The organism is Streptomyces sp. NPDC091282 (assembly GCF_044757385.1).
In the GTDB taxonomy this organism is placed as follows: domain Bacteria; phylum Actinomycetota; class Actinomycetes; order Streptomycetales; family Streptomycetaceae; genus Streptomyces; species Streptomyces gramineus.
Window position 1 is genome coordinate 170,415 of the sequence record NZ_JBIVUX010000011.1, and the last position, 57,253, is coordinate 227,667.

A 57,253-nucleotide genomic window follows, 5' to 3' on the forward strand; every position below is an offset into this window, starting at 1 on the left:
GCGATCCGCTGACTGCGCTCCGTGAGCCCCCGCAGGTGGCACCGTCCGGACGGCCGCCGACGGCCGTCCGGACCGGAAACGGCCTGGTGGTTGCCAAGAATCGCGCACCGTGGCAGGCTCCGCGGATACGACTGATCGCCACGTCCTGAGGGCCCCGCAGGAGTCGCAGCGCCGCCGGTGCCCGGCCGCGCGCGCCCCGGTCCGCCCGCCAATACAGGGCGTGATCGTGTTGACCGTCAAACTTTTTGGTGAGACGCTGAAAGCCCCGCGCACCTTAGCTGTTTGGCATGGAGCAACAGGCGAGTAACACTCGGATGTGTCAAGCACCGCGGGTGCGAATCCCTCACGACCCACACCGCTACGGTCGGTCACTCAGTGTGGAGGACCATCCATCATGGCAAAGGCGCTTCTCGGTTACGTCGGCGGCTCCGACCCGCGACTCCTCGCCGAGATGCGACGGCTCCAGCAGCGTGTCCAGGACCTCGAATCCGAGCTGGTACGGATTCAGGCCGAGAACGACGCGCTGACGGCTGCCGCTTCTCCCGACAGGATCATGGAGAGCATCGACGCAAACCAGGCGGAGCCTGCGCTCACCTGATCGCTGCATAGCTCCACAACAGCACATGCGGCGGTCGGGCAGCCCTTTCAACCGCTAAGTAGTCAAGATCTGCAAGGGACGCCCCGGCGTCCCTTCTTTTCTTCCTGCTCCTCTGTCCCCGCCCCGGCGACCCCCCGTGCAGGCCACCCTTCCAGGCCCGCGCATCCTTTCACCTTCTTTAACGTCTGGTGTGCCCTGCATGTTCATCCGCGAAACCGCGAGGTTGCGAGGGGTCGTGGAGTGCGGTAGCACCGCCGGGTAAAGTCCGACGGCGTGCATCTCAAGGCCCTGACCCTCCGCGGGTTCAAGTCGTTCGCCTCGGCGACCACGCTCCGGTTCGAGCCGGGGATCACGTGCGTCGTCGGTCCGAACGGCTCGGGCAAGTCCAACGTCGTGGACGCGCTCACCTGGGTCATGGGCGAGCACAGCGCCAAGTCGCTGCGCGGCGGCAAGATGGAGGACGTCATCTTCGCCGGCACCACCGGCCGCCCGCCGCTGGGCCGCGCCGAGGTGTCCCTGACCATCGACAACTCCGACGGCGCACTGCCCATCGAGTACGCCGAGGTCACCATCACGCGGATCATGTTCCGCAACGGCGGCAGCGAGTACCAGATCAACGGCGACACCTGCCGCCTCCTGGACATCCAGGAACTGCTCTCCGACTCCGGTATCGGCCGCGAGATGCACGTCATCGTGGGCCAGGGCCAGCTCGACTCCGTCCTGCACGCCGACCCGATGGGCCGCAGGGCCTTCATCGAGGAGGCGGCCGGCGTCCTCAAGCACCGCAAGCGCAAGGAGAAGGCGCTCCGCAAGCTGGACGCGATGCAGGCCAACCTCGCGCGCGTGCAGGACCTGACCGACGAGTTGCGGCGCCAGCTCAAGCCCCTCGGCCGGCAGGCCGCGGTGGCCCGCAGGGCGGCCGTCATCCAGGCGGACCTGCGCGACGCGCGCCTTCGCCTGCTCGCCGACGACCTCGTACGGCTCCGCCAGGCGCTGCAGAGCGAGATCGCCGACGAGGCCGCCCTCAAGGAACGCAAGGAAGCCGCCGAGCAGGAGCTGAAGAAGGCCCTCCAGCGGGAGGCGCTCCTGGAGGACGAGGTACGGCAGCTCACCCCGCGCCTCCAGCGCGCCCAGCAGACCTGGTACGAGCTGTCGCAGCTGGCCGAGCGGGTGCGCGGCACCATCTCGCTGGCCGACGCCCGGGTGAAGAGCGCCACCTCCGCACCGCCCGAGGAGCGCCGCGGCCGCGACCCGGAGGACATGGAGCGCGAGGCGCACCGCATCCGTGAGCAGGAGGCCGAGCTGGAGGCCGCTCTGGAGGCGGCCCAGCACGCCCTCGACGACACCGTCGCGCACCGCGCCGAACTGGAGCGCGAACTGGCCCTGGAGGAACGGCGCCTGAAGGACGTGGCCCGGTCCATCGCCGACCGGCGGGAGAGCCTGGCCCGGCTGAACGGCCAGGTGGGCGCGGCCCGTTCACGAGCCGGTTCGGCCCAGGCGGAGATCGACCGGCTGGCCGCCGCCCGTGACGAGGCCCAGGAGCGGGCGGTGTCGGCGCAGGAGGAGTACGAGGCGCTCAAGGCGGAGGTCGACGGCCTCGACGCCGGTGACGAGGAACTGGCCGGCCGGCACGAGCGGGCCAGGCAGCGGCTCGCCGAGGCGGAGGCGGCGCTGACCGCGGCCCGCGAGGCGACCACCGCGGCGGAACGCGGCCGCGCCGCGACCCAGGCCCGCCACGAGGCACTGGCGCTGGGCCTGCGCCGCAAGGACGGCACCGGCATACTGCTCGGCGCCCGCGACCGCCTGACCGGAGTCCTCGGTCCCGCGGCGGAACTGCTCACGGTGACCCCGGGCCACGAGACCGCCCTGGCGGCCGCGTTCGGCGCGGCGGCCGACGCCGTCGCGGTGACGACCCCCGCGTCGGCGGCCGACGCCATCCGCCTCCTGCGCAAACAGGACGGCGGCCGGGCGGCACTCCTGCTGGCGGGAACCCCCGAGGCGTCCGGGCCCGAGGTGCCGTACCGGGACGCGGGCGACGGCGTCTCCGGCCACGCCGCCGTACCCGGGATGCGGCCCGCCACGGCCCTGCCGCCGGGGACCGCCGCGGCCGACCTGGTCCGGGGCCCGTCCGACCTGATGCCCGCCGTGCGACGGCTGCTCAAGGACATCGTCGTCGTCGAGGACCTCGAAGCCGCCGAGGACCTCGTCTACCGCCACCCGCACCTCACCGCCGTCACCGGCGAAGGCGACCTGCTCGGCGCGCACTTCGCGCACGGCGGCTCCGCGGGCGCCCCCAGCCTCCTCGAAGTGCAGGCGTCCGTGGACGAGGCCGCCGCCGAACTGGAGGAGCTGGAGGTCCGCTGCGAGGCGCTGGCCGAGGCCCAGCTGACCGCCCAGGAACACCGCGGGACGTGCGCCGCCCAGGTCGAGGAGCTGGCCGAACGCCGCCGCGCCGCCGACCGGGAGAAGTCCTCCGTCGCCCAGCAGCTCGGCCGGCTCGCCGGACAGGCGCGCGGCGCGGCCGGCGAGGCGGAACGCTCCACGGCGGCGGCCGCCCGCGCCCAGGAGTCCCTCGACCGGGCACTGGAAGAGGTCGAGATCCTGGCCGAGCGGCTCGCCGTGGCCGAGGAGATGCCGGTCGAGGAGGAGCCGGACACCTCGGGACGGGACCGTCTCGCCGCCGACGGCGCCAACGCCCGCCAGACCGAGATGGAGGCCCGCCTCCAGGTCCGTACCCACGAGGAGCGGGTCAAGGGCCTGGCCGGCCGCGCCGACTCGCTGGACCGCGCCGCCCGCGCGGAACGCGAGGCACGCGCGCGTGCCGAACAGCGCCGCGCCCGGCTGCGCCACGAGGCCGCGGTCGCGGAGGCCGTCGCCGCGGGCGCCCGGCAGCTGCTCGCGCACGTCGAGGTCTCGGTCGGCCGGGCCGACCGGGAGCGGGCCGCCGCCGAGGCCGCGAAGGCCCGCCGCGAGCAGGAGCTGGCCGCCGCCCGCGGCACCGGCCGTGACCTCAAGGCGGAACTCGACAAACTCACGGATTCAGTTCACCGCGGTGAGGTACTCGGCGCCGAGAAGCGGCTGCGGATCGAGCAGCTGGAGACCAGGGCGCTGGAGGAACTCGGTGTCGAACCGGCGGGACTCGTCGAGGAGTACGGACCGCACCAGCCGGTGCCGCCCTCGCCCCCCGCCGAGGGAGAGGTGCTGCCGGACGACCCCGAGCACCCCCGCAACCTGCCCAAGTCCTTCCACCGGGCCGAGCAGGAACGCCGGCTCAAGGCGGCCGAGCGTGCCTACCAGCAGCTCGGCAAGGTGAACCCGCTGGCCCTTGAGGAGTTCGCGGCTCTCGAAGAACGGCACAAGTTCCTCAGCGAACAGCTGGAGGACCTGAAGAAGACCCGCGCCGACCTGCTTCAAGTGGTGAAGGAGGTCGACGAGCGCGTCGAGCAGGTCTTCACCGAGGCGTTCCGGGACACGGCCCGCGAGTTCGAGGGCGTCTTCAGCCGCCTGTTCCCTGGCGGTGAGGGACGGCTGATCCTGACCGACCCCGACAACATGCTCACCACGGGCGTGGACGTCGAGGCCAGGCCGCCGGGCAAGAAGGTCAAGCGGCTCTCCCTGCTGTCGGGCGGCGAGCGTTCGCTGACCGCCGTGGCGATGCTGGTGTCGATCTTCAAGGCGCGCCCCAGCCCGTTCTACGTGATGGACGAGGTCGAGGCGGCCCTGGACGACACCAACCTCCAGCGGCTGATCCGGATCATGCAGGAGCTTCAGGAGTCGTCGCAGCTGATCGTGATCACCCATCAGAAGCGGACGATGGAGGTCGCGGACGCGCTGTACGGCGTCTCCATGCAGGGCGACGGTGTGTCGAAGGTCATCAGCCAGCGGCTTCGCTGAGCGCGGGGCCTGCCGGGCTCCGGCTCGGGCCGCGTTCCGGCTGGTCGCGCGGCTTCCCCTGTCCCGAGGTAGATCATCTCCTCTCACTCTTCAAGAAGTGAACGCATCTCCGATGCGTGGTCACTGCAACTTCACACCTCACCGGCTATTGACTTCGAAACTTGAAGGCATAGTCTCTGCAACGTTGCTTTTACCTTCAGGGGTGAGCGGTGTGAAGTTGTGCGCCACTTGAACCTGAGAGGGCTCACCCCCACCCCCGGCAGCGCTGCCGGGTGGCCCGAGGAGTTTTTTGTGACCAGCACTGCGCAGGCACCCAATTCAGGAGCCGGGACGGCTCACCCCGATCATCTCGGGCATGTCATCTTCATCGCGGCGGCCGCCGCGATGGGCGGTTTCCTCTTCGGCTACGACAGCTCCGTCATCAACGGCGCCGTCGAGGCCATCCGGAGCCGTTACGACATCGGGTCCGCCGCTCTGGCCCAGGTCATCGCCATCGCCCTGATCGGCTGTGCCATCGGCGCCGCGACCGCGGGCCGGATAGCCGACCGGATCGGCCGCATCCGCTGCATGCAGATCGCCGCCGTGCTGTTCACCATCAGCGCCGTCGGTTCGGCGCTGCCGTTCGCCCTCTGGGACCTCGCCCTCTGGCGGATCGTCGGCGGCTTCGCCATCGGCATGGCCTCCGTGATCGGCCCCGCCTACATCGCCGAGGTCGCGCCGCCCGCCTACCGGGGCCGCCTCGGCTCCTTCCAGCAGGCCGCGATCGTCGTCGGCATCGCCATCTCGCAGCTGGTCAACTGGGGTCTGCTCAACGCCGCCGGCGGCGACCAGCGCGGCAAGCTGATGGGCCTGGAGGCCTGGCAGGTCATGCTGGGCGTCATGGTGATCCCGGCCGTCCTGTACGGCCTGCTCTCCTTCGCCATCCCCGAGTCCCCGCGCTTCCTGCTCTCGGTCGGCAAGCGTGACCGCGCCCGCGCGATCCTCGAAGAGGTCGAGGGCGACAAGATCGACCTGGACGCCCGCGTCGCCGAGATCGAGCACGCGATGAAGAGCGAGCACAAGTCGTCCTTCAAGGACCTGCTCGGCGGCTCCTTCTTCTTCAAGCCGATCGTCTGGGTCGGCATCGGTCTCTCGGTCTTCCAGCAGTTCGTCGGCATCAACGTCGCGTTCTACTACTCCTCGACGCTGTGGCAGTCGGTCGGCGTGGACCCGACGGACTCGTTCTTCTACTCCTTCACGACGTCGATCATCAACATCATCGGCACCGTGATCGCGATGATCTTCGTGGACCGGATCGGCCGCAAGCCGCTCGCCCTCATCGGCTCGGTCGGCATGGTCGTCGGCCTCGGGCTGGAGGCCTGGGCCTTCTCCTACCACCTGGTCGACGGCAAGCTCCCGGCCGCGCAGGGCTGGACCGCGCTGGTCGCCGCCCACATCTTCGTCCTCTTCTTCGCCCTGTCGTGGGGTGTCGTCGTCTGGGTCTTCCTGGGCGAGATGTTCCCGAACCGGATCCGCGCCGCCGCGCTGGGCGTCGCCGCCTCCGCGCAGTGGATCGCCAACTGGGCGATCACCGCGAGCTTCCCGTCGCTCGCCGACTGGAACCTCTCCGCGACCTACGTGATCTACACGGTCTTCGCGGCCCTCTCCATCCCGTTCGTCCTCAAGTTCGTCAAGGAGACGAAGGGCAAGTCCCTGGAGGAGATGGGCTGACCCTCGGTCCCCGAGGCCCCCGGCCCGGGGAGAGGGGCCAAGTCCCCGCTGCCCTTCTCCTCGTACCTCCGCCGCCCCGCCCGGTCACTGCCCGGGCGGGGCGGCGGTGTCCTGTGCGCAGGGTCCTCGGCGGTCAGCCGCCCAGCGCCGGAACCACCCGCTCCCCGAACAGCCGCAGGCTGCGCCACCCCTCCTCCACCGGCATGCCGCCCGCCAGCGGATGCAGGACCAGGTTGTCCAGGCCCGCTTCCAGGCACTGCTCCGGCGTGAGGATGCGGTAGACGCCCTCCGCGCGCAGCTCGTCCACCGTCGTGGCCGACGAGCGCACCGCCGAGCGGACGTCACCGGACTGCCAGGACGCGTACGTCCGGGCCTCGTGCAGGAAGTGCAGTCCGTACCGGGCCCACGCCCGGTCCGGGTCCTCGGCGATGTGCAGCAGCGGCGTCTGTTCCGTGGGCATCATCGTCCAGCCCTCGGTGCCGTACTCGGTGAGCTTCTCCTTGTAGTACGCCTCCAGCTCGGGCAGGTGGGCGCTCGGGAAGAACGGCAGGCCGAGCCGGGCGGCGCGCCGGGCGGCGGCCCGGGAGGAGCCGCCGACCAGCAGCAGCGGGTGCGGTTCGGTGAAGGGCCGCGGAGTGACCCGTACCGTACGGCCGCGGTACCCGAACTCCTCGCCGGTCCACGCCTTGAGCAGCGTCTCCAGCACCTCGTCCTGGAGCCGTCCGCGCCGCTTCCACTCGACGTCGAACAGGGCGTACTCCTCGGGCCGGTAGCCGATGCCGGCCACCGTCACCAGCCGCCCGCCGCTGAGCAGGTCGAGCACCGCGATGTCCTCCGCCAGCCGCAGCGGGTCGTGCAGCGGGCCGATCACCGCCGACACGGTCACCGCGATGTTCCGGGTCGCCCCAAACACCGCGCCCGCGAAGACGAACGGCGACGGCAGCCAGTTGTTGCCCGCCCCGTGGTGCTCCTCGGTCTGGACCGTGGTGATCCCGTGCTCGTCCGCGTACCCGGCCATCTCCACGGCGGCCCGGTAGCGGGCGCCCAGGGAGGCGGGGGACGCCCCGGGCTCGACGAGGTTGAAGCGAACGACCGAGACGGCCATGAGGGTTCCCCTTCACCTGGGCGGGGCGGGTGTGCGGGGACAGTAGCTGACGGGGCGTCAGACGGCCAGAGGCGCGCGCTCCCCGGACGCGGCCGGTACCACCGCCGGCTTCGGCAGCACCGCGTACAGCAGGGCGGAGACGGCGATCGTCGCGATCCAGCCCAGTCCGCAGCGGCCGACGGGGTTGTTCGCGGCGAACGGCCCGCTGAACCAGTCGGACCGGGTGAACAGGGCGCCGGCCGCCAGGCCGAGCGCCCAGGCGGTGACGGCGGCGGGGGAGAAGCCCGCCCGGTACCAGTAGGCGCCGGTGCGGCTCCTGTCGAGGAGCGCCGCGGCGTCGTACTCCCGGCGCCGGAGCATGTCGACCCCGAAGACGCCGACCCACGCCGAGAACGCGACGGCCAGCAGGGACAGGAAGGCGATGAACGACCCCAGGAACGAGGTCGCCGCGAGCATCAGCACCCCGCCGAGGACCAGCGAGATCATCGCGTTGACGGCGACCGCCCGGTGGCGCGGGATCCGGAAGCCGAGCGTCTGCGCGGTGAAGCCCGCCGAGTACATCGACATCGCGTTGATCAGGACCATGCCGACCAGGGCGACGAGGAGATAGGGGACGGCGAGCCACAGCGGGAGGATCTCGCCGAGGAAGGAGACCGGGTCGGCGGCCCGCGCCAGGGCCGGCATGCCGGCCGCCATCACCGCGCCCATCAGGACCATCGGCAGGACGACGAGCAGAGCGCCGCCGACCGTGTTGCGCACGATCGCCGCCGAGGACGCCGTGCGCGGCAGGTACCGCGTGAAGTCCGGCGCGGCCGGTGCCCAGCTCATCCCGCCCGCCGCGATCAGCCCCGCCCCGGTGATCATCGACGCGGTGGGGCCGGCCGGCTGCCCGAGCACCCCGCCCCAGTCCGTCGTCACGACCAGCCGGCCGAGGACCAGCAGGGTGAAGGCGCCGAACAGCCAGGCCGCCCACCGGCCGCAGCGGCGCACCGCTCCGATGCCCATCCCCGAGATCACGAACGTGCTGATCACGAAGAGCAGGAGGGCGACGACGACCAGGACGGTGTTCCGCCGGATCCCGAAGAGGATGTCCAGGACCGTCAGCAGCGCGTAGGCGCCGGTCACCGCGTTGATCGTCTCCCAGCCCCAGCGCGCCACCCAGATCAGCGCGCCGGGCAGCAGGTTGCCGCGCTGCCCGAAGACCGCGCGGGACAGGGCCATGCCCGGCGCCCCGCCCCGCCTGCCCGCCACGCCGACCAGCCCCACCAGGCCGTACGACACGACCGGCGCGGCGACGCCGGCCCCCAGCGCCTGCCAGAAGTTCAGCCCGAACACGACCGCCAGGCTCGCGCCCACGGTCAGCAGCAGGACGGTGATGTTCGCGGCGATCCAGGTGGGGAGCAGCCCGCGCGTGGTGGCGGTGCGCTCCGGGTCCGGGACCGGTTCGATGCCCCGGGTCTCCAGGCCGTGCTGCTCCAGCGACTCTTCCAGATGTCCGAGGGCGCCGTCGTGGTCGGCGGTGGAGCTCATGGGCAGTCATCGTACTTTAGTCGGACGAATATGCAGGAAAGGGACATCCCGGTTCGGGGGAACGTACGGAAACTCCCTCGCGAGGGAGCAAAGTCCCTCCCGGGGGAGGGATGGATACTGGACGCGTTATGGAAACCGTCATCCTTGCTGTAGTCATCGCCGTGGTCGTGCTCGGCGCGCTCGGCGGGCTCGTCATCGGCAGCCGGCGCAAGAAGCCGCTGCCCCCGCCGCCCCCCGCCGCGCCCGACATCACCGCGCCCCCGGCCGAGCCGCACGTCGGCGACGAGGCCGAGACGCCGCGCGACGAACCGCGCCGGACGATAGAGGAGGTCGACCTTCCCGACGGCTCGGCTCCCGTCGCCGTCGAAGAGCCACCGGCTCCCGAGATCGAGATCCCCGAGCCCACGGCCGGACGCCTGGTCCGGCTGCGCGCCCGGCTCTCCCGCTCCCAGAACGCGCTCGGCAAGGGGCTGCTCACGCTCCTCTCGCGCGAGCACCTCGACGAGGACACCTGGGAGGAGGTCGAGGACATCCTGCTCACCGCCGACGTCGGCGTGCAGCCCACCACCGAGCTGGTCGAGCGGCTGCGCGAGCGCGTCAAGGTGCTCGGTACCCGCACCCCCGAGGAGCTGCGCGGGCTGCTGCGCGAGGAACTGCTCACGCTGGTCGGCACCGACGCCGACCGTGTGGTGAAGACCGAGCCCGCGGACCGCAAGCCCGGCATCGTGATGGTCGTCGGGGTGAACGGCACCGGCAAGACCACCACCACCGGCAAGCTCGCCCGGGTGCTCGTCGCCGACGGCCGTACCGTCGTCCTCGGTGCCGCCGACACCTTCCGGGCCGCCGCCGCCGACCAGCTCCAGACCTGGGGCGAGCGGGTGGGCGCCTACACCGTGCGCGGGCCGGAGGGCGGCGACCCCGCCTCCGTCGCGTTCGACGCGGTGAAGGAGGGCAAGGAGATGGGCGTCGACGTGGTGCTCATCGACACCGCCGGGCGCCTGCACACCAAGACCGGCCTCATGGACGAGCTGGGCAAGGTCAAGCGGGTCGTGGAGAAGCACGCGCCGCTCGACGAGGTGCTGCTGGTCCTGGACGCCACCACCGGCCAGAACGGCCTGGTCCAGGCCCGGGTGTTCGCCGAGGTCGTCGACATCAGCGGCATCGTGCTCACCAAGCTGGACGGCACCGCCAAGGGCGGCATCGTGATCGCGGTCCAGCGTGAACTCGGTGTCCCCGTCAAGCTCATCGGACTCGGCGAGGGCGCGGACGACCTGGCGCCGTTCGAGCCGGAGGCGTTCGTGGATGCCCTTATCGGCGACTGACACCTGGCCTACCGCCCCAGCGCGCGAGAAGCGCCCGCCCCGAGGTGCAGTCGGGTCGGGCGCTTCGGCTTTCGCGGGCGCGGCCGTGGCGCGACGGACGGGCCTCGGCGAGCCGGCCTAGGCCCGTGACCGGTGCGCCAGGTAGGCGAGCGTGCCCAGCAGCAGCCGGGCCGCCGGCGGCCTCGTCGCCGAGTCCAGGGCCGGCGGGCGCAGCCAGCGCACCGGGCCCAGGCCGCCGCGGTCCGACGGCGGCGCGGTGATGTGCGCGCCCGGCCCGAGGCCGCGCAGGTCCAGGGAGGTCGGGTCGTCCCAGCCCATGCGGTAGAGCAGCACGGGGAGTTCGGCGGCGGCGCCGGGGGCGACGAGGAAGTGGGCGCGGCCCTCCGGGGTGGCGGCGACCGGGCCGAGCGGCAGGCCCATCCGCTCCAGGCGGACCAGGGCCCGGCGGCCGGCGGGCTCGGCGACCTCGATGACGTCGAACGCGCGGCCGACCGGCAGCATCACCGCGGCGCCGGGGAACTCGCCCCAGGTCTTGGTGACTTCGCCGAGCGTGGCCCCGGCGGGCAGCCGCGGCGCGAAGTCCAGCGGGTGCGCTCCGGGCGCGGGACAGTCGCCGTGCCCGCACGAGCAGGCGCCGGCCGCGGCCCGGGCCCCCGGGACCACGTCCCAGCCCCACAGGCCGGTGAACTCGGCGACGGCGGTGCAGTCCGACGAGCGACCGCGCCGCCGCGTACCGGAGCGGATCTCGCGAATGCCGCCGATCGTGAAGCCCATGCCCCCTCCAACGGGTCCGGCGCGCCGGTGGTTACGACAAGGAATCGGATGGAAACGGAATGTGACGCTACGGCTCCGCTTTCCCTCGCACGCGCAAGATCAAGGCGGCGCCTGGAAGCGCTTTCGGTGGTGCGTCTCGGAGTGCACGCCCCCGGATGCGTCGCTCCGCCTACTCCCGGCCGTCCTATGTCAAGTGAATCGCGCCAAGGCCATCGTGAGTTCATTCGAAGGGGTGGCGAATGGTGGCGTTTCCGGGATCGCCATGGCTGGAGCAGTGATCGTAGGATTACTTTGAGTGCACGAGGCCTGGGGGCACATGCACTCGTGGGTATGCCGGAGGCAACTCGGCATCCCGTTCGAAGGGTGAGAAGTGGCGGACGGGCGGCCGTATTTACCGGCATTCTGATAGGGCTTGGCGCATCCGGCATCAAGTGGTCTCAGGGATAGGGGGCGTTCCAGTGGGCGGCAACGGCGGAAGCGGGACGACCGCGACCAGTACGGACAAGCGCCCCAATGAGCTGCTCAACTCGTGGTTCGTGCGCAGCGGCTGGTCCAAGGGCGAGCTGGCACGGCAAGTGAACCGCAGGGCGCGCCAGTTGGGGGCCAACCACATCTCGACGGACACGTCGAGGGTGCGCCGCTGGCTCGACGGGGAGAACCCGCGCGAGCCGATCCCCAGGATCCTGTCCGAGCTGTTCTCCGAGCGCTTCGGCTGTGTGGTCTCGGTCGAGGATCTCGGTCTGCGGGCCGCCCGCCAGTCACCCTCGGCGACCGGCGTCGACCTGCCCTGGACGGGCCCGCAGACGGTGGCCCTGCTCAGCGAGTTCTCGCGCAGCGACCTCATGCTGGCGCGGCGCGGCTTCCTCGGAACGTCGCTGATCCTGTCGGCGGGCCCGTCCCTCATCGAGCCGATGCAGCGCTGGCTCGTCCCCTCGCCCGCCGCCCCGCACCCGGGCGCCGAGCCGGCGGCCGACTCCCGCCGTCCGGGCCGCCTCTCCAGGCCCGAGCTGGAGCTGCTGGAGTCCACCACGATGATGTTCCGCCAGTGGGACGCCCAGTGCGGCGGCGGCCTGCGCCGCAAGGCGGTCGTCGGGCAGCTGCACGAGGTGACCGACCTGCTCCAGGAACCCCAGCCCGAGTCCACCACCCGCAAGCTCTTCCAGGTCGCCGCCGAGCTGGCCGAGCTGGCCGGCTGGATGTCGTACGACGTCGGGCTCCAGCCCACCGCCCAGAAGTACTTCGTGCTGGCCCTGCACGCGGCGAAGGAGGCCGGAGACAAGCCGCTGGGCTCGTACGTCCTCTCCAGCATGAGCCGCCAGATGATCCACCTGGGCCGGCCCGACGACGCCCTGGAACTGATCCACCTCGCCCAGTACGGCAGCCGGGACTGCGCCAGCCCGCGCACCCAGTCGATGCTGTATGCGATGGAGGCCCGCGCCTACGCCAACATGGGCCAGCCCGGCAAGTGCAAGCGCGCCGTCCGGATGGCCGAGGACACCTTCACCGAGGCCGACGAGTGGGACGACCCGGACCCCGACTGGATCCGGTTCTTCTCCGAGGCCGAGCTCCACGGCGAGAACAGCCACTCCTTCCGCGACCTGGCCTACGTCGCCGGACGCAGCCCCACCTACGCCTCCCTGGCCGAACCGCTGATGCAGCGGGCCGTGGACCTGTTCGCCAAGGACACCGAGCACCAGCGGTCGTACGCGCTGAACCTCATCGGCATGGCCACCGTGCACCTGCTGCGGGGCGAGCCCGAGCAGAGCACGGTTCTGGCCTCCGAGGCCATGGGCATCGCCAAGAAGGTCCGCTCGGAACGCGTGAACACTCGTATTCGAAAGACGGTGGACTCGGCCGTCCGTGACCATGGCGACCTCGCCGTGGTCGTCGACCTCACCGAGCAGCTCGCCGTCGATCTGCCGGAGACCGCCGAGGCGGTCTGAATCCCGGTCCGTCCCAGACCCCGGCCGCGGCCGGCCCTCCCGAACTGCCCGACTCGGCTCCCCCATGCCAGGTCATCGGAAGGCCGCCGCGGCCGGTTCTCTCCCGTCGGGAGAAGGTTGCGCCACGATAACGATCCCGCCGTCCCGTATCTGGCAATTCATCGACGCGTAACACGCAGGGCGTCTTCGTCACTCCGGTGAAACAACGAGGGGCAACGACCGAAACCGCGCTGCGCCAGTCTCATGGCGCATAACCGGCCCACCCCCCGCTTGACCGGAACGCTCTCAGGCATCGCCCGCACCCGGGCCGTACCAATCGACGAGGAGACGCCGATGGCACCAGCCATCATGCTTGCCGCGGAGGCACCCAAGCTGTCCTCCGCGAACACAGGCTTCATGCTCATCTGTTCCGCCCTGGTGCTGCTCATGACGCCGGGCCTGGCCTTCTTCTACGGAGGCATGGTCCGCGTCAAGAGCACCCTGAACATGCTGATGATGAGCTTCGTCAGCATCGGGATCGTCACCATCCTGTGGGTCCTCTACGGCTTCTCCCTCGCCTTCGGCTCCAGCAACGGCTTCATCGGGTTCGACTCCGACTGGCTGGGGATGAGCAACGTCGGGCTGACGGAGCTGTGGGACGGCTACACCATCCCGATCTTCGTCTTCATGGTTTTCCAGATGATGTTCGCGGTCATCACACCGGCCCTGATAAGCGGTGCCATCGCGGACCGCGTGAAGTTCTCGGCCTGGGCTCTCTTCGTCGCCCTGTGGCTCACGATCGTCTACGTCCCGGTCGCCCACTGGGTCTGGGGCGCCGACGGCTGGGCCTACAAGCTCGGTGTGATCGACTTCGCCGGCGGTACCGCGGTCCACATCAACGCCGGTGCCGGAGCGCTCGGCGTGATCCTCGTCATCGGCAAGCGCGTCGGCTTCAAGAAGGACCCGATGCGCCCGCACAGCCTCCCGCTGGTCATGCTCGGCGCCGGTCTGCTGTGGTTCGGCTGGTTCGGCTTCAACGCCGGCTCCTGGCTCGGCAACGACGACGGCGTGGGCGCGCTGATGTTCGTCAACACGCAGGTCGCCACCGCCGCCGCGATGCTGGCCTGGCTCGCCTACGAGAAGATCCGGCACGGCGCGTTCACCACGCTGGGCGCCGCCTCCGGCGCGGTCGCCGGCCTGGTCGCCATCACCCCGTCCGGCGGCGCGGTCTCGCCGCTCGGCGCCATCGCCGTCGGTGCCATCGCGGGTGTCGCCTGCGCCGCGGCCGTCGGCCTGAAGTTCAGGTTCGGCTACGACGACTCCCTCGACGTGGTCGGCGTCCACATGGTCGGCGGCATCATCGGCTCCCTGCTCATCGGCTTCTTCGCCACCGGCAAGGGCCAGTCCACCGCGACCGGCGTCTTCTACGGCGACCACTCCTTCACCCAGCTGTGGAAGCAGTTCGCCGGCGTCGGCGCGGTCCTCGCGTACTCCCTGGTGGCCTCCGCGGTCCTCGCCTTCCTCCTCGACAAGACCATCGGCATGCGGGTCTCCGAGGACGACGAGGTCTCCGGCATCGACCAGGCCGAGCACGCCGAGACTGCATACGACTTCAGCGGCGCGGGCGGCGGTGTCCTCGGCACCGTCTCCGCCGCGGCCCTCGCCGGTTCGAGCAAGAAGGTGGACGCATGAAGCTCATCACCGCGGTCGTGAAGCCGCACCGGCTGGACGAGATCAAGGAGGCCCTGCAGGCCTTCGGCGTCCACGGCCTCACGGTCACCGAGGCCAGCGGCTACGGCAGGCAGCGCGGCCACACCGAGGTCTACCGTGGTGCCGAGTACACGGTCGACCTGGTGCCCAAGATCCGCATCGAGGTGCTGGCCGAGGACGAGGACGCGGAGCAGCTGATCGACGTGGTCGTCAAGGCCGCCCGCACCGGCAAGATCGGTGACGGCAAGGTCTGGTCCCTTCCGGTCGAGACCGCCGTCCGGGTCCGCACGGGTGAGCGCGGACCGGACGCACTGTAGAACAGAACCATCTGAATACAGGCAGGAGTCGCTGGGTGACGGGTACGGATGTTCGGAACGACGCAGAGGACACGGGACCCAGCGGCTACGCGGCGGCCCGGCTGCGCCTCCTCACCGAGGGGGCGCGGTCCGGGCCGTCGCGCCGTACCGCCCTCGCCGAACTCACCGACGACTGGCTGACCGGCCTGTTCGCCGCGGCCACCGAGGGCATCGCCGGCGGCGTCTCCCTGGTCGCCGTCGGCGGCTACGGCCGCGGCGAGCTCTCCCCGCGCAGCGACCTGGACCTCCTGCTGCTGCACGACGGCGGCGACTCCGGCGCGGTGGCCGCCGTCGCCGACCGCCTCTGGTACCCCGTCTGGGACCTGGGCCTGGCCCTGGACCACTCCGTGCGCACGTCCGCCGAGGCCCGCAAGACCGCCGGTGACGACCTCAAGGTCCAGCTCGGCCTCCTGGACGCCCGCCACATCGCCGGCGACCTGGGCCTGACCTCCGGACTGCGCACCGCGATCCTCGCCGACTGGCGCAACCAGGCCCCCAAACGCCTGCCCGAACTCCAGGAACTCTGCGCCGAGCGCGCCGAACGCCAGGGCGAGCTGCAGTACCTGCTGGAACCGGACCTCAAGGAGGCCCGCGGCGGACTCCGGGACGCCACCGCCCTGCGCGCCGTGGCCGCCTCCTGGCTGGCCGACGCGCCCCGCGAAGGCCTCGCCGACGCCCGCCGGCACCTGCTCGACGTCCGGGACGCCCTGCACCTGACGACCGGACGCGCCACCGACCGCCTCGCGCTCCAGGAACAGGACCAGGTCGCGGCCGAACTGGACCTCCTGGACGCCGACACCCTGCTGCGCCAGGTCTACGAGTCCGCGCGGGTCATCTCGTACGCCAGCGACGTCACCTGGCGTGAGGTGGGCCGGGTGCTGCGGTCGCGTGCCGTGCGGCCGAGGCTGCGCGCCATGCTGGGCGGCGGCAAACCGGTCGCCGAGCGCTCCCCGCTCGCCGAAGGCGTGGTGGAGCAGGACGGCGAGGTCGTGCTCGCCCGCGCCGCGCGCCCCGAACGCGACCCCGTGCTGCCGCTGCGGGCCGCGGCCGCCGCCGCGCAGGCCGGCCTGCCGCTCTCCCTGCACGCCGTACGGCACCTGGCGGCCACCACCCGCCCGCTGCCCACGCCCTGGCCCGCCGAGGCCCGCGAGCAGCTGGTCACGCTGCTCGGCTCCGGCCGCCCCACCGTCGACGTCTGGGAGGCGCTGGAGGCGGAAGGCCTGATCAGCCGCCTGCTGCCCGACTGGGAGCGGGTGCGGTGCCGGCCGCAGCGCAACGCCGTGCACATCTGGACCGTCGACCGCCACCTCATCGAGACGGCCGTCCGCGCCTCCGAATTCACCCGCCGCGTCCACCGCCCCGACCTGCTCCTGGTCGCCGCGCTGCTGCACGACATCGGCAAGGGCTGGCCCGGCGACCACTCGGTGGCCGGCGAGATCATCGCCAAGGACGTGGCCGCCAGGATCGGCTTCGACCGCGCGGACACGGCGGTCCTGTCGGCGCTCGTCCGCCACCACCTGCTGCTCATCGAGACCGCCACCCGGCGCGACCTGGACGACCCGGCCACCGTCCGGCTGGTCGCCGACGCGGTCGGCACCCAGGGCACCCTGGAGCTGCTGCACGCCCTCACCGAGGCCGACGCGCAGGCCACCGGGCCGGCCGCCTGGTCGTCCTGGCGCGGCTCGCTCGTCGCCGACCTGGTCAAGCGGGTCTCCGCGGTCCTCGCCGGGGACACCGCCGACGAGCCCGAGCCCGGCGCGCCCACGGCCGAGCAGGAGCGGCTGGCCATCGAGGCCTTCCGCACCGGCGGTCCGGTGCTGGCCCTGCGCGCCCAGACCGAACCGGCGGCCCCGGACGAGGAGCCGAGCGGCGCGCCCGAACCGCTCGGCGTGGAACTGGTCATCGCCGTACCGGACCAGCCCGGCGTCCTGCCGGCCGTCTCCGGCGTCCTGGCCATGCACCGCCTCACCGTCCGCACCGCCGAGCTGCGCTCCCTGCGGCTCCCCGACGACGTCGACGACGGCGCCGTCCTGCTCCTGGACTGGCGGGTGGCCGCCGAGTACGGCTCCCTGCCCCAGGCGGCCCGGCTCCGCGCCGATCTGGTCCGCGCCCTGGACGGCTCCCTGGACATCGCGGGACGCCTCGCCGAGCGGGACGCGGCCTACCCGAGGCGCCGGGGCTGGGTGGCACCGCCGCCGCGGGTCACGGTGGCCCCGGCCGCCTCCCGGCACGCCACGGTGATCGAGGTAAGGACCCAGGACGCACCCGGACTGCTGTTCCGGATCGGCCGGGCGCTGGAGGACGCCGGGGTACGGGTGCGCAGCGCGCACGTCAGCACCCTCGGCTCCAACGCCGTCGACGCCTTCTACGTGACCGGCGCCGATCACGCGCCGCTGCCCGCCGAGGAGGCCACCGCCGTGGCGCGCAAGCTGGAGGAGACGCTCAGGGCCTGACAGCACGGTTGTGCAAGGCGGGGACTACTTCCTTGCGCGGCCGGATACCCTGGAAGACGCTCACCGCCCCCGACTCCGAGGACCGACGCCGCCGTGTTCGACACTCTCTCCGATCGCCTTTCAGCGACCTTCAAGAATCTGCGCGGCAAAGGGCGTCTGAGTGAAGCGGACATCGACGCCACGGCGCGGGAGATCCGCATCGCGCTCCTCGAAGCCGACGTGGCCCTTCCGGTCGTCCGCACGTTCATCAAGAACGTCAAGGAACGGGCCCTCGGCTCCGAGGTCTCCCGGGCCCTGAACCCCGCCCAGCAGGTCCTGAAGATCGTCAACGACGAGCTCGTCACCATCCTGGGCGGCGAGACCCGGCGGCTGCGGTTCGCCAAGCAGCCGCCCACCGTGATCATGCTCGCCGGTCTCCAGGGTGCCGGTAAGACCACCCTCGCCGGAAAGCTCGGCCACTGGCTCAAGGAGCAGGGCCACTCGCCGCTCCTGGTCGCCGCCGACCTCCAGCGCCCCAACGCCGTCAACCAGCTCAGCGTCGTCGCCGAGCGCGCCGGGGTCGCCGTCTACGCGCCCGAGCCGGGCAACGGCGTCGGCGACCCGGTGAAGGTCGCCGAGGACTCCATCGAGTTCGCCAAGCAGAAGGTCCACGACATCGTGATCGTGGACACCGCCGGCCGCCTCGGCATCGACCAGGAACTGATGCGGCAGGCCGCCGACATCCGCGACGCGGTCAGCCCCGACGAGATCCTCTTCGTCGTCGACGCGATGATCGGCCAGGACGCCGTCACCACCGCCGAGGCCTTCCGCGACGGCGTCGGCTTCGACGGTGTCGTGCTCTCCAAGCTCGACGGTGACGCCCGCGGTGGTGCCGCGCTCTCCATCCGCCAGGTCACCGGCAAGCCGATCATGTTCGCCTCGAACGGCGAGAAGCTCGACGACTTCGACGCCTTCCACCCGGACCGGATGGCCTCCCGCATCCTCGACATGGGTGACCTGCTCACCCTGATCGAGCAGGCGGAGAAGACGTTCAGCCAGGAAGAGGCCGAGAAGATGGCCTCCAAGCTGGCGTCCAAGAAGGGCCAGGACTTCACCCTGGACGACTTCCTGGCCCAGATGGAGCAGGTCAGGAAGATGGGCAGCATCAGCAAGCTGCTCGGTCTGCTGCCCGGCATGGGCCAGATCAAGGACCAGATCAACAACCTGGACGAGCGGGACGTCGACCGCACCGCCGCGATCATCAAGTCGATGACCCCGGGGGAGCGCCAGGACCCCACGATCATCAACGGCTCCCGCCGCGCCCGTATCGCCAAGGGCTCCGGCGTCGAGGTCAGCGCGGTCAAGGGGCTCGTCGAGCGGTTCTTCGAGGCCCGCAAGATGATGTCCCGCATGGCCCAGGGCGGGATGCCGGGCATGCCGGGGATCCCGGGCATGGGCGGCGGTCCGGGCCGGGCCAAGAAGCAGCCGAAGAAGGCCAAGGGCAAGCAGCGCTCCGGCAACCCGATGAAGCGCAAGCAGCAGGAGCTGGAGGAGGCCCAGCGCCGCGAGGCGGCCGCCCAGGGCGGGAACGCCCTCGGGGTGCCGCAGCAGGGTGCTCAGGACTTCGAGCTGCCGGACGAGTTCAAGAAGTTCATGGGCTGATCCCCTCCGTGCGCGTGCCGGGGGTTGGCCGGTGTCGTACCGTCCGCATATGACCAACCCCGCGCCGCCGCGCAAGTCGCCCGACCAGCCCTGGCGTACCGAGGGTGCTCCCGAGGAGCCCCAGCGGTCGCCGGGCGGCCGGAAGATGCGCGGCGGCTGGTGGCGGTTGATCATGACCGCCCTGGTCGTCTACCTGCTCGCCAACCTGGTGCTGTCCTACTTCGACGAGGCCAACGAGCCGACGATCTCGTACACCGAGTTCAGCAAACAGGTGAACGACGGCAACGTCGACAAGATCTACGCCAAGGGCGACTCGATCCAGGGGCAGCTCAAGAAGGAGCGGAAGAACCCCGAGGGCGAGGGGAACTACACCAAGTTCAACACCGAGCGGCCGTCCTTCGCCGGGGACGACCTGTGGGCGAACCTGACCAAGCACAACGTCACGGTCACCGCCGAACCGGTCGTCCAGCACCGCAGCTTCCTGGCCAACCTGCTCATCTCGCTCGCGCCGATCATCGTCCTGGTCGCCGTGTGGGTGTTCATCGCGCGCCGGATGAGCGCGGGGCTCGGCGGACCGGGCGGCATGCTGGGCCGCAAGGCGCCGCCCAAGCCGGTCGAACTCGAACCCGGCCAGCAGCGGACCACCTTCGAGGACGTGGCCGGCATCGACGAGGTCGAGGGCGAGCTGAACGACGTCGTCGACTTCCTGAAGAACCCCGACGCCTATCGCAGGATGGGCGCCAAGATGCCCCGCGGCGTCCTGCTCGCGGGGCCGCCCGGCACCGGCAAGACGCTGCTCGCGCGGGCCGTCGCCGGTGAGGCCCAGGTGCCGTTCTTCTCGGCGTCCGCCTCCGGGTTCATCGAGATGATCGTCGGCGTCGGCGCCTCCCGCGTCCGCGAGCTGTTCGCCGAGGCCCGCAAGGTCGCCCCGTCGATCATCTTCATCGACGAGATCGACACCATCGGCCGGGCCCGCGGCGGCGGCGCCTCCATGGGCGGACACGACGAGCGCGAGCAGACCCTGAACCAGATCCTCACCGAGATGGACGGTTTCTCCGGCTCCGAGGGCGTCATCGTCATCGCGGCCACCAACCGCGCCGACATCCTCGACCCGGCGCTCACCCGGCCCGGCCGCTTCGACCGGGTGGTCCAGGTGTCACCTCCGGACCGCACCGGCCGGGAGGCCATCCTGCGGATCCACACCCGCCAGATCCCGCTCGCCCCGGGCGTCGACCTCGCCCAGGTCGCCCGCACCACCCCGGGCATGACCGGCGCCGAACTGGCCAACCTCGCCAACGAGGCCGCCCTGCTCGCCGTCAAGCGCCAGCAGGACCACGTGACCCAGTCCGACCTCTCGGAGGCCCTGGAGAAGGTCCAGCTCGGTGCCGAGCGGCCGCTGGTGATGCCCGAGGAGGAGCGCAGGCGGACCGCCTACCACGAGAGCGGGCACGCGCTGCTCGGCATGCTCCAGCCCGGCGCCGACCCGGTCCGCAAGATCACCATCGTGCCGCGCGGCCGCGCCCTCGGCGTCACCCTGTCCACGCCGGACGCCGACAAGTACGCGTACACCGAGGAGTACCTGCGCGGCCGGATCATCGGCGCGCTCGGCGGAATGGCCGCCGAGCACGTGGTCTACGACGTGATCACCACCGGTTCGGAGAGCGACCTGGAGCAGGTCACCAACATCGCGCGCGGGATGGTCTCCCGCTGGGGCATGAGCGAGGAGGTCGGCCGCCTCTCCGCGCTCCCGAACGACGCCCAGCAGGCCTACGGACTGGCCGCCGCGCCCCAGACCCTCGACGCGATCGACACCGAGATGCGCCGGATCGTCGACGAGTGCTACGAGGAGGCCTGCCGCAAACTCCGCGACCACCGCGGTCAGCTGGACGCGCTCGCCGAAGCCCTGCTGGAGCGCGAGACGCTGGAGGAGGCGGACGCTTACCGCATCGCGGGCATCACGCGCCTGACCAAGGACTCCGAGGAGACCTGACCGCCCTGTTCCGGGCCCCGCGGGGGCGCGGGGCTGTATCGACCTGCGGCTCCGCCGCGTGGCCGCGACCAGCCCGCGCGGCGCGGCAGACGAAGAGCGGCCGACCCGGCGGAGCGTCAGCGCACGCGGGCGATCAGGTACCGGAAGACGTTCGGCATCCACACCGTGCCGTCCGGGCGCTGGTGCGGGTGGAGCGCCTCGGCCATCTCCTTGCCGACCTGCTCCAGGTCGGTCGCCGCGACCGCCGCGTCGAACAGTCCGGTCGACAGCAGCCCGCGCACGGCGCTGTCCGCGTCGGCGTACCCGAACGGGCAGGAGACCCGCCCGGACCCGTCGATCCGCAGCCCGGCCCGCTCGGCGACCTCCTCCAGGTCGTCGCGGCAGGCCGGCCGCCAGCTTCCGGCGCTGCGCAAAGGATCGGCCAACTTCGCGGCCACCCGCAGGACGGACGAGGTCGCACAGCGCTCCGGCGGACCCCAGCCCGCCAGCACCACGGCCGCCCCGTGCGCCGCGAGCGGCGTCGCCTCGGCGAGCAGTCCGCCGAGCCCTTCGGCGTCGCCGGCCAGGCAGCCGATCGGGTCGAAGGCGGTGATCAGGTTGTATGCGGGTGTCTGCGGGTCCGCCGCGTCCGCCGGGCGGCCCTCGACGAGCCGGGGGCCGCCGCCCCGCGCGCGTGGCCCGCGGGACGGTTCGGGCAGCAGGCGCTCGCGGGCCAGGGCGAGACGTTCCGGGCAGGAGTCGACACCGGTCACCGCGGCCCCTCTGGCCGCCGCCATCAGCAGCGCCAGGCCGGAGCCGCAGCGCAGGCCGAGCAGCCGGGTGGCCGGGCCCACTTCGAGTCGCTCGTGGACGGTCTCGTAGAGCGGCACCAGCATCCGCTCCTGGATCTCGGACCAGTCACGCGCGCGTGCGCCCAGGTCCACGCGGGGTGCCACGCCCGCGTGAGACGGGTGATGCCGCACGAGCGTAGGTGTCATAGGTAAGCGCCCCAATCCGCCGAGAGTTACGCACTGACCGATTCCGTGGTCCCCGTGTCGTGCGCTCGCACTTCCCACGTATGCCAGGTAACTCCGGGCTCGCGGTGGCGTCCAGAGGTCGCGGGTCACCGCTTGTGCATGGACTATGACTGTGGCGAGATTTCACGTCCCGGCAACGTGGGGCTCTACCATCGGACCGTCGCGCGGTGGTTCCGGCCATGGTCGGCAGCGACGGCGGACGCCCGCGGGGACGGGCCGGCGCGGGACGGCGGCGGCACCCGGGTAACGTCGGAGCCGCTTCGGGCGCTGACCCAGATAGCGTCCTGCGCCACGAGAGCGACCGAAAGGTCTCTTGCGCACCCGCCGGTCACCGCCATCGGGCCCCCTACGCCGGAGTGAGCGTCGGGCCGTACGTCGGACTACGCACCGGCTTGGTACGAGCTGTGAGGCTTCTCCGCAGATCAGCGCACCCGTGCTCGTCTCCACGCATCAGTGCCAACTGACGGGTACGTGCAAATTATTTGGGATGCCCCGGAATAGGAACACAGTGGCACTCCCGCTCGTTCTCATTACGTGAGCACGACACAGACACCACCTGTTCTCGCCGCGGAGCTGGCAGAGGCGTGGGCCGACATTCAGCGGTACCACCCCGAGCTGCCGGATCTCGCCGCGCCGGAATCCCTGATCGGAGAGTCGTCGTCCGCGTGCGGACACGAGCTCTCCTTCGAACGGCTGCTCCATGAGGCAGTCCACGGCATCGCCGCAGCCCGAGGCGTGCGCGACACCTCGCGGGCCGGCCGCTACCACAACCGCAGATTCCTCGCGATCGCCGAGGAGCTGGGCCTGGACCACCCCGACGAACCGCACCCCAGCAGCGGCTTCTCGCTGGTCACGCTCAACCCCGAGGCCAAGCGCCGCTACCGGCCGACCATCGAGCGGCTGCAGCGCGCGCTCAAGGCCCACACGGTGGCGACCTCCGCCGACACCTCCCGCACCTTCCGCGGCCCGGCCGCCCGCCACGGCTCGTCGGGCGGCGGCGTCCGGGTCAAGGCGGTGTGCGACTGCGGTCGCAACGTCCGGGTGGTGCCGTCGGTCCTGGCCCAGGCACCCATCGTGTGCGGCGGCTGCGGCAAGCCGTTCCGCATCCCGGAGGTCGTGGGAGCGGCGGCGAGCTGAGCACACGGCTGCTCGTGGCAGTCGTAGCCCTGGCCCGTCGCCCCACCCCGCCCGCCGTCAGCGCACCCGACGCACCTCACCTCCGCGCCGGGTGCGCCCGCGGCGTGCCCTCGGCCCCGCACCCGCCGCCGGGCGGAGCGACCCGCCGGGTATGGCACAATGACTAGCTGTACTCGACAGCCGCACAGGACCCCTCTCTCCTCCGGCTGACGCGTCCATCGGGCACTCGGGTACCGCAACCCCACGCGGCAATCTCGCCGTGCCCAAACACGTCAAAACCAGGAGAACCCACTCCCGTGGCAGTCAAGATCAAGCTGAAGCGTCTGGGCAAGATCCGTTCGCCTCACTACCGCATCGTCGTCGCCGACTCCCGCACCCGCCGTGACGGCCGTGCGATCGAGGAGATCGGCAAGTACCACCCGACCTACAACCCGTCGGTCATGGAGGTCGACGCCGACCGCGTCGCCTACTGGCTCGGCGTCGGCGCCCAGCCGACCGAGCCCGTGCTCGCCATCCTGAAGAAGACCGGCGACTGGCAGAAGTTCAAGGGCGAGCCCGCCCCGGCGCCGCTGCTCGTCGCCGCTCCGAAGGCCACGCGCCCCACGTTCGAGGCGCTCGGCGGTGACGACGAGGGCAAGGGTGAGGCCATCACCCAGAAGAAGAAGGCTGAGAAGAAGGACGAGGCCGCGGCTGAGTCCGAGTCGACCGAGGCCTGAGCAGCATGCTCGAAGAGGCGCTTGAGCACCTCGTGAAGGGCATCGTCGACAACCCCGACGATGTGCAGGTCGCCTCGCGCAACCTGCGCCGTGGGCGCGTGCTGGAGGTCCGGGTGCACCCCGACGACCTCGGCAAGGTGATCGGCCGCAACGGCCGCACCGCCCGCGCCCTGCGCACCGTCGTGGGCGCCATCGGCGGCCGTGGAGTCCGGGTCGACCTCGTCGACGTGGATCACGTCCGCTGACGCTTCATCGCAACCGGCTCGGGCCGGGGAGGGCCACTGGGCCGTCCCCGGCCCGTAGTCGTATGGCAGGCCGTACGCGTCCCAGAACAGGAGAACAGGCACAGTGCAGCTGGTAGTCGCACGGATCGGCCGCGCCCACGGCATCAAGGGCGAGGTCACCGTCGAGGTACGTACCGACGAGCCGGAACTCAGGCTCGCGCCCGGCGCCGTACTCGCCACCGATCCCGCCTCCACGGGACCGCTGACCATCGAGACGGGGCGGGTGCACAGCGGCCGGCTGATCCTGCGCTTCGAGGGCGTCCGGGACCGCACCGGCGCCGAGGCCCTGCGTAACACCCTCCTGATCGCCGAGATCGATCCGGAGGAGCTGCCCGAGGACGAGGACGAGTACTACGACCACCAGCTCATCGACCTGGACGTGGTCACCGCGGACGGCACCGAGGTCGGCCGGATCACCGAGATCTCGCACCTGCCCTCGCAGGACCTGTTCATCGTGGAGCGGCCCGACGGCAGCGAGGTGATGATCCCGTTCGTCGAGGAGATCGTCACCGAGATCGACCTCGCGGAGCAGAAGGCGGTCATCACGCCGCCGCCCGGCCTGATCGACGACCGGGCCGAGATCGCGTCCTCGCGGGAAGAGTCGTAAGCGATGCGCCTCGACGTCGTCACCATCTTTCCCGAGTACCTGGAACCGCTGAACGTCTCGCTCGTCGGCAAGGCACGCGCGCGCGGGCAGCTCGACGTGCGCGTGCACGACCTGCGGAACTGGACGTACGACCGCCACAACACCGTCGACGACACCCCGTACGGCGGCGGCCCCGGCATGGTCATGAAGACCGACCCCTGGGGCGACGCCCTCGACACCGTCCTCGCCGACGGCTACGAGACCGGCGCGCACCGCCCCGCCCTGATCGTGCCCACCCCCAGCGGCCGCCCCTTCACCCAGGACCTCGCGGTCGAACTCTCCGAACAGCCCTGGCTGATCTTCACACCGGCCCGCTACGAGGGCATCGACCGGCGGGTGATCGACGAGTACGCCACCCGGATGCCGGTCCATGAGGTGTCCATCGGCGACTACGTGCTGGCCGGCGGCGAGGCGGCCGTACTCGTCGTCACCGAGGCCGTGGCCAGGCTGCTGCCCGGCGTCCTCGGCAACGCCGAGTCGCACCGCGACGACTCCTTCGCGCCCGGCGCCATGGCCAACCTCCTGGAAGGCCCCGTCTACACCAAGCCGCCCGAGTGGCGGGGGCGGGACATCCCGGACGTGCTGCTCAGCGGCCACCACGGCAAGATCGCCCGCTGGCGCCGCGACGAGGCCCTGAAGCGCACGACCGCCCACCGGCCCGACCTGATCGAGCGCTGCGAGCCCAAGGCGTTCGACAAGAAGGACCGCGAGATGCTCTCCATCCTGGGCTGGGAACCGGACCCGGACGGGGAGTCCCACGGCCGATTTTGGCGCCGGGCCCACGCCGTGGAAGAATAGGCGGCTGTTGTGCTGTGAACCGTCCGGTGTGCGCCCCTGCCACAGGGGGAGACGACGCCCACCCCGACGGCACGGCCCACCTCCTCAGAACCTCTAGTTCCGTTGATGACCTGTGGCATCAGCGAAGAAAGCAGAAAAAATGTCTCACCTGCTCGACACCGTCGACTCCGCGTCGCTGCGCAGCGACGTCCCGGCCTTCCGCCCGGGTGACACCGTCAACGTCCACGTCCGCGTCATCGAGGGCAACCGCTCCCGTGTGCAGCAGTTCAAGGGCGTTGTGATCCGCCGCCAGGGCAGCGGTGTCCGCGAGACCTTCACGGTCCGCAAGGTCTCCTTCTCCGTCGGCGTCGAGCGCACCTTCCCGGTGCACACCCCGATCGTCGAGAAGATCGAGCTCGTCACCCGCGGTGACGTGCGTCGCGCCAAGCTCTACTACCTCCGTGACCTGCGCGGCAAGGCCGCGAAGATCAAGGAGAAGCGCGACAACTGATCTGGCGCGGTGCTCGCGAACCCCCGGTGAGCGAGCCGCCGGAAAAGTGCCTCACCGGAGCCGGATACCATCTGGCTCCGATGGACACCGAAGCACAACCGACGGAGCGCGACCGCTCCTCCGGCCCCGGACCAGGGGTCACGGAGGGCCGGTCGCGTTTCGCGTTCCTGACGCGGGTCACCGACTGGCTGCCGGGCGGCTGGATCACCCTGACCCTCTTCACCTGCCTGGCGTTCCTGCTCGTGCTCAACGCTCTCGTGGTGCAGCCGTTCCAGATTCCCAGCGGATCCATGGAACAGGGATTGAGGATCGGGGACCGGGTTCTCGTAAATAAGTTGGCGTACCGTTTCGGTGCCCAGCCGCGCCGGGGCGACGTCGTCGTGTTCGACGGCAGCGGGTACTTCGGGGACGCCGACTACATCAAACGCGTCGTCGGTGTGGGAGGAGACCGCGTGGTCTGCTGCGACAAGAAGGGGAGGATCGAAGTGAACGGCCGCCCGGTCGACGAGACCTCGTTCCTCTATCCCGGGGACGCCCCGTCCACCGTGCCCTTCTACGTCGAGGTGCCCGAGGGCACGCTCTTCGTCCTCGGCGACCACCGCAGCGACTCCAGCGACTCCCGCGACCACCTGGGCTCGCCCGGCGGCGGCATGATCCCCGTGGGGGACGTGATCGGCCGGGCCGACTGGATCATCTGGCCGCACGCGCACTGGACCCACCTCACCCGTCCCGCCGCCTACGCGCGCGTGCCGGCGAGCGCGGCGGCCCCGCAGCGGCCGCGGGTGGCGGGAGCGGCCCATGGGTAACCGCGGCAAACCACGCGGCGTGCCCGGCGACGCCACCGCCAACCTGCTGCCCACCGGGCTGCGGCGGTCCACCGGTCCGACCGGCGGCCGCTCCCGCGCCGAGCGGCGCAAGCTGCAGCGCAAGGTCAAGCGCAAGCGCCGGCGCAGCGCGGTGCGGGAGATACCGCTGCTGGTCGGCGTGGCCGTCCTGATAGCCCTCGTGCTGAAGACGTTCCTCGTCCAGGCCTTCGTGATCCCCTCCGGTTCGATGGAGGAGACGATCCGCATCGGCGACCGCGTCCTGGTCGACAAGTTCACCCCGTGGTTCGGTTCCGAGCCGCACCGCGGTGACGTCGTCGTCTTCCACGACCCGGGCGGCTGGCTGGCCGGCGAGCAGACCACGAAGGCGAACGACCCGATCGTCGTCAAGCAGGTCAAGGAAGGGCTCACCTTCATCGGGCTGCTGCCCTCCGCCGACGAGAAGGACCTCATCAAGCGGGTCATCGGCGTCGGCGGCGACCGCGTCAAGTGCTGCGACGCGCAGGGCCGGGTCACCGTCAACGGCGTGCCGTTGACCGAGGGTGACTACCTCTATCCGGGGAACGCGCCCTCCGCGACCGAGTTCGACATCACCGTCCCGCAGGGACGGCTGTGGGTGATGGGCGACCACCGCGGCAACTCGGCCGACTCACGGGCCCACCAGGACACCGACTACGGCGGCACGGTCCCGGTGAGCCTGGTGGTGGGCCGCGCCAAGTGGATCGGATGGCCGTTCGGGCACTGGGCCTCGCTGGACGAACCTAAAACCTTCGCAAGCGTTTCCAACTCCGTGTCGGGGTCGACCGCGGCTCCCCGGCTGTCGCATAGGGTTGCCTCCGACGATCCGAACGGATACATCCAACTCCCGAGCCCTGCGGAACTCCCGCTCGTTATGGGAGTGGTGGGTCTGCGCCGGGGATGGCGCGGACGGCGGCACGGAGTAAGGAGTTGGCGTGGGGGATGTGGCGGTTGGCGCACGGTCGGGACACGACGGCGAGGAGCACAGCGGGCGCCCCGTGGAGAATGTCCCCCCCGCCGACGGTGGTTCCGCCTCCGGCTATGACGGTGGTCCGGCCGGGAGCGACGGTCCCGCGGACGGCCCGTACCCCGGCGGTGGCGGCGGAGACACGGACGGGGGTGCGGGCGACTCGGCCTCGTCCGCACCGAAGAAGCCCCGCTCCTTCTGGAAGGAGCTGCCGATCCTGATCGGTATCGCGCTGGTACTGGCGCTGCTGATCAAGACGTTCCTGGTGCAGGCGTTCTCGATCCCGTCGGACTCGATGCAGAACACCCTCCAGCAGGGTGACCGCGTCCTGGTCGACAAGCTCACCCCGTGGTTCGGCTCCGAGCCGGACCGTGGCGAGGTCGTGGTCTTCCACGACCCGGACGACTGGCTGGCCGGCGAGCCCACGGCCCAGCCGAACGCGGTCCAGACGTTCCTGAGCTGGATCGGCCTGATGCCGTCCGCCCAGGAGAAGGACCTGATCAAGCGAGTCATCGGCGTCGGCGGCGACACCGTCTCCTGCAAGAACAGCGGCCCGCTCATGGTCAACGGCCACGCGCTGAACGAGCCGTACGTGTACCCGGGCAACACCCCCTGCAGCGTCGACGACCAGGGCGGCCAGTTCACGGTGAAGGTGCCCAAGGGCTACATCTGGGTGATGGGCGACCACCGCCAGAACTCCCGTGACTCCCGGTACAACCAGTCCGACAGCCACCACGGCATGGTCCCGGTCAAGGACGTCGTGGGCCGCGCCATCGTCAAGGCCTGGCCGATCAACCGCTGGGGCACCCTGCCCGTCCCGGACACCTTCGACCAGAGCGGTATCAACACGCAGTCGTCGGCCGCGGCCTCCCTGTCGGTGGCCCCGGAGGGCGTGGCCGTCGCGGCCGTCGTGCCGGTCGCCGTGTGGCGCCGCCGGCAGGGCGAGCGGATCCAGTCGAAGTTCGAGAAGCGCCCGGCCGCCGCGGGCAAGCGCTGACCCGCCCGTGTGAAAGCCTTGGGGAGCTTGTGACCAGGGCCGGAGAAGAAGGGCTGCCCCTGCCCGGTACCGCCGGGTAGGGTGCGGCCTCATGGGTGGCGAGAGCACGATACGAACGGCCCCGCGCAGCGGAGGCACCGGCACCGGCACGGCGCGGGCCGGCCGCGGGCTCGGAGACCGCCTGTCGGGAATCGCCGTCGCGCTGGGCATCGTGCTGTTCCTCGGCGGGTTCGCCTGGGGAGCGGTCGTCTACCGGCCGTACACCGTGCCCACCACCTCCATGACCCCGACGATCGACGCCGGTGACCGGGTCCTCGGGCAGCGCATCGACGGCGGCGAGGTGCGCCGGGGCGACGTCGTGGTCTTCCACGACACGAGCTGGGTCACCAACGCGGACGTGGTCAAGCGCGTGGTCGCCGTCGGCGGTGACACCGTCGCCTGCTGCACGGACGGCAAGCTGACCGTCAACGGCAAGCAGATCGACGAGCCGTACCTGCCGGCGGGCAGCCAGGCCGAACTCCAGGGCTTCCCGACCGTGACCGTCCCCAAGGGGCGGCTCTTCCTCCTCGGCGACGAGCGCCAGGGCTCCCTGGACTCCACCGCCCACCTGACGGACGCGACGAAGGGCACCGTGGCCCGCAGCGCCGTCCGGGCCCGGGTGGACTCCGTCGTCTGGCCCATGAAGGGCCTGCTCAAGCGCCCGACCGGCTTCGAGGTGCTCGGCGCCCTCTCCCAGCCGGGCCCGCTGCGCGTCATCGAGTCCATGATCGTCGCCGGCGCCGTGCTGGTTCTCGCGGGCGGCGCCTACGGCCCGGTCGTCGGCCTGGTGGGACGTTCCCGCACCCGCGGCCGCACAGAGGCCGCCGGTGCCCGCTGAGGCGCCGCCGGAGGCCGTCCCGGGCGCTCCGCGCAAGGTGGCCCGGGTGGTCCTGCTCGATCCGGACGACCGCATCCTGCTCCTGCACGGCCACGAGCCGGACGACCCGGCCGACGACTGGTGGTTCACGCCGGGCGGCGGACTGGAGGGCGACGAGACCCGTGAGCAGGCCGCTCTGCGGGAACTCGCCGAGGAGACCGGCATCACGGACGTGGAACTCGGCCCGCTGCTGTGGCGGCGGATGTGCTCCTTCCCGTTCGCGGGCCGCCGCTGGTACCAGGACGAGTGGTACTACCTGGCCCGGACGGCGCGTACGTTCGAGGTGACGCCCGGTGCCGGTGACCTGACCGAGCTGGAGCGGCGCAGCGTGGTGGGAGCACGTTGGTGGACGTGCCGGGAACTGACCCGGGCCCATGAGACGGTGTATCCGACCAGACTCGCCGAGCTGTTCCGTAGGCTGCTCGACGAAGGTCCCCCCGTCAGGCCCGTCACCCTTGACACGGAAATCGTCTAGGGGCGCGCGGTACTGGCGCACAATGGTGGGATCGCACGGCTGAAGGGGAACATGCCATGAGCGCCGAGGACCTCGAAAAGTACGAGACCGAGATGGAGCTGAAGCTCTACCGGGAGTACCGCGATGTCGTCGGTCTGTTCAAATACGTGATCGAGACCGAGCGGCGCTTCTACCTCACCAACGACTACGAGATGCAGGTGCACTCGGTCCAGGGCGAGGTGTTCTTCGAGGTGTCCATGGCGGACGCCTGGGTCTGGGACATGTACCGGCCGGCCCGCTTCGTGAAACAGGTCCGCGTGCTGACGTTCAAGGACGTGAACATCGAGGAGCTGAACAAGACCGATCTGGAGCTCCCGGGCGGCTGAGCCGGACTCCGCGGGTGACCACGGGTGTCACTCGTGTGAGTGACGAAGTTGTCCACAACCCCTGAGTGGTCCACCAAGATCCACTCGGGGGCGGGGGGTGCGTGACGGTTGGCGCCGGAGGTGGTGCCGACATGAACACCCAACGGGCACGCAAGGCACTCGGCGCGTACGGCGAGACGCTCGCCGCACGGCGGCTGGCGGAAGCCGGTCTGACGATCCTGGAGCGCAACTGGCGCTGCGGCAGGACCGGCGAGATCGACATCGTGGCACGGGACGGGGACGTCCTGGTGATCTGCGAGGTCAAGACCCGGCGGGCGGGTCCCTTCGAACACCCCATGGCCGCGGTGACCCCCCAGAAGGCCGAGCGCCTGCGGGGCTTGGCCGAGCACTGGATCCACACCCACGGAGGAGCCCCGCCCGGCGGCGTCCGCATCGACGTCGTGGGCGTGGTCCTGCCGCGGCGCGGCGCGGCCGTGGTCGAGCACGCGCGGGGGGTGGCCTGAGATGGGGTTCGCGCGGACGTGCTCGGTGGCGCTGGTGGGCGTCGAGGGCGTGGTGGTCGAGGTCCAGGCCGACCTGGAGCCCGGCGTGGCGGCGTTCACGCTCGTGGGGCTGCCGGACAAGAGCCTGACGGAGAGCCGGGACCGGGTCCGGGCGGCGGTGGTGAACTCCGGGACCGCCTGGCCCTCGAAGAAACTGACGGTGGGGCTCAGCCCGGCGTCGGTGCCCAAGGCGGGATCCGGCTTCGACCTGGCCGTCGCGTGCGCCGTGCTCGGCGCCGCCGAACGGATCGACCCGAGGGTGCTGGCCGACATCGTGATGATCGGCGAGCTGGGCCTGGACGGCCGGGTCCGCCCGGTCCGCGGCACCCTGCCGGCGGTGCTGGCGGCCGCCGACGCCGGTTACGAGCAGGTCGTCGTGCCGGAGTGCGCCGCCGGCGAGGCCGCGCTGGTGCCCGACGTCTCCGTGCTCGGCGTGCGCACCCTGCGCCAGCTCATCGCCATCCTCGCCGACGAGCCGGTGCCCGACGAGGAGCCCGACGAGCCGGGCCGCCCCGATCCGCTGCTCGCCGGCCTGCGGGTACCGGGCTCCGGCGCCGCCACCGCCCTGCACGGCGCGGGCGCCGCGCACCAGGACCACGGCCACGACCTGGCCGACGTCGTCGGCCAGCTCTCCGCCCGGACCGCCGTCGAGGTGGCCGCGGCCGGCGGCCACCACCTCTTCCTGGAGGGGCCGCCGGGCGCGGGCAAGACCATGCTCGCGGAGCGGCTGCCGGCCGTACTGCCCCGGCTGACCCGCGAGGAGTCGCTCGAAGTCACCGCGGTGCACTCGGTGGCCGGCCTGCTGCCACCGGGCAAACCCCTGGTCGACGCCGCTCCCTACTGCGCCCCGCACCACTCGGCCACCATGCAGGCCCTGGTCGGCGGCGGCCCCGGGATCGCCCGCCCCGGAGCCGTCTCGCTCGCACACCGCGGTGTCCTCTTCCTCGACGAGACCCCGGAGTTCAGCAGCCGGGCGCTCGACGCGCTGCGCCAGCCGCTGGAGGCCGGCCATGTCGTGATCGCGCGCAGCGCGGGCGTGGTGCGGTTCCCGGCGAGGTTCCTGATGGTGCTCGCGGCGAACCCGTGCCCCTGCGGGCGCTTCTCGCTCGCCGACGCCTTCTGCGAGTGCCCGCCCTCGGCCGTCCGCCGCTACCAGGCCCGGCTCTCCGGCCCACTGCTCGACCGCGTCGACCTGCGCGTCCAGGTGGACCGGGTGACCCGCGCCCAGCTCACCGAGCGGGGCATCCGCGGCGAGTCCACGGCGGTGGTCGCCGACCGGGTGCGGGCGGCCCGGGAGCGCGCGGCCCTGCGCCTCGCCGGCACCCCCTGGCGGACCAACGGCGAGGTGCCCGGCAGCGAGCTGCGCGGCCGCTGGCAGGCGGTTCCCGGAGCCATGGACGAGGCCGAGCGCAACCTGGAGCGCGGGGTGCTGACCGCCCGCGGTCTCGACCGGGTCCTGCGGGTCGCCTGGACCGTCGCCGACCTGGTCGGACACGACCGCCCGGACGCGACGGACGTGGCCCTGGCCCTGCAACTGCGCACCGGCGTCCCGCGGGGCGTGCCGATGGCCCTCGGGGCGCTGACATGACCGACGAGCACACGCTGCTGGCCCGGGTCTTCCTCGCCCGGGTCGTGGAACCCGGTGACGAGGTCGCCGGACGGTGGATCCGGGAGCGGGGCGCGCACGAGGTGGCGCGGCGGCTCAAGAGCGCCGGCGAGCCGCTGCCGGGCGTCGGCGACAAGCGCTGGTCGGGGCTGCTCGCCCGGGCGGAGCGGGCCGATCCGCGCGCGGACCTCGTCCTCGCGCGGCAGGCCGGAGCGCGCTTCGTCGCCCCCGGTGACACCGAGTGGCCGACCCAGCTCGACGACCTCGGCGACGCCCGTCCCGTCGGCCTGTGGGTGCGGGGCAGGCCCAGCCTGCGGATGTGGGCGCTGCGGGCCGTCGCCGTGGTCGGGGCGCGGGCCTGCACGGAGTACGGCGCGCACATGGCGGCCGCCCTCGCCGCGGGGCTCGCCGAGCGCGGCTGGGTGGTGGTCTCCGGCGGCGCCTACGGCGTGGACGGCGCCGCCCACCGCGGGGCCCTCGGCGCGGGCGGCGCCACCGTCGCGGTGCTGGCCTGCGGGGTCGACCGGCCCTATCCGCGCGGCCACACCGAGTTGATCACCAGGATCGCCGAACAGGGCCTCGTGGTGGGGGAGTTGCCGCCCGGCGAGCATCCGACGCAGAGCAGGTTCGTGCTCCGCAACCGAGTGATCGCGGCGCTGACCAGGGGGACCGTCGTCGTGGAGGCCGCCCACCGCAGCGGCTCTCTGGTCACCGCGCGGGCGGCCCAGCGGCTCGGCCGGTTCACCATGGGCGTGCCGGGGCCCGCCACCAGTGGCCTCTCGGCCGGGGTGCACGAGCTGCTGAGAGGCGAGGCCGCGCTCGTCACGGACGCCGCGGAGGTCGTCGAACTCGTGGGCGACATGGGCGAGCTGGCACCGGCCAGACGCGGTCCCGTCCTCCCGCGTGACCTGCTGGAACCGGGTGCGGGACAGGTCCTGGCCGCCCTGCCGGGGAACCGGCCGGCGTCACCCGAAGAGGTGGCGCGGGGGGCTCGGACGACCGAGGACGAAGCCGTCGCCCGGCTGTACGAACTCCGAGCACTTGGTTACGTCGAACGACACGGCGACGGCTGGAAGTTGACACGCCAGGCGATGATCTCGGTCCGAGAGGGTCGGAGTCCGTGCTGACCGAGTGTGTTCGGCCGTCCGGGGGAACCCCCGACGCCCTTGGTAATTCCCGGAGTTGACACCTTCGGCCGATCACGCAGAGCGATCCGCCGGGCGCGGCCGGACGTGCCGTCCAGGGGGTTCGCGCGGGGGTGGAGCCTCGGTGTTCGCACACCGCGACTCCTCAGTCACGCTACGCTCACGAAAGCCCTGGCGCAGAACGCGCCGACCGACACCGACCGACCCCGCACCCGATCCGCACACCTTCCCCGCTCACCCTCCTCGTGGCACATCACGGCACTTCCTGGCACTTCACGGCAGAACGGCACAAGGCGACGAATGCCCCAGCACACCTCCGGGTCCGACCGGGCGGCGATCCCCCCAGCCGCCCGTGACGGTGGCAGCGTGCGGCCGCCCGCTCCCTCGACGCTCGACGAGCTGTGGCGGTCGTACAAGGCGACGGGGGACGACCGGCTGCGGGAACAGCTGATCCTGCACTACTCGCCGCTGGTGAAGTACGTGGCGGGACGGGTCAGTGTCGGCCTGCCGCCCAACGTGGAGCAGGCCGACTTCGTCTCCTCCGGGGTGTTCGGGCTCATCGACGCGATCGACAAGTTCGACGTCGACCGGGAGATCAAGTTCGAGACGTACGCGATCACCCGGATCCGGGGCGCGATGATCGACGAGCTGCGGGCGCTGGACTGGATTCCCCGTTCCGTACGGCAGAAGGCGCGCAACGTCGAGCGGGCGTACGCCACGCTGGAGGCCCGGCTGCGCAGGACGCCGTCGGAGACCGAGGTGGCCGCCGAGCTGGGCATCGAGGTCGAGGAACTGCACGCCGTCTTCAGCCAGTTGTCGCTGGCCAACGTGGTGGCGCTGGAGGAGCTGCTGCACGTCGGGGGCGAGGGCGGCGACGGCCTGAGCGTCATGGACACCCTGGAGGACACCGCCGCGGACAACCCCGTGGAGGTGGCCGAGGACCGGGAGCTGCGGCGGTTCCTGGCGCGGGCCATCAACACGCTGCCCGACCGGGAGAAGACCGTGGTCACCCTCTACTACTACGAGGGACTCACGCTCGCCGAGATCGGCAACGTCCTCGGGGTCACCGAGAGCCGGGTGAGCCAGATCCACACGAAGTCGGTGCTGCAGCTGCGGGCGAAGCTGGCGAGTTTCGGCCGCTGAGCGCCGCTTCGTAGCCGCTGAGCTGCGGATTCCGGGGGTGCGGCCGCCGGGAGCGACCCGTGTCCCGGTCGTGCTGTCTCCCGTCCGGCCCGGCGCGTCCGTAGAGTGGTCGACGTGCCAAGGATTCGAGCGGCCTCCGTGGCCGAGCACCGGTCGATGCAGCGAGCCGCCCTGCTGGACGCGGCGCGGTCCCTCCTGTCGGAGGGCGGGACGGAGGCGCTGACGTTCCCCGCGCTCGCCGAGCGGACGGGACTGGCCCGCTCCTCCGTCTACGAGTACTTCCGCTCCCGCGCCGCGGTCGTCGAGGAACTCTGCGAGGTCGACTTCCCGGTCTGGGCCGCGGAGGTCGAGACGGCGATGGAGCGGGCGGCTTCCGGTGAGGGCAAGGTCGAGGCCTACGTCCGGCAGCAGCTGGCGCTGGTCGGCGACCGCCGGCACCGCGCGGTCGTCGCGATCTCGGCGAGCGAGCTGGACGCGGGCGCGCGGGAGAAGATCCGCGCCGCGCACGGCGGGCTGGTCGCGATGATCGTGGAGGCGCTGGCGGCGCTGGGGCACGAGCAGCCGCGGCTGGCGGCGATGCTGGTGCAGGGGGTCGTGGACGCGGCGGTACGGCGCATCGAGCTGGGCGCGGCGGAGGATCCCACGGTCATCACCGAGGCGGCCGTGGCCATGGCGCTGCGGGGCGTGCGGGGCTGACGAGGGCGCTCCGGCCACGCCCGGCCGCACCGCGGATACGGCTTCGCCGTCCGCCCACGACGGCCCCTTTCATCCCTGCCCCGGCCCCTGCCCCGGCCCCTGCCCCTGTTCCTGTCCCTGCCCCTGTTCCTGCCCCTCGGGAAGTCCCCGTCCCTCCGGCAATGGCACCCCCAGCACCGGCAGCAGCCGGGCCGGACCTCCGTTCAGCAGCCACGGCGGCAACAGCAGCAGCGGGTTCACGTACACGTCCCCGCTGAGCAGACCCCAGTGCACGCACGCACTAGCCCCGCAGTGCCGGCCCGCGGGCCCGACCGTGCCCACCACCTGCCCCGCCGTCACCTCCTGCCCCTTCTCCACCCGCGGCGTCACCGGCTCGTACGTGGTGCGCAGGTCCGTCCCGGCGAGGAGCACCGACACCACGCCCCGGCCCCCGACCGGCCCCGCGAAGAAGACCCGGCCCGCCGCCACCGCCCGGACCTCCGCGCCCGGCGCGGCGCCCAGATCCACCCCGCGGTGCCCGGGGCCGTACACCGTCACCGGCGGCTCCCAGCCGCGCAGGACCGGCGGCCGTGCCCCCACCGGCCAGGCCCGGCCGACCGCCGGGACCGCGGCCGTAGCAGGCGGGGCGTCGTCCGCCCGCGCCGCCGGCCAGGTCCAGGACCACACCCAGGCCCAGGTCACCGTGAGAAGCAGCGGCAGCCACCGCATCGTTCGTCGCATCACGCACATGACCGAACCGTCCCGTAAACCGCCGATCATGGCCGGTACCTGTGGATTACTCACCGGTTGTGGACAGCGGCGTCACCCGGTGCCCTGCGGGTCCCGTACACTTCCCTTGGCGATCCGGGTCACCGGGTCGACTTCGCACGCCCCGACACCAGGTCAGCAGTACGGCCCGGGTCAGCGCTTCTCGGTCCTTCGTGGCACAGCGCAGACGGGCGTCAGGCGCGGGAGCCGTCCGGTCCCCGCGGCACAACCGAGAAATTCAAGGAGATACGGCCATGGCCGTCGTCACGATGCGGGAGCTGCTGGAGAGCGGCGTCCACTTCGGTCACCAGACCCGTCGCTGGAACCCGAAGATGAAGCGCTTCATCTTCACCGAGCGCAACGGCATCTACATCATCGACCTGCTCCAGTCGCTGTCGTACATCGACCGCGCCTACGAGTTCGTCAAGGAGACCGTCGCCCACGGCGGCACGGTCATGTTCGTCGGCACGAAGAAGCAGGCGCAGGAGGCCATCGCGGAGCAGGCCACCCGCGTCGGCATGCCCTACGTCAACCAGCGCTGGCTGGGCGGCATGCTCACCAACTTCTCGACCGTCTACAAGCGTCTGCAGCGCCTCAAGGAGCTTGAGCAGATCGACTTCGAGGACGTCGCCGCGTCCGGTCTGACCAAGAAGGAGCTTCTCGTGCTCTCGCGCGAGAAGGCCAAGCTGGAGAAGACCCTCGGCGGTATCCGCGAGATGCAGAAGGTGCCCAGCGCCGTCTGGATCGTGGACACCAAGAAGGAGCACATCGCGGTCGGCGAGGCCCGGAAGCTCAACATCCCGGTCGTCGCCATCCTCGACACCAACTGCGACCCCGACGAGGTCGACTACAAGATCCCGGGCAACGACGACGCGATCCGCTCCGTCACCCTGCTCACCCGCGTGATCGCCGACGCCGTGGCCGAGGGCCTCATCTCCCGCTCCGGTGTCGCCACCGAGGGCAAGGGCGACAAGGCCGCCGGCGAGCCGCTCGCGGCCTGGGAGCGCGACCTGCTCGAGGGCGAGAAGAAGGCCGACGAGCCCGAGGTCCAGACCTCCGCCGAGACCGAGAAGGTCGCCGACGCCGAGCAGGCCGAGGCTCCGGTCGCCGCCGAGGCCGCTGTCGAGGCCCCGGCCGCCGAGGAGGCCCCCGCGGCCGAGGCGCCGGCCGCGGACGCCGAGCAGGCCTGACCCGTCAGCGTTGACGGCGGGGGCGGCGACATCCCGTACGCCCCCGCCGTTCACCCACAGATTCGCGTTCCACATCTCCGTGTGGTTCGTGGATCGGGCAGATCTCCCGACTTCGAGAAAGACTTAACGACTCATGGCGAACTACACCGCCGCTGACGTCAAGAAGCTCCGCGAGCTCACCGGCGCCGGCATGATGGACTGCAAGAAGGCCCTGGACGAGGCCGAGGGCGACGTCGACAAGGCTGTCGAGGCGCTCCGTATCAAGGGCCAGAAGGGCGTCGCCAAGCGCGAGGGCCGCTCCGCCGAGAACGGCGCCGTGGTCTCGATCATCGCCGACGACAACTCCTCCGGCGTCCTCGTCGAGCTGAAGTGCGAGACGGACTTCGTCGCCAAGGGCGAGAAGTTCCAGGCCGCCGCCAACGCCATCGCCGAGCACGTCACCAAGTCCACCTACGCGGACCTGGACGCCCTGCTCGCCTCCGAGATCGAGCCCGGCAAGACCGTCCAGGCGTTCGTGGACGAGGCCAACGCCAACCTGGGCGAGAAGATCGTCCTGGAGCGCTTCGCGCAGTACGCCGACGGTTTCGTGCTCGCGTACATGCACCGCACGATGCCCGACCTGCCGCCGCAGATCGGTGTCCTCGTCGAGCTGGACAAGCCGAACGCCGAGGTTGCCAAGGGCATCGCCCAGCACATCGCCGCCTTCGCGCCGAAGTACCTGGCCAAGGAGGACGTGCCGGCCGACGTCGTCGAGTCCGAGCGTCGCATCGCCGAGGAGACCACCCGCGCCGAGGGCAAGCCCGAGGCCGCGCTCCCGAAGATCGTCGAGGGTCGTCTCAACGGCTTCTTCAAGGACGCCACGCTGCTCGGCCAGCCGTACGCGCTGGACAACAAGAAGTCGGTCCAGAAGGTCCTGGACGAGGCCGGTGTCACCCTGAAGCGCTTCACGCGCATCAAGGTCGGCATCTGAGTCCGTACCGCGATCGACGCGCGACCCGTGGGGAAATCCCGATAGGGTCGGTCGACAGCAGCCGTCCGGTACCCGGCCAGACCCAGGGTCGTGACGGACGGCAGCAGATCTGACGAGGAGGCCATTGCCGCGCATGGGCAGCGAAAAGCGACCCCACCGGCAATGGCCTTCTTCGTATGTGCACCACGTGAAAGAGGCGGGATCTCCATGACCACCAAGGCTCAGAAGAGCGACGACGGCAAAGTACGCGGCCGGTTTCTGCTGAAGCTGTCCGGAGAGGCGTTCGCCGGTGGCGGCGGCCTGGGCGTGGACCCCGACGTCGTGCACAAGATCGCCCGTGAGATCGCGGCCGTCGTCCGCGACGGCGCGGAGATCGCCGTCGTCATCGGCGGCGGCAACTTCTTCCGCGGCGCCGAGCTCCAGCAGCGCGGCATGGACCGGGCCCGCTCGGACTACATGGGCATGCTCGGCACCGTGATGAACTGCCTGGCCCTCCAGGACTTCCTGGAGAAGGAGGGCATCGACAGCCGGGTGCAGACCGCGATCACCATGGGCCAGGTCGCCGAGCCGTACATCCCGCTGCGCGCCGTGCGCCACCTGGAGAAGGGCCGCGTGGTCATCTTCGGCGCCGGTATGGGCATGCCGTACTTCTCCACCGACACCACCGCCGCCCAGCGCGCCCTGGAGATCGACGCCGAGGCGCTGCTCATGGGCAAGAACGGGGTGGACGGGGTCTACGACTCCGACCCCAAGAAGAACCCGGACGCCGTCAAGTTCGACTCCCTCGGCTACGGCGAGGTCATCACCCGTGAGCTCAAGGTCGCCGACGCCACGGCGATCACGCTCTGCCGCGACAACAGGCTGCCGATCCTGGTCTTCGAGCTGCTCGTGGAAGGCAATATCGCGCGGGCCGTCAAGGGTGAGAAGATCGGCACGCTGGTGGGTGACCAGGGCGGCCGGGCCTGACCGGCACCGCCTGACCACCCTGGCCGGGGGATGGACAATGTCCTGCCGGTCGGGAACCGTGCAGGAAAGAAGACGCGACGCAGCCGGCCGCCGCCCGCACGGGAACCGCAGCCGGGCCTTACTCAAGACACGCAGGAGCAAGTGGTGATCGAAGAGACCCTCCTCGAGGCCGAGGAGAAGATGGAGAAGGCCGTCGTGGTCGCCAAGGAGGACTTCGCCGCGATCCGCACCGGCCGTGCGCACCCGGCGATGTTCAACAAGATCGTGGCCGACTACTACGGCGCGCCGACGCCGATCAACCAGCTGGCCTCGTTCTCCGTCCCGGAACCGCGCATGGCGGTCGTGACGCCGTTTGACAAGACCGCGCTGCGCAACATCGAGCAGGCGATCCGCGACTCGGACCTGGGCGTCAACCCGAGCAACGACGGCAACATCATCCGGGTGGTGTTCCCGGAGCTCACCGAGGAGCGCCGCCGCGACTACATCAAGGTCGCCAAGGGCAAGGCGGAGGACTCCCGGGTCTCCATCCGCTCCGTCCGCCGCAAGGCGAAGGACGCCATCGACAAGCTGATCAAGGACGGCGAGGTCGGCGAGGACGAGGGCCGTCGCGCCGAGAAGGAGCTCGACGACACCACCGCGAAGTACGTCGCGCAGGTGGACGAGCTCCTCAAGCACAAGGAAGCGGAGCTTCTCGAAGTCTGATGAACGACTCATCCTGGGGAGCGCCGCCGCACGCCGGTCCGCAGGCCGGATCACCGGCCGGGTACTGGGGACCGAACGATCAGGGGTACGGCCAGGGACCCGTCCAGGGCCCGGGCCACGACGACGGTTCCGGGCACGGCCAGGGGTACGACCAGGCCCCCGGCCAGGGGTACCACCAGGTTCCCGGCCAGGGGTACGACCACGGCTACGCCCAGGGCTGGGGCCAGGGTCATGTCCAGGGAGCCGCCCCGGCGGGTCCCGCGTACGATGCGCATGACGCGCAGCAGACTCGCCCCATGCCCATCGTGCCCGACGACGTACCCGCGTACGGCGGAGACCAGGACGACGACCGGGGGGCCGCTCGGCTGAGCGGCCCCCTGTTCCAGGACGAGACGTTCCCGCACGGTACGTCCCGCGACGGGACGTACCGCAACGACACCCCGTCGGCGCAGCCCCTGCCCTCTGCGGCGGCGCCGCAGAATCCGGAGCCCATGCCCGACGCCCCGCAGCCGGCGCCCGCGCCGCAGAAGAAGAGCGCGGGCCGGGACCTGGGCGCGGCCATAGGCGTCGGCGTCGGACTGGGCGTCGTGATCGTGGCGTCCCTGTTCGTCGTCAAGGCCGTCTTCGTCGGCGTGGTCGCGGTCGCCGTCGTGGTCGGCCTGTGGGAACTGACCAGCAGGCTCCAGGAGCGCAAGGGCATTAAGGCGCCGCTGGTCCCGCTGGCGCTCGGCGGAGCCGCGATGGTGGTCGCCGGTTACGCCCGCGGGGCCGAGGGAGCCTGGGTCGCCCTGGCGCTCACCGGTCTTGCGGTCCTGGTCTGGCGGATGACGGAACCGCCGGAGGGCTACCTCAAGGACGTCACGGCGGGCCTCTTCGCGGCGTTCTACGTCCCGTTCCTGGCGACGTTCGTCTCGATGATGCTCACCGCGGACGACGGCCCGCGCCGGGTGATCACCTTCCTGCTCCTCACGGTGGTCAGCGACACCGGCGCCTACGCGGTCGGCTGGCGTTTCGGCACCCACAAGCTCGCCCCGCGCATCAGCCCGGGCAAGACCCGTGAGGGCCTGGTCGGCGCGGTGCTGTTCGCCATGGCCGCGGGCGCGCTGTGCATGGAGTTCCTGATCGACGACGGCACCTGGTGGCAGGGACTGCTGCTGGGTCTCGCGGTCGCGGCCAGCGCCACCCTCGGCGACCTCGGCGAGTCCATGATCAAGCGCGACCTGGGCATCAAGGACATGGGCACCCTGCTCCCGGGCCACGGCGGCATCATGGACCGGCTGGACTCGCTGCTGCCGACGGCTCCGGTGGTCTGGCTGCTGCTGGTGCTCTTCGTCGGCAGCGGCTGACGCACACCCGTCGTGACCGGGCCCCCGTCCCTCGCAGGGCGGGGGCCCGACGGCTTCCCGGCCCGGATGGCGCAGCAGAAATCGCCTCGCCGCTCCGGCCGGGGGCAGACTCCCCGTGAGGACGCCGTGAGTCCTCCGACGCGCAGGGAGTGTGCCCATGCCCCTCGACCCGGCCCCGGCCTCCACCCCGCCCCCGCCGCCTCCGGTGCGGCCCTGGCCCGTCGGCGACCTGCCCGCGCTCGACCCCGACCCGTTCCTCGACGAACTCCTGCGGGACGAGCCGGTCACCCGGATCAGGCTCGCGCACGGCGAGGGCCACGCCTGGCTCGTCACACGGTACGAGGACTGCCGCTTCGTCACCTCCGACCCCCGCTTCTCCCGGGAACAGGTCGTCGGCCGTGACGTCACCAGCATGCGCCCGGAGCCGGTGGCCTCGCAGACGGCCGGCCTGCAGTACATCGACCCGCCCCGGCACAACCGGCTGCGCCGGGTCGTCGCCCGCGCCTTCACCGGGCGGGCCATGCAGCGGCTGCGGCCGATGGCCGAGCGCAGGGCCGCCGTCCTGCTCGACGCCATGGCGGACGCCGGACCGCCGGCCGACCTCGTGGAGCATCTGCACGGCCCCTTCCCGATCGCCGTGATCCGTGACTTCCTCGGCGTCGACGAGAAGGACTGGCATCGCTGGGCGTCGGCCGGCGAGGCGCTGCTGTCCGCGGGCCCCGACTCCGGGGAGCGCGCCAAGGACGCGGCCCGCGCCACCCGGGCCCGGATCACCGAGCTGCTCCGGCACCGCCGCGAGGAACCCCGAGAGGACCTCGCCGGAGTCCTGGCCCAGGCCACCGAGGCCGGCGAGATCACCGAGGACGAGGCGATCTCGCTGGCCACCGCCATCCAGGTCAGCGGCGGGCACGCGGTCCGCAACAACAGCGGCTCGATGATGTACGCGCTGCTCACCCACCCCGGCCACCTCGAACGCCTGCGCCGCGAGCCGGAACTGCTCCCCAGGGCCGTGGACGAACTCTTCCGCTACGTCCCGCACCGCAACGGCGTCGGCATCCCGCGGGTCGCCGTCGAGGACGTCGAGGTCGGCGGCCGGCTGATCCGCGCCGGCGAGGTCGTCTACAACGCGTACGTCGCCGCCAACCGCGACCCCGAGGTCTTCCCCGACCCCGACGACCTCGACTTCGACCGCACCGACGGCCCCCACCTGGCCTTCGGACACGGCCCGCACCACTGCATGGCCGCCATCATGGCCCGCATGGAGGCCGAGATCATGATCGACGCGGTCCTCACCCGCTTCCCGACCATCCGCCTGGCCGTCCCCGCCGACCAGGTCGAATTCCAACGCCAGGGCCTGATCCGCGGGCCCCGGACCCTGCCGGTGACCTGGTGATCAGGGCGCGGATCCACGACTGATCCGGCCGTGACGGGAGCGGGAGCCCGGTCGACCCGGACGAGCTGGCGTTAGGAAGGCCGCCGGCCGAGGTGGGAGAACCACAGGCCACACTTGGGCCGTGACGACCGACGATGGCAACGTGCCGATCGACCCCTGGATGCTGCTCCGGGAAACGGACTGGAGCAGCATCGACCACTGTTGCCCCGACACAGCCCCGGCGACGCCCGTCGTTCTGGCCGGGCTGCTCGACGTCGACGAGGACGTCCAGCGGACCGCGATACGCAACCTCGCCCAACTCGTCACCCACGGGAACAGCATCTACGGAGCCACCGCCCCGGCCGCTCGCTTCGTCATCGCCGTCCTCGGCCACTCCCGAACCACGACCTCGGGGGTGTACTTCCACGAGGAGCGCCGTCGGCCCATGCGCGCGGCGCTCCTGCAATGGCTGGGTGACCTCGCCTTCGACGCGACCTACGACGAAGACGGCCCGGGAGAACCGGATGACGTCGCCGCGGTGCGTGCCGTCCTCCCGCTGATCTACGAGGCGGCGCGACCGTACCTTTTCGATGCGGACCTCCTGATCCGGGAAGCCGCGGTGCACGCGGCCGCGACGACTCTCGTCGTGCCCGAGCTGGCCGTACACATCCCAGAGTTCGTGCCGCTGGTACGCAGCACGCTGAGCACCAGCGAGTACCGGGGACACCGATACCTTGCCAAGCGGTGCCTCGTGACCTGGGGTGTGGAGCCCGGCCCCCTGCCCGACTCGCTGATCTCAGGTCCCGAAGACGGCTACTCCGACGACCCGCCGTTCTGAAACCGGTGATCGGCGGGACAGCCCCACCTGAGGAGTACGGCCGGTTGTCCGACGTCGAGGTTCTCGGTGATCGCCCGGCGCACAATCGCAGTATGACCGACCTCGTCGAAGCGGCCTGGCGCAAGATCCTTGCAACCGCAGCGCAGCACACCGGGCCAGGGGATTCCCCGCTCCTGGGGCCGTTCACAGAGATGGTCCGAGTCGCCCACGCCGAGCCGCAGCTCCGCTGACGACAGTCGTAGCCGGCCACAGCCGCAGGTCACCCAAGTGGATCTGCGACACTGGTACCACCATGCCCAAGCCCGGAGAACTCACCTTTGTCGCGCCGCGCGGAGCCAAGAAGCCGCCGCGGCATCTCGCCGATCTCACGCCCGCCGAGCGCAAGGACGCGGTGGCGGAGATCGGGGAGAAGCCGTTTCGAGCCAAGCAGCTCGCGCAGCACTACTTCGCGCGGTACGCGCACGACCCCGAGCAGTGGACGGACATCCCGGCCGGCTCCCGGGACCGGCTGCGGGAGGCGCTGCTCCCCGAGCTGATGACCGTCGTCCGGCATCTGTCGACCGACGAGGGGACCACGCGCAAGACGCTGTGGCGGCTGTTCGACGGCACGCTCGTGGAGTCCGTGCTGATGCGCTACCCGGACCGGGTGACGATGTGCATCAGCTCGCAGGCCGGGTGCGGGATGAACTGCCCGTTCTGCGCGACCGGGCAGGCGGGTCTGGACCGGAACCTGTCCACCGCGGAGATCGTCCACCAGATCGTGGACGGGATGCGGGCGCTGCGGGACGGGGACGTGCCTGGTGGTCCGGCGCGGCTCTCCAACATCGTGTTCATGGGCATGGGCGAGCCCCTGGCCAACTACAAGCGGGTCGTCACCGCCATCCGGGCGCTGACCGACCCGGCTCCGGACGGTCTGGGCCTCTCGCAGCGCGGGATCACCGTGTCCACGGTCGGGCTCGTGCCGGCGATCCACCGGTTCGCCGACGAGGGCCTCAAGTGCCGGCTGGCGATCTCCCTGCACGCGCCCGACGACGAGCTGCGCGACACCCTCGTCCCCGTGAACACCCGGTGGAAGGTGCGCGAGGTCCTGGACGCCGGGTTCGAGTACGTCGAGAAGAGCGGGCGGCGGCTGTCGATCGAGTACGCCCTCATCCGTGACATCAACGACCAGGCGTGGCGCGGGGACCGGCTGGGCCGCCTGCTCAGGGGCAAGCCCGTGCACGTCAACCTCATCCCGCTGAACCCGACGCCGGGTTCGAAGTGGACGGCCTCGCGGCCCGAGGACGAGAAGGCCTTCGTCGAGGCGATCGCCGCGCACGGTGTGCCCGTCACCGTCCGGGACACCCGTGGCCAGGAGATCGACGGAGCGTGCGGTCAGCTGGCGGCGACCGAGCGGTAGGATCTGGGCACATCTTCATATTCCGACAGGGGAGCGCCACAGCGCTGAGAGTGCGGCAATCGGGCCGCAGACCCTCTGAACCTCGCCCAGGTCATTCTGGGTAGGAAGTTCGGTCATCACTCAAGCTGTTGTGCCCTGCCCGGGTGGTTCCACCGGGTGGGGCCGCGTCTCTTCCTGGTCCACCCCAGGAGGAAAACACCAGTGCACACCAAGACCTTCGTGTCCGCGGCCGTCGGGCTCGGTCTGCTCACGCTGTCCGCGTGCGGGTCGTCCGCGGGCGACCCGGCCGACTCCAAGACCGTCACCTTGGTCAGCCACGACTCGTGGGCCGTCTCCAAGAACGTGCTCAAGGACTTCGAGAAGCAGTCCGGCTACAAGGTGCGCGTCCTCAAGGACGGCGACGCCGGCCAGGCCGTCAACAAGGCGATCCTCACCAAGGACCACCCGCAGGGCGACGTCTTCTTCGGCGTCGACAACACCCTGCTGTCCAGGGCCCTCGACAACGGCCTCTTCCAGCCGTACGCCGCCAAGGGCCTCGACCGGGTCGGCACCGCCTACCAGCTCGACGCCGCCAAGCACCGGGTGACGCCCGTCGACTACGGCGACATCTGCGTCAACTACGACAAGGCCTACTTCAGCGAGCACAAGCTGGCCCCGCCCACCTCCTTCGCCGACCTGGTCAAGCCGCAGTACAAGAACCTCCTCGTCACCGAGAACGCGGCCACCTCCTCGCCGGGACTCGGCTTCCTGCTCGGCAGCGCCGCCCGGTACGGCGACGACGGCTGGCAGACCTACTGGAAGCAGCTCAAGGCCAACGGCGTGAAGGTCGTCGACGGCTGGGAGCAGGCCTACAACGAGGAGTTCTCCGGTTCGGCCGGCGGCCGCAAGGCCAAGGGCGACCGGCCGCTCGTCGTGTCCTACGCCTCCTCGCCGCCCGCCGAGGTCATCTACGCCGACCCGAAGCCGAGCACCGCGCCCACCGGCGTCGCGGCCGGCACCTGCTTCCGCCAGATCGAGTTCGCCGGGCTGCTGAGCAACGCCTCGAACACCAAGGGCGGCAAGGCGTTCCTCGACTTCCTGGTCTCCAAGGAGTTCCAGGAGGACATGCCGCTGAACATGTTCGTGTACCCGGTGGCCGAGGGCGCGGGCGTGCCCGCCGAGTTCACGAAGTACGGTCCGGCCGCGAAGGCCCCCGAGACCATGGCGCCCAACAGGATCGCCGCCGACCGTGACCAGTGGGTCAAGTCGTGGACCTCGCTCGTACTCAAGTGACCGGCACGCGCGGCGGCGCGGCGCGGCTCGGCCTGATGGCCGTGCCCGTCGCGTTCTTCGCCGTCTTCTTCGCCTGGCCGGTCGCGGCGATCGTCACCCGCGGCCTGAAGGCCGACGGCGGCTGGCGGTTCGGGCGGATCGCCGACGTCGTCGGCCAGCCCGACATCCGGCACGTCCTGTGGTTCACCACCTGGCAGGCGCTCGCCTCCACCGGCCTCACCCTGCTGGCCGCGCTGCCCGCCGCCTACGTCTTCGCCCGCCTGGACTTCCCGGGCAAGCAGGTGCTGCGGGCCGTGGTGACGGTGCCCTTCGTCCTGCCGACGGTGGTGGTCGGCACGGCGTTCCTGGCCCTGGTCGGCCGCGGCGGACTCCTGGACGAGCTGTGGGGCGTACGGCTGGACACCACCGTGTGGGCCATCCTGATCGCGCACGTCTTCTTCAACTACGCGGTCGTCGTACGGACCGTGGGCGGGCTGTGGGCGCAACTGGACCCGCGTCAGGAGGAGGCCGCGCGGATGCTCGGCGTCTCGCCGTTCGGCGCCTGGCGCAAGGTGACCCTGCCCGCGCTGGCGCCCGCCGTGGCCGCCGCCGCGCTGATGGTCTTCCTGTTCACCTTCACCTCCTTCGGCGTGGTGCAGATCCTCGGCGGACCGGCCTTCTCCACCCTCGAAGTGGAGATCTACCGGCAGACCTCGGAGATCTTCGACCTCGCCACGGCCGCCGTCCTGACGATCGTGCAGTTCGTGGCGGTCGGCGCGATCCTCGCCGTGCACGCGTGGACGGTACGGCGGCGGGAGAGCGCGCTGCGTCTGGTGGACCCGGCGGTGACGGCCCGCAGGCCGCGCGGCGCCGGGCAGTGGGCACTGCTCGGCGGGGTCCTCGCCACCGTCGCCGTGCTCCTCGTGCTGCCGCTGGCGGTGCTGGTACGGCGGTCGCTGGACGGCGGGTTCGGCTACTACCGGGCGCTGGGCGACGCCGACGGCGGCACCTTCCTGGTCGCGCCCGTCCAGTCGGTGCTCACCTCGCTGGAGTACGCCGCCGTCGCGACCGCCGTCGCCGTGCTGATCGGTGCCCTCGCCGCCGCCGCGCTGGCCCGGCGGGACGCGGGACGGCTGGTACGGGGCTTCGACGCGCTGCTGATGCTGCCGCTCGGGGTGTCCGCGGTGACCGTCGGCTTCGGGTTCCTGATCGCGCTCGACAAGCCGCCGCTGGACCTGCGGCAGTCCTGGATCCTGGTGCCGCTCGCGCAGGCGCTGGTCGGGGTGCCGTTCGTGGTGCGGACCATGCTGCCCGTGCTGCGCGCCGTGGACGAACGGCTGCGGGAGGCGGCGGCCGTGCTCGGGGCGTCACCCTGGCGGGTGTGGCGGGAGGTCGACCTGCCGCTGGTGCGGCGGGCGCTGCTGATCGCGGCGGGCTTCGCCTTCGCGGTGTCGCTCGGGGAGTTCGGGGCGACGGTGTTCATCGCCCGGCCGGACAACCCGACCCTGCCGGTCGCCGTGGCCCGGCTGCTGTCCCGCCCCGGCGATCTCAACTACGGCCAGGCGATGGCCCTTTCCACGATTCTGATGGTGGTGTGCGCGGTGGCCCTGCTGGTACTGGAGCGGCTGCGGACCGACCGGACGGGGGAGTTCTGATGCCGCTTCTCGAACTGGACCGGGCCACCGTGCGGTTCGGCGGGCGTGCGGTGCTCGACGCCGTGGACCTGAAGGTCGCCGAGCACGAGGTGGTCTGCGTGCTCGGACCGAGCGGGAGCGGCAAGTCGACGCTGCTGCGGGTGGTGGCGGGACTGCGGCCGCCGGACTCGGGCCGGGTGCTGCTGGACGGCCGGGACCAGACGCGGGTGCCGGCCCACCGGCGCGGGGTCGGGCTGATGTTCCAGGACCATCAGCTCTTCCCGCAGCGGGACGTGGGCCGCAACGTGGCCTTCGGGCTCCGGATGCGCGGCGACGGCAAGGACCGGCAGGCCGAGCGGGTGGCGGAGCTGCTGGAGCTGGTCGGGCTGCCGGGGGCGGCCGGACGGGCCGTGGCCGGGCTCTCCGGCGGCGAGCAGCAGCGGGTGGCGCTCGCCCGGGCGCTGGCGCCCAGGCCCCGGCTGCTGATGCTCGACGAACCCCTGGGCCAGCTCGACCGTTCGCTGCGCGAGCGGCTGGTGGTCGAACTGCGCGAGCTGTTCGGCCGGTTGGGCACGACCGTGCTCGCGGTCACGCACGACCAGGGTGAGGCCTTCGCACTGGCCGACCGGGTGGTGGTGATGCGGGACGGGCGGATCGCCCAGTCCGGCACGCCCCTGGACGTCTGGCAGCTGCCGGCCGACGCGTTCGTGGCGCGCTTCCTCGGCTTCGACAACGTGGTTCCGGCGACCGTCCAGGGCGCGGTCGCGGTGACGCCTTGGGGGAAGCTCCCGGTGCCCGGGGACGGGCCGCAGGGAGCGTGTTCCGTCCTGGTGCGGCCCGCGGGCGTACGGCTGACTGCCGCCGGCACGGGGCTGTCCTGCACGGTGTCCGCGCGCACCTTCCAGGGCACCCACGTCACCGTGCACCTCCAGCCCGGGGACGGGCCGCGGCTGGCGGCGGCCTGCGCGCTCAGGGAGGCACCGGCGGTCGGTGACACGGTGGGCGTCGAGTTCGACGCCGCGGAGACCGTCGTACTGGGCTGACGGACCCGGCCACGGCATGGCCGAGGCCCGTCCCCCGGGGAAGGGGGGACGGGCCTCGGCGGTGTGCGGGGTACGGGTGCGTCAGCTTCCGCTGTTCGCCCCGCGACGGCGCATGCCGAACCAGACGGCGCCGCCGCCGACCACGACGAGCGCACCGGCGACGCCGGCGATCAGACCGGTGTTGGAGTTGGCACCGGTCTCGGCGAGGTTGGAGTCACCGACCGCCGGGGACGGGGCGTTGTCCGTCGTGCCGGCCGGAGCGGTGCTCTCCGACTCCGACGGGGCCGGGGAGTCCGACTCGGCCGGGGTGGACTCGGACGCCGACGGGGACGGCGTGGCCGACTCCGACGGGGACGGGCTGGTGCTCTCCTCCGCCTTGCAGGCGGTGGAGGGGGTGGTGAGGTTGGGCTTGATGTCCTGGTCGATCTGGATCTTGCCGCTGTCGACCTTGACGTGAACGCGGTACTCCGCGTTCGGCTTCCAGTTCTCCGAGAAGCTGACCGTGGTGCCCTCGCGGGAGCCCTTGACGGTCTGGGCGGTACCGACCTGGTTGGCGTCGGCGCCGTTGTTCTCCAGGAAGACCGTGATGGTGGCCGACGTACCGGAGGCGTCGATGTCCTTGACGTTGATGACACCGTTGGTGCCGTCGCAGGTGGCCTCGGCGGAGAAGTCGGCGATGTTGCACGCGAGCGCGGAACCGGAGACGCCGAGCGTCAGCGCGGCCGACGCAGCGGCAACTCCCAGGATGCGCACGGAACGACGTGCACTGCGGCGGGATATGGACACGTTTGTCCTTACTGGGTGCATAACTGCGGGGGGCTTGTGGAGGAGTTGACGCAACGTGAGGTGAGGCATCAGCAACCCCAAGAGGCTCACAGGTCTATAAGTGCGCCGTAAGGAGTGTCAATGCATATGCGGTCACCGGGCGTTGACTTTACCTTCTTATTAGATGCTGAGACGTTTCAGCGTCTCGGCGGCCTGCTCGATCCGGTCAACCAGGGCGATACGGGACGCCATCGGCCGGTCCTGGGCAAGCGAGGTCAGGAGCTGCCAAGCCGGCAGCCGCTCGCTCCAGTGCGCCTCGTCGACGAGCACCATCGGGGTCGGCTCGCCCCGTGACTCGTAGTAGTTCGGCGTCGCGTTGTCGAAGATCTCCTGTACGGTCCCGGCCGCGCCCGGCAGGAACACCACACCGGCGGTGGAGCGGGCCAGCAGGCCGTCCTCGCGGGTGGCGTTGGCGAAGTACTTGGCTATGTGCGCGGCGAAGGCGTTGGGCGGCTCGTGGCCGTAGAACCAGGTCGGGATGCCGACCGAGGGGCCGCCGTCCGGCCAGCGTTCGCGGACCTCGAAGGCGGCGCGGGCCCAGTCGGCGACCGACGGCCGGAACGACGGCGTCTTGGCGAGGAGCCGCAGCGCCTCCTCCAGCATGCCGTCGTCGAACGGCGCCGCGTACGCGCCCAGATTGGCCGCCTCCATCGCCCCCGGGCCGCCCCCGGTGGCGACAGTGAGGCCGGCCCGCGCCAGGTCCCGGCCGAGCCGGGCGGCACCGGCGTACTCCGCCGTGCCGCGGGCCATCGCGTGCCCGCCCATCACGCCCACCACCCGCGCGCCGGCGAGGAGTTCGTCGAGCGCGTCGGAGACCGCGTCGTCGTGCACGGAGCGCAGCATCGAGGCGAATATGTCGCCGTCCGCCCTGGACCGCTGGAACCAGGCGTAGGAACGGGCGTCCGGGGTCGCCTCGTAGCCTTCGCCGAGCCCGTCGAACAGTTCGCCGGGCGTGTAGACGAAGGCGCGGTAGGGATCGAAGGGAAGGTCGGGAACGGGCGGGAACACCAGGGCGCCCGAGACGCGGACCGCGGCGGCGGCCTCGTCCGACATCGGGCAGCCGAGGAAGACCGCCTCGGCGGTGTCGGTGGTGAGCAGGACGTCCGTACGGTCCGTCAGATCGACGGCCTGGACGCGGTACCGGGCGAGCGTGCCGTGCGCGGCGAGGACCGCGTCGAACTCGGCGAGGGACTCGATCTCACGGTCGTGGACGGCGACTTCGGGCTGCGGCTGGGCGGGTGTCTGATGCACCCGCCCACCCTAGGCGTCAGCCCTGCACCGCCGCCGGGTCCATCCACACGACCTCCCAGCTGTGGCCGTCGAGGTCGTCGAAGGAGCGGCCGTACATGAAGCCCTGGTCCTGGACGTCGTCGTTGGCCGTGCCGCCTGCCGCGACCGCCTTCTCGATCAGCTCGTCGACCTTCTCGCGGCTCTCCGCGCTCAGGCAGATCAGCACCTCGCTGGTCTTCGTGGAGTCGGCGATCTCCTTCTTGGTGAAGTCGGCGTAGCGCTGCTTGCTCAGGAACATCGCGATGATCGTGTCGCTGATCACGACGCAGGAGCAGTTGTCGTCGCTGAACTGCGGGTTGATCGTGTAGCCCAGCTCCGTGAAGAACTTCCGCGACGCGGCGACATCGGCGGTGGCCAGGTTCACGAAGATCATCTGCTGGTACATGGGGGCCTCTCCCTCGGGTGTCGTGCCGTTCGGGGGGTTGGACCGAAAGCGGGTGCGAAACTCATCGGTCGGTCCGGAATCCGCCGCCGGGAGGTTTGTGCCGCGCGGCTCAGCGGGCGAGGGGCAGCGCGGCGAGGTCGGCGACCAGCAGGGTCAGGGGTGCGAAGAAGGCCAGCAGGGCGCCGGTGCGCAGGGCCGCGGCGCTGCGCAGCACGGTGGCCGGGGCGCCGACGCGCAGCAGGGCCGCGGTGGTGTCGGCGCGGAGCTGGCGGGCCTCCACGGCCGCGGTCAGCAAGGTGGCCAGCGCGCAGCCGGCGACCACGACACCGCCGAGGGCGGTGAGCGGGCCGAAAGCGAGGGCGCTGCCGCCGGCGTAGAGCGTGCGGGCCGCGAACGCCGCCGACGCCACCGCGCAGACGATGCCGAGCGGGCGGCCGATGCGGGTGGCCTCCGCCATCAGGACGCGGCCGGCCAGCAGGCGCAGGGCGCCGGGGCGCACGGCCTGCAGGAGCCGGCCGCACAGGTGGGTGAGGCCGGGGGCCGCCAGCGTCAGTCCGAGGGCGGTGAGGGCCCACCCGGCCAGGACGCCGACGGGGCCGACGGTCAGGCCGCCGGGGAGGGTGGTGCGCGGGGAGGCGGTGGCGCCGGCGTAGGACTCCACGGCGAGGCCCGCGGCGATCACCGCGACGCCCCAGGGAAGACCGCTGGGCGTCTTCGCGAGGCCGGCCGGTCCGGCCGCCGCCGCGGGACGGGGAGCCCGGTCCGCCGGTGCCTGCCCGGTGCCGTCCTCGGCGTCGGCGCGCGCGGCGGGGTCGTCCGGGGCGGAGGTGCCGGCGGGCACCGCCGGTGCCGTGCCGCCGGTGGCGGGCGGCGCGGGCCGCGGCGGGGCGCCGAAGAGGCGGGCGCCGAAGCGGCCGTACGCCCCGAAGGTCTCGGCCCGCGTCCGGTCGCCGTAGGCCCCGAACCGGCCGAAGCCCCGCGCGCGGGCCGCCGGGTCGGGAAGGTCCCGCGGCCGGAGGGTGACCGCGACCGCCGTGGACGCGAGCACCGGCAGGACGGCCAGCAGGGTCAGCGCGGCCGGCACGGGCAGGGACCTGTTCGCCGCCAGGAAGTCCTTCGCCGCGCCGTCGAACGCCAGGCCCGGGAGGTCCCCGCGCAGGTGCAGGAAGACCAGCAGGGCGACGAGCGAGCCCAGGGTGCAGGCCAGGGCCGTGTTGAGGGCGGCGATGGCCATCAGGCGGCCGGGGCCCAGGCCCAGGGCGGACAGGCCGGGGCGCGGCCTGGTGCCGGGGTCGGTGCGGGCCACCGCGATCGCGAGGTACACCGTGGCGGCGAGCGGGCCCAGGCACCACGACAGGCGCAGCAGCGCGGCCGTCGAGTGGGTGGGGTGGACCACCGCGTAGCCGAGGGCGGACAGCAGCAGGAAGCCCGTGCCGGCGGCCGCCGCGGCCACCAGGAGGCGGCGCAGGTGGACGGCCGGGCGGGCGGCGCGGGTCAGACGGAGAGCGAGCACTCGGCCCGGCCTTCCGTCTCGGGGACCGGCGGCAGGTGGACGGTGTTGACCCGGCGGCCGTCCAAGAGCTGGACGGTGCGGTCGGCCAGGGCCGCCGTCTCGGCGTCGTGCGTGGCGAGGACGACCGTGATGCCGTGCGAACGGGCGGCCGTGGTGAGGGTGCGCAGCACGTGCGCGCGGTCGGCGCGGTGCAGCGGTGCCGTCGGCTCGTCGGCGAACAGGATCGTGGGCGCGGGCGCGAGGGCGCGTGCGATGCAGACGCGCTGGCGTTCGGACTGCTGGAGCTGGGAGGGGTGGCGCCGGGACTTGTCGCCGACGTCGAGGCGCTCCAGCCACTCCAGCGCGGCCACCTTGGCCCGGCGGCGGCCGGTGCCGCGCAGCATCAGGGGCAGGGCGGTGTTCTCCCAGACGTTCAGCTCGGGGACCAGGGCCGGGGCCGGGTCGATCCAGCCGAACCGGTCGCGGCGGAGCCGCTCGCGGGTGATCGGGCCCATCCGGTGCACGGCCGTGCTGTTGAACCAGACCTCGCCGTGCTGCGCCGGGACCAGACCGGACAGGCACCTGAGCAGCGTGGTCTTGCCGCTGCCGCGCGGGCCGCTGACGGCGAGGATCTCGCCCTCCCGGACACCGAGCGAGACGCCGGTGACACCGGGCGAGCCGTCCTGGTGGCTGAAGTGCAGGGAGCGTGCCCACAGCACGTCGTTGTCCGGCGGGGCCTCCATGGGCGTACACCTCGGTTCTGATCCGTTTTCCCGTGTCCGATCCCCCGTCCGGGGGAACGAAGGCTGGGCCGATCGGTCACGTGCACGCTAGGCAGGTCGTCGGGCCGAGCCCGGACGGCACACGGCCCCGGGCCGCCGTTCTCACTCGAACGGACGGCACCGGGGCCGCGTCATTCCGCTGATCTGATGATCAGAGCTTCGTCCATGCCTCCGTCAGCGTGGCGCGCAGGATCTGCTCGATCTCGTCGAAGGTCTCCTGGTTGGAGATCAGCGGCGGGGCGAGCTGGACGACCGGGTCGCCGCGGTCGTCGGCACGGCAGTACAGGCCGTTGTCGAACAGGGCCTTGGAGAGGAAGCCGTACAGGACGCGCTCGGTCTCCTCGTCGTTGAAGGACTCCTTGGTGTGCTTGTCCTTCACCAGCTCGATGCCGTAGAAGAAGCCGTTGCCGCGGACGTCGCCGACGATCGGCAGGTCGTGCAGCTTCTGCAGCGTCGAAAGGAACGCGCCCTCGTTGTCGAGCACGTGCTGGTTGAGGTTCTCGCGCTCGAACAGGTCGAGGTTGGCGAGACCCACCGCCGCGGAGACCGGGTGGCCGCCGAAGGTGTAGCCGTGCAGGAAGGTGTTGTCGCCCTTGTAGAACGGCTCGGCGACCTTGTCGGAGACGATGCAGGCGCCGATCGGGGAGTAGCCCGAGGTCATGCCCTTGGCGCAGGTGATCATGTCCGGGACGTAGCCGAACTTGTCGCAGGCGAACATCGTGCCGAGGCGGCCGAAGGCGCAGATGACCTCGTCGGAGACGAGCAGCACGTCGTACTTGTCGCAGATCTCGCGGACCCGCTGGAAGTAGCCGGGCGGGGGCGGGAAGCAGCCGCCCGCGTTCTGCACGGGCTCCAGGAAGACCGCGGCGACGGTGTCGGGGCCCTCGAAGAGGATCTCCTGCTCGATCTGGTCGGCGGCCCAGCGGCCGAAGGCCTCCGGGTCGTCGCCGAAGAGCGGGGCGCGGTAGATGTTGGTGTTGGGCACCTTGTGCGCGCCCGGCACCAGCGGCTCGAACGGCGCCTTCAGGCCCGGCAGACCGGTGATGGACAGGGCGCCCTGCGGGGTGCCGTGGTAGGCGACCGCGCGGGAGATGACCTTGTACTTGGTCGGCTTGCCCTGGAGCTTGAAGTACTGCTTGGCCAGCTTCCAGGCGGTCTCCACCGCCTCGCCGCCGCCGGTGGTGAAGAAGACCTTGTTCAGGTCGCCGGGGGCGTAGTCGGCCAGGCGCTCGGCCAGCTCGACGGCCTTCGGGTGGGCGTACGACCACACCGGGAAGAACGCCAGTTCCTGGGCCTGCTTGAAGGCGGTCTCGGCGAGTTCCGTGCGGCCGTGACCGGCCTGGACCACGAACAGGCCCGCGAGACCGTCCAGGTAGCGCTTGCCCTTGTCGTCGTAGATGTAGGTGCCCTCACCCCGGACGATGGTCGGGACGGGCGAGTTCTCGTACGAGGACATGCGGGTGAAGTGCATCCACAGGTGGTCGTACGCGGTGCGGCTGAGGTCCTTCTGGGTCACGGTTATCGGGTTCCCCACATGTAGGTCTGCTTCTTCAGCTTCAGGTAGACGAAGCTTTCGGTGGAGCGCACGCCGGGCAGCGCCCGGATGCGTTTGTTGATGACGTCCAGCAGGTGGTCGTCGTCCTCGCAGACGATCTCCGCGAGGATGTCGAACGAGCCCGCGGTCATCACCACGTACTCGACTTCCGACATGGCCGTCAGCGCCTCGGCTATCGACTCGACGTCGCCCTCGACGTTGACGCCGACCATCGCCTGCCGGCGGAAGCCCACGGTGAGCGGGTCCGTGACGGCGACGATCTGCATCACGCCCTGGTCCAGCAGCTTCTGGACGCGCTGGCGCACGGCCGCCTCCGACAGGCCGACGGCCTTGCCGATCGCGGCGTACGGCCGGCGGCCGTCCTCCTGGAGCTGCTGGATGATGGCGAGGGAAACGGCATCCAACTGCGGGGTGCCGTTCCTGGACTCGCGGGAGGAGTCCCTCTGGTCTGCGCTTCGACTGGCCACGACCTCACTGTGCACGACGTCTCGACGGTTCCGCAAGGCCGCTTCGATGAAATTCGTTGTTTGAGGTGCCCGGTATTGCGGATTTCGCAGAAGGGATGGCGGTGGGGGTGTTGAAAACGTGGGATCTCGGATTACTGTGGGTGTCTCAGTGAATGGACACCCAACTTTGGAGGGCCGGCAGTGAGCACCGAGCTGCGTCGTCTGCGCAACTACATCGACGGTGAGTTCCGGGACGCCGCCGACGGGCGGACCACCGAGGTGGTCAACCCCGCGACCGGCGAGGCGTACGCGACGGCGCCGCTGTCCGGCGCGGCGGACGTCGACGCGGCCATGGCGGCCGCCGCCGCGGCCTTCCCGGCCTGGCGGGACAGCACGCCCGCCGAACGCCAGAAGTACCTCCTGAAGATCGCCGACGCGTTCGAGGAGCGCGCCGAGGAACTCATCGCGGCCGAGGTGGAGAACACGGGCAAGCCCGTCGGGCTCACCCGCTCCGAGGAGATCCCGCCGATGGTCGACCAGATCCGCTTCTTCGCGGGCGCGGCCCGGATGCTGGAGGGCCGCTCGGCCGGCGAGTACATGGAGGGCCTGACCTCCATCGTCCGCCGCGAGCCGATCGGCGTCTGCGCGCAGGTCGCGCCGTGGAACTACCCGATGATGATGGCCGTGTGGAAGTTCGCCCCGGCGCTCGCCGCGGGCAACACCGTCGTGCTGAAGCCGTCCGACACCACCCCGGCCTCGACCGTCCTGATGGCCGAGATCCTCGGCGGCATCCTCCCCAAGGGCGTCTTCAACGTGGTCACCGGCGACCGTGACACCGGCCGCCTCATGGTCGAGCACCCGACCCCGGCGATGGCCTCCATCACCGGCTCCGTGCGCGCCGGCATGCAGGTCGCCGAGTCCGCCTCCAAGGACCTCAAGCGGGTCCACCTGGAGCTGGGCGGCAAGGCGCCGGTCGTCGTCTTCGAGGACACCGACATCGCCAAGGCCGTCGAGGACATCTCCGTCGCGGGCTTCTTCAACGCCGGCCAGGACTGCACCGCCGCCACCCGCGTCCTGGTCCAGGAGTCCATCCACGACGAGTTCGTCGCCGCGCTCGCGAAGGCCGCGTCCGAGACGAAGACCGGGCAGCCGGACGACGAGGACGTGCTCTTCGGCCCCCTCAACAACCCCAACCAGCTCAAGCAGGTCTCCGGCTTCATCGAGCGGCTGCCCG

52 protein-coding genes and 1 riboswitch (2 of these 53 only partly in view) are annotated in these 57,253 nt (G+C 71.4%); of the genes, 40 read left to right on the top strand and 12 right to left on the bottom strand.

Going from position 1 to position 57,253, the window contains the following annotated elements; translation table 11 throughout:
- The 4 genes from ACIQOE_RS37315 to ACIQOE_RS37330 all read left to right on the top strand — a co-directional run.
- Window positions 1–12 carry the 3' portion of an acylphosphatase gene (locus tag ACIQOE_RS37315; protein WP_351323530.1) on the top strand. 270 nt of this gene lie to the left of the window's left edge, so 12 of the gene's 282 nt are visible here — the last part of the coding sequence; its start codon lies off the left edge, out of view; it ends in the stop codon at window positions 10–12.
- A gap of 382 nt (window positions 13–394) precedes the next feature.
- A complete protein-coding gene (locus ACIQOE_RS37320; protein ID WP_093498859.1) occupies window positions 395–598 on the top strand; it encodes a hypothetical protein in 204 nt (67 codons plus the stop codon).
- 273 nt (window positions 599–871) lie between these two features.
- Window positions 872–4,492: a chromosome segregation protein SMC gene (gene smc, locus ACIQOE_RS37325; RefSeq protein ID WP_401416388.1), complete on the top strand. Its 3,621-nt coding sequence runs from the start codon at window positions 872–874 to the stop codon at window positions 4,490–4,492.
- Window positions 4,493–4,783: 291 nt separating this feature from the next.
- Complete coding sequence (locus ACIQOE_RS37330; protein ID WP_351323532.1) at window positions 4,784–6,202, top strand: sugar porter family MFS transporter; 1,419 nt, start codon at window positions 4,784–4,786, stop codon at window positions 6,200–6,202.
- A 133-nt stretch (window positions 6,203–6,335) separates the two neighbouring features.
- Here ACIQOE_RS37330 and ACIQOE_RS37335 read toward each other — a convergent pair whose 3' ends face one another.
- Together ACIQOE_RS37335 and ACIQOE_RS37340 are read right to left on the bottom strand one after the other, a co-directional pair.
- A complete protein-coding gene (locus ACIQOE_RS37335) occupies window positions 6,336–7,307 on the bottom strand; it encodes an LLM class flavin-dependent oxidoreductase (RefSeq protein WP_401416390.1) in 972 nt (323 codons plus the stop codon).
- Window positions 7,308–7,364: 57 nt separating this feature from the next.
- Window positions 7,365–8,837 carry a cytosine permease gene (locus ACIQOE_RS37340; RefSeq protein ID WP_401416392.1) on the bottom strand — a complete coding sequence of 491 codons (1,473 nt, stop codon included), beginning with the start codon at window positions 8,835–8,837 and terminating at the stop codon, window positions 7,365–7,367.
- A 128-nt stretch (window positions 8,838–8,965) separates the two neighbouring features.
- Between ACIQOE_RS37340 and ftsY the strand changes: the two genes are divergently transcribed.
- The gene (gene ftsY / locus ACIQOE_RS37345; protein WP_351323535.1) at window positions 8,966–10,159 is read left to right on the top strand and encodes a signal recognition particle-docking protein FtsY; all 1,194 of its coding nucleotides are present in this window, start codon (window positions 8,966–8,968) and stop codon (window positions 10,157–10,159) included.
- 117 nt (window positions 10,160–10,276) lie between these two features.
- Here ftsY and ACIQOE_RS37350 read toward each other — a convergent pair whose 3' ends face one another.
- On the bottom strand, window positions 10,277–10,933 hold the full coding sequence (locus ACIQOE_RS37350; protein ID WP_401416394.1) for a bifunctional DNA primase/polymerase: 657 nt from the start codon (window positions 10,931–10,933) through the stop codon (window positions 10,277–10,279).
- A gap of 458 nt (window positions 10,934–11,391) precedes the next feature.
- Between ACIQOE_RS37350 and ACIQOE_RS37355 the strand changes: the two genes are divergently transcribed.
- From ACIQOE_RS37355 to ftsH, 6 genes are all read left to right on the top strand, one after another.
- Window positions 11,392–12,876 carry a hypothetical protein gene (locus tag ACIQOE_RS37355; protein WP_351323537.1) on the top strand — a complete coding sequence of 495 codons (1,485 nt, stop codon included), beginning with the start codon at window positions 11,392–11,394 and terminating at the stop codon, window positions 12,874–12,876.
- Between the two features lie 333 nt (window positions 12,877–13,209).
- Window positions 13,210–14,547 (top strand): ammonium transporter, encoded by a 1,338-nt coding sequence (locus ACIQOE_RS37360; RefSeq protein WP_351323538.1) that lies wholly within the window; start codon window positions 13,210–13,212, stop codon window positions 14,545–14,547.
- On the top strand, window positions 14,544–14,882 hold the full coding sequence (locus ACIQOE_RS37365) for a P-II family nitrogen regulator (protein ID WP_329414046.1): 339 nt from the start codon (window positions 14,544–14,546) through the stop codon (window positions 14,880–14,882). Before ACIQOE_RS37360 ends, ACIQOE_RS37365 begins: the two co-directional genes overlap by 4 nt.
- 35 nt (window positions 14,883–14,917) lie before the next feature.
- Complete coding sequence (locus tag ACIQOE_RS37370) at window positions 14,918–17,374, top strand: [protein-PII] uridylyltransferase (RefSeq protein WP_351323539.1); 2,457 nt, start codon at window positions 14,918–14,920, stop codon at window positions 17,372–17,374.
- Between the two features lie 93 nt (window positions 17,375–17,467).
- Window positions 17,468–19,015: a signal recognition particle protein gene (gene ffh / locus ACIQOE_RS37375; protein ID WP_351323540.1), complete on the top strand. Its 1,548-nt coding sequence runs from the start codon at window positions 17,468–17,470 to the stop codon at window positions 19,013–19,015.
- Window positions 19,016–19,064: 49 nt separating this feature from the next.
- Window positions 19,065–21,005 carry an ATP-dependent zinc metalloprotease FtsH gene (ftsH, locus tag ACIQOE_RS37380; protein WP_365558940.1) on the top strand — a complete coding sequence of 647 codons (1,941 nt, stop codon included), beginning with the start codon at window positions 19,065–19,067 and terminating at the stop codon, window positions 21,003–21,005.
- 116 nt (window positions 21,006–21,121) lie between these two features.
- Here ftsH and ACIQOE_RS37385 read toward each other — a convergent pair whose 3' ends face one another.
- Window positions 21,122–21,982 (bottom strand): class I SAM-dependent methyltransferase, encoded by an 861-nt coding sequence (locus ACIQOE_RS37385; protein WP_351323542.1) that lies wholly within the window; start codon window positions 21,980–21,982, stop codon window positions 21,122–21,124.
- A 573-nt stretch (window positions 21,983–22,555) separates the two neighbouring features.
- Here ACIQOE_RS37385 and ACIQOE_RS37390 point away from each other — a divergent pair.
- The 17 genes from ACIQOE_RS37390 to ACIQOE_RS37470 all read left to right on the top strand — a co-directional run bounded on the left by ACIQOE_RS37390 (window position 22,556) and on the right by ACIQOE_RS37470 (window position 35,786).
- Window positions 22,556–23,158: a hypothetical protein gene (locus ACIQOE_RS37390; RefSeq protein WP_351323543.1), complete on the top strand. Its 603-nt coding sequence runs from the start codon at window positions 22,556–22,558 to the stop codon at window positions 23,156–23,158.
- Between the two features lie 296 nt (window positions 23,159–23,454).
- Complete coding sequence (gene rpsP / locus ACIQOE_RS37395) at window positions 23,455–23,874, top strand: 30S ribosomal protein S16 (RefSeq protein ID WP_351323544.1); 420 nt, start codon at window positions 23,455–23,457, stop codon at window positions 23,872–23,874.
- Window positions 23,875–23,879: 5 nt separating this feature from the next.
- Window positions 23,880–24,119, top strand: coding sequence for an RNA-binding protein (locus tag ACIQOE_RS37400; protein WP_003973401.1), 240 nt, complete (start codon window positions 23,880–23,882; stop codon window positions 24,117–24,119).
- Window positions 24,120–24,222: 103 nt separating this feature from the next.
- On the top strand, window positions 24,223–24,765 hold the full coding sequence (gene rimM, locus ACIQOE_RS37405; RefSeq protein ID WP_399012741.1) for a ribosome maturation factor RimM: 543 nt from the start codon (window positions 24,223–24,225) through the stop codon (window positions 24,763–24,765).
- A gap of 3 nt (window positions 24,766–24,768) precedes the next feature.
- Window positions 24,769–25,602 carry a tRNA (guanosine(37)-N1)-methyltransferase TrmD gene (trmD, locus tag ACIQOE_RS37410; protein ID WP_351323546.1) on the top strand — a complete coding sequence of 278 codons (834 nt, stop codon included), beginning with the start codon at window positions 24,769–24,771 and terminating at the stop codon, window positions 25,600–25,602.
- Between the two features lie 139 nt (window positions 25,603–25,741).
- Window positions 25,742–26,092, top strand: a complete 351-nt coding sequence (gene rplS, locus ACIQOE_RS37415; RefSeq protein WP_351323547.1) for a 50S ribosomal protein L19 — start codon at window positions 25,742–25,744, stop codon at window positions 26,090–26,092.
- An 80-nt stretch (window positions 26,093–26,172) separates the two neighbouring features.
- A complete protein-coding gene (gene lepB / locus ACIQOE_RS37420) occupies window positions 26,173–26,898 on the top strand; it encodes a signal peptidase I (protein ID WP_365558943.1) in 726 nt (241 codons plus the stop codon).
- On the top strand, window positions 26,891–27,979 hold the full coding sequence (lepB, locus tag ACIQOE_RS37425) for a signal peptidase I (protein ID WP_351323549.1): 1,089 nt from the start codon (window positions 26,891–26,893) through the stop codon (window positions 27,977–27,979). The genes lepB (ACIQOE_RS37420) and lepB (ACIQOE_RS37425) overlap by 8 nt, the downstream gene beginning before the upstream one ends.
- Window positions 27,870–28,898 (top strand): signal peptidase I, encoded by a 1,029-nt coding sequence (gene lepB / locus ACIQOE_RS37430; protein WP_401416402.1) that lies wholly within the window; start codon window positions 27,870–27,872, stop codon window positions 28,896–28,898. Before lepB (ACIQOE_RS37425) ends, lepB (ACIQOE_RS37430) begins: the two co-directional genes overlap by 110 nt.
- Before the next feature lie 91 nt (window positions 28,899–28,989).
- Window positions 28,990–29,775, top strand: coding sequence for a signal peptidase I (gene lepB / locus ACIQOE_RS37435; RefSeq protein ID WP_401416404.1), 786 nt, complete (start codon window positions 28,990–28,992; stop codon window positions 29,773–29,775).
- Window positions 29,765–30,289, top strand: coding sequence for an NUDIX hydrolase (locus ACIQOE_RS37440; RefSeq protein WP_351323552.1), 525 nt, complete (start codon window positions 29,765–29,767; stop codon window positions 30,287–30,289). The genes lepB (ACIQOE_RS37435) and ACIQOE_RS37440 overlap by 11 nt, the downstream gene beginning before the upstream one ends.
- Before the next feature lie 56 nt (window positions 30,290–30,345).
- Window positions 30,346–30,654 (top strand): DUF2469 domain-containing protein, encoded by a 309-nt coding sequence (locus ACIQOE_RS37445; RefSeq protein WP_008745401.1) that lies wholly within the window; start codon window positions 30,346–30,348, stop codon window positions 30,652–30,654.
- 131 nt (window positions 30,655–30,785) lie between these two features.
- Window positions 30,786–31,157, top strand: coding sequence for a YraN family protein (locus tag ACIQOE_RS37450; protein ID WP_351323553.1), 372 nt, complete (start codon window positions 30,786–30,788; stop codon window positions 31,155–31,157).
- Between the two features lies 1 nt (window position 31,158).
- On the top strand, window positions 31,159–32,784 hold the full coding sequence (locus ACIQOE_RS37455) for a YifB family Mg chelatase-like AAA ATPase (RefSeq protein WP_401416408.1): 1,626 nt from the start codon (window positions 31,159–31,161) through the stop codon (window positions 32,782–32,784).
- On the top strand, window positions 32,781–33,929 hold the full coding sequence (gene dprA, locus ACIQOE_RS37460; RefSeq protein ID WP_365558947.1) for a DNA-processing protein DprA: 1,149 nt from the start codon (window positions 32,781–32,783) through the stop codon (window positions 33,927–33,929). The genes ACIQOE_RS37455 and dprA overlap by 4 nt, the downstream gene beginning before the upstream one ends.
- A 318-nt stretch (window positions 33,930–34,247) precedes the next feature.
- Window positions 34,248–35,090 (top strand): RNA polymerase sigma factor WhiG, encoded by an 843-nt coding sequence (gene whiG / locus ACIQOE_RS37465; protein ID WP_351323556.1) that lies wholly within the window; start codon window positions 34,248–34,250, stop codon window positions 35,088–35,090.
- Window positions 35,091–35,228: 138 nt separating this feature from the next.
- Window positions 35,229–35,786, top strand: coding sequence for a helix-turn-helix domain-containing protein (locus tag ACIQOE_RS37470; RefSeq protein ID WP_351323637.1), 558 nt, complete (start codon window positions 35,229–35,231; stop codon window positions 35,784–35,786).
- A 69-nt stretch (window positions 35,787–35,855) separates the two neighbouring features.
- Here ACIQOE_RS37470 and ACIQOE_RS37475 read toward each other — a convergent pair whose 3' ends face one another.
- The gene (locus tag ACIQOE_RS37475; protein WP_401416457.1) at window positions 35,856–36,506 is read right to left on the bottom strand and encodes a murein hydrolase activator EnvC family protein; all 651 of its coding nucleotides are present in this window, start codon (window positions 36,504–36,506) and stop codon (window positions 35,856–35,858) included.
- A gap of 281 nt (window positions 36,507–36,787) precedes the next feature.
- On the opposite strand from ACIQOE_RS37475, the gene rpsB reads away from it, so the two are divergent.
- From rpsB to ACIQOE_RS37530, 11 genes are all read left to right on the top strand, one after another.
- Entirely contained in the window at window positions 36,788–37,723 is a 936-nt protein-coding gene (gene rpsB, locus ACIQOE_RS37480; protein WP_351323557.1) for a 30S ribosomal protein S2, read from the top strand.
- Between the two features lie 133 nt (window positions 37,724–37,856).
- Window positions 37,857–38,693: a translation elongation factor Ts gene (gene tsf / locus ACIQOE_RS37485; RefSeq protein WP_351323559.1), complete on the top strand. Its 837-nt coding sequence runs from the start codon at window positions 37,857–37,859 to the stop codon at window positions 38,691–38,693.
- A 207-nt stretch (window positions 38,694–38,900) separates the two neighbouring features.
- Window positions 38,901–39,659, top strand: coding sequence for a UMP kinase (pyrH, locus tag ACIQOE_RS37490; RefSeq protein WP_351323560.1), 759 nt, complete (start codon window positions 38,901–38,903; stop codon window positions 39,657–39,659).
- 144 nt (window positions 39,660–39,803) lie between these two features.
- Window positions 39,804–40,361 (top strand): ribosome recycling factor, encoded by a 558-nt coding sequence (frr, locus tag ACIQOE_RS37495; protein WP_132889831.1) that lies wholly within the window; start codon window positions 39,804–39,806, stop codon window positions 40,359–40,361.
- Window positions 40,361–41,707 (top strand): phosphatidate cytidylyltransferase, encoded by a 1,347-nt coding sequence (locus ACIQOE_RS37500; RefSeq protein ID WP_399012738.1) that lies wholly within the window; start codon window positions 40,361–40,363, stop codon window positions 41,705–41,707. The genes frr and ACIQOE_RS37500 overlap by 1 nt, the downstream gene beginning before the upstream one ends.
- Before the next feature lie 157 nt (window positions 41,708–41,864).
- Window positions 41,865–43,100: a cytochrome P450 gene (locus ACIQOE_RS37505; protein WP_401416413.1), complete on the top strand. Its 1,236-nt coding sequence runs from the start codon at window positions 41,865–41,867 to the stop codon at window positions 43,098–43,100.
- A gap of 121 nt (window positions 43,101–43,221) precedes the next feature.
- Window positions 43,222–43,917: a hypothetical protein gene (locus ACIQOE_RS37510; protein ID WP_401416415.1), complete on the top strand. Its 696-nt coding sequence runs from the start codon at window positions 43,222–43,224 to the stop codon at window positions 43,915–43,917.
- A 292-nt stretch (window positions 43,918–44,209) separates the two neighbouring features.
- Window positions 44,210–45,316: a 23S rRNA (adenine(2503)-C(2))-methyltransferase RlmN gene (gene rlmN / locus ACIQOE_RS37515; RefSeq protein WP_365574749.1), complete on the top strand. Its 1,107-nt coding sequence runs from the start codon at window positions 44,210–44,212 to the stop codon at window positions 45,314–45,316.
- A 17-nt stretch (window positions 45,317–45,333) separates the two neighbouring features.
- Window positions 45,334–45,441: riboswitch (TPP riboswitch) on the top strand.
- 76 nt (window positions 45,442–45,517) lie between these two features.
- Window positions 45,518–46,588 (top strand): thiamine ABC transporter substrate binding subunit, encoded by a 1,071-nt coding sequence (locus tag ACIQOE_RS37520; protein WP_401416417.1) that lies wholly within the window; start codon window positions 45,518–45,520, stop codon window positions 46,586–46,588.
- 35 nt (window positions 46,589–46,623) lie between these two features.
- The gene (locus ACIQOE_RS37525; protein ID WP_351323639.1) at window positions 46,624–48,222 is read left to right on the top strand and encodes an iron ABC transporter permease; all 1,599 of its coding nucleotides are present in this window, start codon (window positions 46,624–46,626) and stop codon (window positions 48,220–48,222) included.
- Complete coding sequence (locus ACIQOE_RS37530) at window positions 48,222–49,244, top strand: ABC transporter ATP-binding protein (RefSeq protein ID WP_401416419.1); 1,023 nt, start codon at window positions 48,222–48,224, stop codon at window positions 49,242–49,244. The genes ACIQOE_RS37525 and ACIQOE_RS37530 overlap by 1 nt, the downstream gene beginning before the upstream one ends.
- A gap of 81 nt (window positions 49,245–49,325) precedes the next feature.
- Here ACIQOE_RS37530 and ACIQOE_RS37535 read toward each other — a convergent pair whose 3' ends face one another.
- The 7 genes from ACIQOE_RS37535 to ACIQOE_RS37565 all read right to left on the bottom strand — a co-directional run bounded on the left by ACIQOE_RS37535 (window position 49,326) and on the right by ACIQOE_RS37565 (window position 56,055).
- Window positions 49,326–50,051 carry an LAETG motif-containing sortase-dependent surface protein gene (locus ACIQOE_RS37535; protein ID WP_351323567.1) on the bottom strand — a complete coding sequence of 242 codons (726 nt, stop codon included), beginning with the start codon at window positions 50,049–50,051 and terminating at the stop codon, window positions 49,326–49,328.
- 138 nt (window positions 50,052–50,189) lie between these two features.
- Window positions 50,190–51,320 carry a Rossmann fold nucleotide-binding protein gene (locus tag ACIQOE_RS37540; protein WP_351323568.1) on the bottom strand — a complete coding sequence of 377 codons (1,131 nt, stop codon included), beginning with the start codon at window positions 51,318–51,320 and terminating at the stop codon, window positions 50,190–50,192.
- Between the two features lie 16 nt (window positions 51,321–51,336).
- A complete protein-coding gene (locus ACIQOE_RS37545; RefSeq protein ID WP_351323569.1) occupies window positions 51,337–51,744 on the bottom strand; it encodes a VOC family protein in 408 nt (135 codons plus the stop codon).
- Between the two features lie 109 nt (window positions 51,745–51,853).
- A complete protein-coding gene (locus ACIQOE_RS37550) occupies window positions 51,854–53,257 on the bottom strand; it encodes a hypothetical protein (protein ID WP_401416422.1) in 1,404 nt (467 codons plus the stop codon).
- Window positions 53,239–53,979, bottom strand: coding sequence for an ATP-binding cassette domain-containing protein (locus ACIQOE_RS37555; RefSeq protein WP_351323571.1), 741 nt, complete (start codon window positions 53,977–53,979; stop codon window positions 53,239–53,241). Before ACIQOE_RS37555 ends, ACIQOE_RS37550 begins: the two co-directional genes overlap by 19 nt.
- A 190-nt stretch (window positions 53,980–54,169) precedes the next feature.
- Entirely contained in the window at window positions 54,170–55,552 is a 1,383-nt protein-coding gene (locus ACIQOE_RS37560; RefSeq protein WP_351323572.1) for an aspartate aminotransferase family protein, read from the bottom strand.
- The gene (locus ACIQOE_RS37565) at window positions 55,537–56,055 is read right to left on the bottom strand and encodes an Lrp/AsnC family transcriptional regulator (RefSeq protein ID WP_351323573.1); all 519 of its coding nucleotides are present in this window, start codon (window positions 56,053–56,055) and stop codon (window positions 55,537–55,539) included. The genes ACIQOE_RS37560 and ACIQOE_RS37565 overlap by 16 nt, the downstream gene beginning before the upstream one ends.
- Window positions 56,056–56,220: 165 nt before the next feature.
- On the opposite strand from ACIQOE_RS37565, the gene ACIQOE_RS37570 reads away from it, so the two are divergent.
- Window positions 56,221–57,253, top strand: the 5' portion of a protein-coding gene (locus ACIQOE_RS37570) for a gamma-aminobutyraldehyde dehydrogenase (RefSeq protein WP_365574740.1). 407 nt of this gene lie beyond the right edge of the window; 1,033 of the gene's 1,440 nt are visible here — the first part of the coding sequence; the start codon lies at window positions 56,221–56,223; its stop codon lies off the right edge, out of view.

Bases quoted from the DNA above. Each gene is read 5' to 3' on its own strand.
- ACIQOE_RS37350 (WP_401416394.1), bottom strand. From the start codon at position 10,933: ATGGGCTTCACGATCGGCGGCATTCGCGAGATCCGCTCCGGTACGCGG.
- ACIQOE_RS37525 (WP_351323639.1), top strand. From the start codon at position 46,624: ATGGCCGTGCCCGTCGCGTTCTTCGCCGTCTTCTTCGCCTGGCCGGTC.
- ACIQOE_RS37545 (WP_351323569.1), bottom strand. From the start codon at position 51,744: ATGTACCAGCAGATGATCTTCGTGAACCTGGCCACCGCCGATGTCGCC.
- ACIQOE_RS37360 (WP_351323538.1), top strand. From the start codon at position 13,210: ATGGCACCAGCCATCATGCTTGCCGCGGAGGCACCCAAGCTGTCCTCC.
- lepB (WP_351323549.1), top strand. From the start codon at position 26,891: ATGGGTAACCGCGGCAAACCACGCGGCGTGCCCGGCGACGCCACCGCC.
- ftsY (WP_351323535.1), top strand. From the start codon at position 8,966: ATGGAAACCGTCATCCTTGCTGTAGTCATCGCCGTGGTCGTGCTCGGC.
- ACIQOE_RS37385 (WP_351323542.1), bottom strand. From the start codon at position 21,982: ATGACACCTACGCTCGTGCGGCATCACCCGTCTCACGCGGGCGTGGCA.
- ftsH (WP_365558940.1), top strand. From the start codon at position 19,065: ATGACCAACCCCGCGCCGCCGCGCAAGTCGCCCGACCAGCCCTGGCGT.
- ACIQOE_RS37500 (WP_399012738.1), top strand. From the start codon at position 40,361: ATGAACGACTCATCCTGGGGAGCGCCGCCGCACGCCGGTCCGCAGGCC.
- tsf (WP_351323559.1), top strand. From the start codon at position 37,857: ATGGCGAACTACACCGCCGCTGACGTCAAGAAGCTCCGCGAGCTCACC.
- ACIQOE_RS37320 (WP_093498859.1), top strand. From the start codon at position 395: ATGGCAAAGGCGCTTCTCGGTTACGTCGGCGGCTCCGACCCGCGACTC.
- rlmN (WP_365574749.1), top strand. From the start codon at position 44,210: ATGCCCAAGCCCGGAGAACTCACCTTTGTCGCGCCGCGCGGAGCCAAG.
- ACIQOE_RS37335 (WP_401416390.1), bottom strand. From the start codon at position 7,307: ATGGCCGTCTCGGTCGTTCGCTTCAACCTCGTCGAGCCCGGGGCGTCC.
- ACIQOE_RS37530 (WP_401416419.1), top strand. From the start codon at position 48,222: ATGCCGCTTCTCGAACTGGACCGGGCCACCGTGCGGTTCGGCGGGCGT.
- trmD (WP_351323546.1), top strand. From the start codon at position 24,769: ATGCGCCTCGACGTCGTCACCATCTTTCCCGAGTACCTGGAACCGCTG.
- ACIQOE_RS37505 (WP_401416413.1), top strand. From the start codon at position 41,865: ATGCCCCTCGACCCGGCCCCGGCCTCCACCCCGCCCCCGCCGCCTCCG.
- rpsB (WP_351323557.1), top strand. From the start codon at position 36,788: ATGGCCGTCGTCACGATGCGGGAGCTGCTGGAGAGCGGCGTCCACTTC.
- lepB (WP_365558943.1), top strand. From the start codon at position 26,173: ATGGACACCGAAGCACAACCGACGGAGCGCGACCGCTCCTCCGGCCCC.
- pyrH (WP_351323560.1), top strand. From the start codon at position 38,901: ATGACCACCAAGGCTCAGAAGAGCGACGACGGCAAAGTACGCGGCCGG.
- ACIQOE_RS37400 (WP_003973401.1), top strand. From the start codon at position 23,880: ATGCTCGAAGAGGCGCTTGAGCACCTCGTGAAGGGCATCGTCGACAAC.
- ACIQOE_RS37455 (WP_401416408.1), top strand. From the start codon at position 31,159: ATGGGGTTCGCGCGGACGTGCTCGGTGGCGCTGGTGGGCGTCGAGGGC.
- ACIQOE_RS37475 (WP_401416457.1), bottom strand. From the start codon at position 36,506: ATGCGACGAACGATGCGGTGGCTGCCGCTGCTTCTCACGGTGACCTGG.
- ACIQOE_RS37365 (WP_329414046.1), top strand. From the start codon at position 14,544: ATGAAGCTCATCACCGCGGTCGTGAAGCCGCACCGGCTGGACGAGATC.
- ACIQOE_RS37445 (WP_008745401.1), top strand. From the start codon at position 30,346: ATGAGCGCCGAGGACCTCGAAAAGTACGAGACCGAGATGGAGCTGAAG.
- ACIQOE_RS37535 (WP_351323567.1), bottom strand. From the start codon at position 50,051: ATGCACCCAGTAAGGACAAACGTGTCCATATCCCGCCGCAGTGCACGT.
- ACIQOE_RS37555 (WP_351323571.1), bottom strand. From the start codon at position 53,979: ATGGAGGCCCCGCCGGACAACGACGTGCTGTGGGCACGCTCCCTGCAC.
- ACIQOE_RS37450 (WP_351323553.1), top strand. From the start codon at position 30,786: ATGAACACCCAACGGGCACGCAAGGCACTCGGCGCGTACGGCGAGACG.
- whiG (WP_351323556.1), top strand. From the start codon at position 34,248: ATGCCCCAGCACACCTCCGGGTCCGACCGGGCGGCGATCCCCCCAGCC.
- rplS (WP_351323547.1), top strand. From the start codon at position 25,742: ATGTCTCACCTGCTCGACACCGTCGACTCCGCGTCGCTGCGCAGCGAC.
- dprA (WP_365558947.1), top strand. From the start codon at position 32,781: ATGACCGACGAGCACACGCTGCTGGCCCGGGTCTTCCTCGCCCGGGTC.
- lepB (WP_401416404.1), top strand. From the start codon at position 28,990: ATGGGTGGCGAGAGCACGATACGAACGGCCCCGCGCAGCGGAGGCACC.
- ACIQOE_RS37340 (WP_401416392.1), bottom strand. From the start codon at position 8,837: ATGAGCTCCACCGCCGACCACGACGGCGCCCTCGGACATCTGGAAGAG.